Here is a 48,040-nt window from a genome sequence, read left to right on the forward strand (position 1 = left end):
AGAATTCCTCGACTTTATGTTTGAGGATTTAGAACTGCCCAATCTGGTCAAACGTCACCTGACGGGAACCGATACCTTTAAAACGGTACGCGCGGGTATCAGCAGTGAAGGCAACCCGTCGCGGATTAATATCGTGCGTACCCTGCGTTCGGCCCATGCGCGGCGGATTGCTTTGTCCGGCAGCAGTCGCGCTGAGTTGAAGGCCTTAAAAGCAGAGTTAGCCCGTCTGAAGCAAGAGGAGCCCGATAACCTCAACGTAATTCAGGCCACCGAGCAAGAAGTTGAGCGTCTGCAAGCCCGTATCAATCGGGTGCCCTATCTGGATACCTTTGACCTTAAATACAACCTGCTCACCAAGCAGCCGAACCCTAGTTCTAAAGCAGTCATGTTCTGCCTGATGGACGTTTCCGGCTCCATGACCCAGGCCACTAAAGACGTGGCTAAGCGTTTCTTCATCTTGCTGTACCTGTTCTTAAAGCGCAGTTACGACAAAATCGAAGTGGTGTTTATTCGTCATCACACCAGCGCTAAAGAGGTAGACGAACAAGAGTTTTTCTACTCGCGGGAAACTGGCGGCACCATCGTCTCCAGTGCTCTGAAAATGATGCAAGAGATCATGGCGGCGCGTTATCCGGTCAATGAGTGGAATATTTACGCGGCTCAGGCCTCCGATGGCGACAACTGGAATGATGACTCACCCGTGTGCCGCGATTTACTGATCAACCAAATCATGCCCTTTGTGCAGTATTTTTCCTACGTGGAGATCACCCCCCGCGAACACCAAGCCCTATGGTATGAATATGAGAATGTTCACGAAGCCTTTCCCGAAAGTTTTGCCCAGCAGCAGTTAGTATCGGCGGCGGATATTTATCCAGTATTCCGCGAGCTGTTTCAGCGGCGTATGGTCAGTTGAGAGGATCACTATGAAGCGTCAGCCCATTTCCACCGGCTCGGAATGGACCTTCGAGCTGATCCAAGAGTACGATCAAGAAATCGGTCGTATTGCCCGAGAGCGCTATGGTTTGGAAACTTATCCTAACCAAATTGAGATCATTACTGCCGAACAAATGATGGATGCCTACGCTTCAGTGGGTATGCCGATTGGTTATAGTCATTGGTCTTACGGTAAGCATTTTCTGTCCACTGAGAAAAGTTACAAACGTGGACAGATGGGCTTGGCCTACGAAATCGTGATTAACTCAGATCCCTGTATTGCGTATTTGATGGAAGAAAACACCATCACCATGCAAGCGCTGGTAATTGCCCACGCCTGCTACGGCCATAACAGCTTTTTTAAGGGCAACTATCTGTTCCGTACTTGGACAGATGCCAGCTCTATCATTGACTATCTGATGTTTGCCAAGCAGTACATCGCCCGTTGTGAGGAGCGTCATGGCATTGCGGCGGTGGAGAACCTTTTAGACTCATGCCATGCCCTGATGAATTATGGCGTGGATCGTTATAAGCGGCCTTATCCGATTTCTGCTGAGGAGGAGCAGCGCCGTCAGAAAGACCGTGAGGAATATTTGCAACGTCAGGTCAACGATTTGTGGCGTACTATTCCCCGTGCTTTAGATAAAGGTGGGGCCCAAGCTCAGCGCAAGCGCTTCCCTGTCGAGCCGCAGGAAAATATCCTCTACTTTATTGAGAAGCACGCGCCTTTGCTGGAGCCGTGGCAGCGAGAAGTGGTGCGCATCGTGCGTAAAATTGCCCAGTACTTCTACCCACAACGACAAACCCAAGTGATGAACGAAGGTTGGGCTACCTTCTGGCACTACACCCTAATCAATGATCTGTACGATGAAGGTTTAGTGACTGAGGGTTTTATGCTGGAGTTTTTACAGTCCCATTCTGGGGTGATCTATCAGCCTAGTTTTGACAGCCGTTGGTACAGTGGCATCAATCCCTACACCTTGGGGTTCTCCATCTTTCGTGATATTCGGCGCATTTGTGAAGAGCCGACGGATGAGGATAAACGCTGGTTCCCTGATATTGCCGGTAGTGACTGGCTGACTACACTTAAATTTGCCATGCGCGACTTCAAGGACGAGAGTTTTATTTTGCAGTTCCTCTCGCCCAAGGTAATCCGCGATTTGAAGCTGTTTAGCGTGTTAGATGATGACCAGCAAGACGTACTGACTGTACCTGCCATTCACGATGAAGCGGGTTATCGCACGATTCGAGAACTGTTAGCGGCTCAATACAATCTAGGCAACCGCGAGCCGAATATTCAGGTGTGGAACGTGGATTTACGCGGTGATCGTTCCCTAACCTTGCGTCACCAACAACACAACCGTAAACCCTTGGGAGAGTCCACCGAGTCTGTACTCAAACATCTGCATCGGCTATGGGGTTTTAACGTGCATCTGGAGTCCTGGCAGGATGATCGGCGCGTGAATGCTTACCATATGCCACCTTTGCCTGATCCCAGCCCTACGGCTGGGCTTCCGGTGCTCATGACTTAATTGAGGAGCACCCGGAGGGATACGGCTTTTCCCCTGCGCTGGTATCCCTCCGTTTTTCTATTCTGGCCTCTCTTGCCTTATCCTCCGCATAGACCGGAGGTATTTATGCAGATTTATAAAGTAGGTGGAGCCGTGCGCGATCGGCTGTTGGCCCGCCCCGTCACTGAGGTGGATTGGGTAGTTGTCGGCGCACAGGTTGAGGATTTATTAGCTCAGGGGTTTCGCCCTGTGGGTGCGGATTTTCCGGTATTTTTGCATCCTAAAACCGGCGAAGAATATGCACTGGCCCGTACCGAGCGCAAAACCGGGCAGGGTTACGGCGGCTTTACCTTCCATACCAGTCCAGAGGTGACGCTGGAACAAGACTTACTCCGCCGTGATCTGACCATTAACGCGATGGCTGAGGATGCCCAAGGACAGATCATAGATCCCTACGGTGGCCAGCAAGATTTGCAGCACCGGGTTTTACGCCATGTCTCACCTGCTTTTGCTGAGGATCCGTTGCGTGTGTTGCGTGTGGCTCGTTTTGCTGCACGTTATGCTGATTTGGGTTTTCAGGTCGCTCCAGAAACCTTAATCCTGATGCGGCAGTTATCGGAGTCTGGTGAGCTATTGGCCTTAACACCCGAGCGCGTTTGGAAGGAAATCAGTCGGGCATTGATGGAAGCTCATCCTGATGTCTTTATTCAAGTATTGCGAGAGTGCGGAGCTTTAGCCGTATTGCTACCGGAGGTGGATAGGCTGTTTGGAGTCCCTCAACCTGAGTTGCACCATCCAGAGATTGATACCGGTGCTCATGTATTATTAGTGTTGCAACAAAGTGCTCAGCATCGGTACCCGCTTGAAGTGCGTTGGGCTGGCTTGGTGCATGATGTGGGGAAGGGCACTACGGACTCTCGTGAATGGCCTCGGCACATTGCCCATGAAACCCGAGGTTTACCCTTAATTCGCGCCCTAAACCAACGTTGGCGTGTCCCTAAAGCCTGCCAAGAGTTGGCTCTATTGGTGAGTGAGTTCCATACCCATGCGCACCGTGCGTTGGAGTTACGGCCCGCCACCCTGCTCAAGCTCCTGCAACAGTTGGATGCTCTTCGCCGTCCGGAACGCTTTGAACTGTACATAGCGGCCTGCGAAATGGATTCCCGTGGTCGTTTAGGCTTTGAGCAACGCCTGTACCCTCAGGCTGCTTATTTACGCGGAGCTTTGCGTGTGGCCCGGCAGGTAGAGCCTCAGCCTCTGATTGAGCAAGGCTATAAGGGTGCCGATTTAGGTGAGGCTCTGGAGGCTGCCCGTTTGCGTGCTTTAGCGCTTTATCAGGCAAGCAGGAGCGGGAAAGCTCTCTAACAGCCTTTGAGGCGTAAGGGATTGCCCGTGCCACTGAAAAGCGACCGGCCACAGTTGCTGTTGAATATCGGACTCCTGCCACAGTTGAGCAAAGGACTGGCCCACCACAGGATGCGCTTGCTCGGGAACTAACAAGGCAAGGGGCCACAACACAAAGGCATTGCACAGAATCTCAGGGCGCGGCAGAACCAATTCGCCCCCAAAGGTGCCGACCTGATCTCCGTACAGTAATACGTCGATGTCCAAGGGCAAACCTTTGCGATTAGGAGCGTAGCGGCCATTGTCTGCCTCAATGGCTTTTAATTGGCGATCCAACTTCAACAAAGGGCTATCGGTGTAACCTTTGACCACGAGGTTATGAAAGTTGGGGCCTTGATAGCCCACGGCCAAGCTTTCAAATACGGGGGAGCAGCGCAGGTCTTTAAGTAGTAGGTTTAAAGCCTCTAATCCAGCACAGAGGTGTTTTTGAGGGTCAAGGTTACTGCCTAAACCCAAAACTACTTGAGTCATCGCTGGCCACGCTCGATTTCGATGCCCAGTTGCCGTGCATGGATGTTTACCCCCGGTTTAGTCACGCGAAGGCGCATCCAGCGAATGCCAAAATCTTGCATTAGATGAACGGCTAAGTGATCGGCAAAACTTTCTACTAACTGATACTGTGCTTGGTGGGCAAAGGCTTGAATATGGGCCACCACCTGAGCGTAATCCAGAGCATGTTCCAAATCATCGCTTTGCGCGGCTTTATGGATATCCCACGCCATATCTAAATCCAAGTGTAGGCATTGGCGTAGGGAGCGCTCCCAAGTGTAGGCACCGATCAAGGTTTCGATTTCGAGTCCTTTGATAAAGACTGTATCCATTTTCTCTCTCATACGACACGACAAGGAAACAGAGCCTGACTAGACTGGTATCGGAAGATCATTCGGATAAAGCTCATGTTCTACTTGCTGATCCTGTTTGCTTATCTGTTGGGTTCGATCTCTTTTGCCATTGTACTCTGTCGCTGCGCAAAGGGGCCGGATCCACGTATGAATGGTTCGGGAAATCCCGGAGCTACTAATGTGCTGCGTATCGCGGGTAAAAAATGGGCTGTATGGACTTTAGTCGGCGATCTGAGCAAAGGCGTGTTGCCCGTTTGGTTAGCGGCTGAGTTGGGGTTAAACGTACAGCAACAAGCTTGGATTGGTCTTAGTGCAGTGTGCGGTCATCTGTATCCTGTGTTTTTTGGCTTCCAAGGCGGTAAAGGGATTGCTACGGCGGCAGGGATGTTACTAGCTTTGTGTGTTCCAGCCGCTATCTTGGCTATTTCCGGTTGGCTCTTAACCTTCTATTGGACACGCATTAGCTCTTTGGCCGCTATGATTGCACTGCCCCTGAGTTTACCTCTGCTGCTGTGGTATTACCCCAGTGCTTTATTGCCCATGAGTTTATTGGCTAGCCTGCTGATTTGGCGACACCGAACTAATCTCTATGCCCTAATGGGGGGGCAGGAACGGCATTTCTAAATCGGGGATAGCTGTTCCATCGGCCAGCGGGCTCGTACTTCAATACTGGGGCCGTCGTGTTGCCCCGCGATGAGACGTTGGCAACCGGCGTAGGCAATCATGGCACCATTATCGGTACAGAATTGGGAGCGGGCGTAAAATACCTCACCGCCTTGCTGTACCAACATGTGCTCTAGGGCTTGGCGTAGTACTTGATTCGCACTCACCCCTCCTGCAATCACCAAGCGTTTTAGGCGGGTCTGTTGAAGAGCGCGTTGGCACTTTATCGTTAGCGTTTCCACCACTGCTTGTTGGAAGGAGTGGGCGATTTCAGCGCGGAGTACATCCCGATCGGGTTCGCTTAGCTGGTGCTGCTGCCATGCATTCAGAGCCGCCGTTTTGAGTCCACTGAAACTAAAGTCGAGACCGGGACGGTCGGTCATAGGACGTGGGAATTGAAAGCGGCTATTTTGAACGCTTGTGGCCCAGTGCGCGATTTCAGGCCCGCCAGGGTAATTTAGTCCCAGTAACTTGGCCGTTTTATCAAAGGCTTCGCCCGCTGCATCATCCAAGGATTCGCCCAAGAGTTTGTATTGGCCAATACCCTGAACTTCAATCAGTTGGGTGTGGCCTCCTGATACAAGGAGCGCCACAAAGGGAAACTGCGGAGGATTGGCTTCCAGCATGGGAGCCAGCAAGTGCCCTTCCATGTGGTGTACCCCTAAAGCAGGGATTCCCCAACCTAGGGCTAAGGCTTGAGCGCAAGAAGCACCCACTAACAAAGCACCCACTAGGCCGGGCCCGGCGGTGTAGGCGATACCATCAATTTGGTCGGTGGTACAATGGGCATCCGTCAAAACCTGACGGATCAGGGGCAGTAAACGCCGCACATGGTCGCGGGAGGCCAGCTCTGGAACCACTCCGCCATAGACGCGGTGTAAGTCAATTTGGCTGAATAATTGATCGGCCAGCAACCCTTGTTGGCTGTCGTACAGGGCGACACCGGTTTCGTCACACGAGGTTTCCAGTCCCAACACCCGCATTTACTACCTCATCGCTCACTGAGCCAGACAAAGTTCTGCATGTTATCCTGTAGTGTCTGCCTCGGCCAGTGTTTTCCCGGAGCACTTTGCATTTCACGGGCTAAGGGAGTAACATCCGCAACCCTGAAAAACCATCGTGCTTACGAGCCATTTGCCGAAGCGCGTTGTCAACGTACTCAAGTGAAGGTAAGCCCTGGATGCCCGCTGTTAAAGTTAAAGAAAATGAGCCCTTTGATGTAGCCCTGCGTCGCTTCAAGCGTTCCTGCGAAAAAGCCGGTATCTTGGCTGAAGTCCGCAGCCGTGAGTTCTACGAAAAGCCCACTTCTGAGCGCAAGCGCAAAGCGGCCGCAGCAGTTAAGCGTCACGCTAAGAAAGTTCAGCGTGAGCAGCGCCGCAGCGTACGTCTGTACTAAGAAACGGGTGGGAGCTTCCCACCTGCGTTCTATAAAAAACCCCACAAAGCGAATTCGCTGTGGGGTTTTTTGTCTTTGGTGCTTTGAGTTCCCCGTGCCATGTCCGGTTCGATCCCTCAGTCTTTTATTCATGACCTGCTAAATCGAGTAGATTTGGTTGGGTTGATTGGTGAGCGCATCACGCTGAAGAAAAGTGGGAAAAATCACTTAGCGTGCTGTCCCTTCCATGATGACCGTTCCCCTTCGTTTAGCGTTAGTTCTGAGCGTCAGCGTTATCACTGTTTTGGTTGTGGAGCGAAGGGAGACGCTATTGATTTTTTGGTGAACCATGACCGATTGGACTTTCGTCAGGCTGTTGAGGAGTTAGCCCATCGTGTGGGTGTAGACATACCCTCTGAGGCCAGAGGCTCTGAGGGAATAATAGAGCCTAAGACACCGCTCTATAACCTGTTAGCAGATGCAGCGCTCTGGTATCAACAGGCCTTAAAAGAGCATCCCAAGCGCCAATTAGCGATTGATTATCTGAAGGGGCGGGGGCTATCTGGTGCCATTGCCCGCGATTTTGCCTTAGGGTTTGCACCGCCCGGTTGGGATCACCTGATTCAGGCATTGGGAACGGATAACGATCAGCAGCGCTTGATGTTGGATGCGGGCTTGATCCTTGAGAATGCTGAAACCGGACGGCGCTATGATCGGTTTCGGGATCGGATTGTATTTCCGATTCGAGATCAGCGAGGACGGGTGATCGCTTTTGGCGGTCGTGTTTTAGGTGATGACAAACCCAAATACCTGAACTCTCCTGAGAGCCCTGTCTTTCACAAAGGCCACGAGCTGTATGGTCTGTATGAGGCGCGGCGCTTCAACCGTGATCTAACAGAAATCATGGTGGTGGAAGGCTACATGGATGTCATCGCCTTGGCCCAACAAGGGTTACGCAATGCGGTAGCGGTGCTGGGAACAGCCACCACGGGCAAGCATATTCAGTGTTTATTTCGCACAGTGCCCAACATTCTATTCTGTTTTGATGGCGATGCAGCAGGACGTGAGGCGGCGTGGCGTGCTTTGGAAGCGGCACTGCCTCATCTTGAGGATGGTCGTCGCGTGCGTTTTTTGTTTTTGCCTGAGGGAGAAGACCCTGATTCCTTGGTGCGGCAAGAGGGTGTAGAAGTCTTTCTTGCGCGCATTCAGCAGCAGGCGCAAACCTTGGTTGAGTATTGCTTCAAAAAGCTGGCCGAGGATGTGGACTTATCTCTGCCAGAAGACAGGGCTCGCTATCAAAAACTGCTGACTCCGTTAATCGAGCAGGTGCCGGGGCCGTACCTACAAGAACTGATGCGGCAGCGACTGACTGAGCTGACGGGCTTATCGGCTCCGTCTAAATCTGACATCAGCGGGTCAACCTCTGCGCCTGCGCCATCAAATCCTGTTTCTGTTGCAGAGCTAACAAACGCCGCTGATCGACAAAGTTCAACTTCTGTTGTGACCTCTAAGGCAGGATATGCGTCTAAAAAGACAGATTCGCCCATCCGAATTGCTTTGTGTACGCTGTTGTATCGGCCAGAATTGGCTCAACGAGTGGGCGCCATTGACTGCTTAGAGGATTTAGACACGGATCCTGATACTCAGTTACTGAGTCAGCTGCTCCGCTGGTTGGGGAGTACACCCCACCTAAAGCCTGTACAGTTATTAGCTCGATGCCACGGAACGGAACAAGGACATCACCTCATCAGTCTGCTAGAGCAAGAGTGGCTGATTGCTGAGGATAACCTTGAACAACAATTTTTTGACACTATAAATAATCTGATCGTCCGACAACACGAGCGCAGCCTTGATGCCTTGTTGCGCAAAGCTCGTGAGACTGAATTGGGCATTGAAGAAAAAGACCGTCTGCGTCATCTGTGTCATCTGGTACAACGCAGTGCGTCTGAGGGTTCTGCAACAGCATCTGGTGCGAATAGAGAATTATAAGCTATAATTTCAAGCTTATGTTCGGCCCGCCAGACTATACAGTGGATAGGGTTTTATGTCCGGAAAAGCGCAACAGCAATCCCGTCTTAAAGAGTTGATTCAGCGTGGCCGTGAGCAAGGCTACCTGACTTACGCTGAAGTCAACGACCACTTGCCTGAGGATATCTCCGATCCGGAGCAGGTGGAAGACATTATTCGCATGATTAATGACATGGGTATCAATGTATTCGAGGTTGCCCCGGATGCTGATGCTCTGCTTTTGTCTGAGGCGGAAACCGATGAAGCCGCAGCTGAAGAGGCTGCCGCTGCTTTAGCTGCGGTTGAAACCGATATTGGCCGCACTACAGACCCAGTGCGGATGTACATGCGGGAAATGGGGACTGTTGAGCTGCTGACCCGTGAAGGCGAAATTGAAATCGCCAAACGCATCGAAGAAGGCATTCGTGAGGTGATGGGCGCAGTAGCCCATTTTCCAGGTAGCGTAGCCACTATTTTGTCTGAGTATGAGCGTGTCGTGAGTGAAAGCGGCCGTTTATCCGACGTACTCAGTGGCTATATTGATCCCGATGACGATGGCGCCGCAGTGGAGGCTGAGATTGAGCCTGTGCTGCAAGCGTCCACCGCTAAAGCCGTTGTCGATGATGATAAAGACGAGGATGAGGACGAAGAGGGTAGTGACTCTGAGGATGACGAAGAGGGCGATGGTGGCCCCGATCCTGAAATAGCGCGTCAACGCTTCACTGCTGTTGCCGATCAATTGGCTCTGACAACCGCTGTGCTGGAACAGCACGGTCGTGATAGCGCTAAAGGGATTGCAGCCTTAGAAGCCTTAGCCGAGCTGTTTATGCCCATCAAGCTGGTGCCGCGCCAGTATGATTTGTTGGTAGACCGGGTTCGTAGTGCGTTAAACCAAGTGCGTCAGCAAGAGCGGGCCATCATGCAATTATGTGTGCGTGATGCGCGGATGCCGCGTGCCGACTTCTTAAGTAAGTTCCCTGGCGAAGAAACCAATCTGGCTTGGCCTGAAAGCTTGGCCTCGGGTAAAACCAAGTACGCTGAAGCTATAGCTCGTTACAAAGACGCTATCATCGCTTGCCAACAAAAGCTGGTGGATTTACAGCAGGAAATTGGTTTATCCATTGCTGAAATCAAAGAAATCAACCGCCGTATGTCCATTGGTGAAGCCAAAGCACGGCGCGCCAAGAAAGAGATGGTGGAGGCTAACCTACGCTTGGTGATTTCTATTGCTAAGAAGTACACCAACCGTGGTCTGCAATTCTTGGATTTGATCCAAGAAGGCAATATTGGTTTGATGAAAGCGGTAGATAAGTTTGAATACCGTCGTGGTTATAAGTTCTCTACCTACGCCACTTGGTGGATTCGTCAAGCTATTACGCGCTCGATTGCGGATCAGGCCCGCACCATTCGTATTCCTGTACATATGATTGAGACCATTAACAAACTCAATCGTATTTCTCGGCAAATGCTTCAGGAGATGGGCCGCGAGCCTACGCCCGAAGAGCTGGGTGAGCGTATGGAGATGCCGGAGGATAAAATCCGTAAGGTGCTCAAAATCGCTAAAGAGCCCATCTCTATGGAAACCCCCATTGGTGACGATGAAGACTCCCACTTGGGTGACTTTATTGAAGACTCCACCATGCAGTCTCCTATTGATGTGGCGACCGTAGAGAGTCTTAAAGAGGCCACTCGCGAGGTTTTATCGGGTCTTACCGCACGGGAAGCTAAAGTGCTGCGTATGCGTTTCGGTATCGACATGAATACCGACCACACCTTGGAAGAGGTAGGTAAGCAGTTCGACGTAACCCGTGAGCGTATCCGTCAGATTGAGGCCAAGGCTTTGCGCAAACTACGACATCCTACCCGTAGTGAGCATCTGCGCTCTTTCCTCGACGAGTAATCTTCCTCTCTCCGTCAGTACCCGGTATGCACCGGGACTGACCGGCACTGAATCAGGTACTTGCGGTATGATGCCACTCTTTTCCTTTGAGTGGATTCAGGGCTATGACTATCCAGTATCCCACCATTGCTGAGTGTGTCGGTCGCACTCCTTTGGTTCGTTTGCAGCGTTTGCCGGGTAACACCACCAATACTGTGCTGGTTAAGCTGGAGGGGAATAATCCTGCTGGCTCCGTTAAAGACCGTCCTGCTTTATCCATGATTACCCGTGCTGAGCTGCGAGGAGATATCCAAGCCGGCGATACCTTGATTGAGGCTACTTCGGGGAATACGGGGATTGCCTTGGCAATGGCCGCTGCTATTCGAGGCTATCGGATGATTTTGATTATGCCCGACAACTCCACCGCCGAACGCAAGGCGGCTATGACAGCCTATGGAGCAGAGCTGATTTTGGTCAGCAAAGAAGAGGGCATGGAGGGGGCGCGGGATTTAGCCCTCAGTATGCAGGCCGCCGGTAAAGGGAAGGTACTGGATCAGTTTGCCAATGGCGATAACCCAGAAGCTCATTATCAGGGCACAGGCCCGGAAATTTGGGAGCAAACCGGTGGAACCATCACCCATTTTGTCAGTTCTATGGGCACAACGGGCACCATTATGGGTGTCTCGCGTTATTTGAAAGAACAAAATCCGAGTGTACAGATTGTGGGGTTGCAGCCTATGGAGGGCGCTTCTATTCCTGGAATCCGACGTTGGCCGGAAGAGTATTTACCTAAAATCTATCAGGCTCAGCGTGTCGATCAGATCGTAGATATGTCCCAAGGAGAAGCTGAAGAGACCATGCGCCGCTTGGCTCGGGAAGAGGGGATTTTTTGCGGAGTATCCTCAGGTGGTGCTGTAGCGGCTGCCTTGAATCTTTCTCGGGAGCTAGAGCACGCGGTGATTGTGGCCATTATTTGTGATCGAGGCGACCGCTACCTCTCTACAGGTGTATTTGGCTAATGGCCAAGCGAAGTTCAGGACTGCGTTTCCAATCAACGGCAGGTATTCCCTCTAAGACTGTACCCGTTGGCAAGCGCCAACGAGTGCAGATTGAGCGGCTATCCCATGACGGGCGAGGTATTGCCTTTTTGGGGGAGGCAACTTGGTTTGTGATTAATGCCTTGCCGGGAGAGGAAGTTGAAGCTCGGGTGTTATCTGCCCGGGCTAAGGTGGTTGATGCCCGTGCAGAGCGCTGGTTTTCCACGCATCCAGATCGGCAGACTCCCGCCTGTTCCCATGCAGATCGCTGCGGTGGTTGTACCGTACAGCATGTGTCAGCGGCCCAGCAGCTTCAGCTAAAACAGCAGGTATTGGCGGAGCAGCTTCAGCGAGCGGGTTTAGAGCCTGAGTTTTGGGCAGCCCCTTTATCAAGTCCTACTTGGGCTTATCGGCGGCGGGCTCGTTTGGCTGTGCGTTGGGATCATCAAGCTCAGCAGATGCGTTTAGGTTTTCGGGCGGCGGCCAGTCAGGAGATTGTTTCTATCCAAGAATGCCCGGTGCTGGTGCAGGAGTTACAAGCACTGATTAAGCCTTTGCAGGAGTTGGTCAGTAGCTTAGAGCGTCCTAAGGCTTTAGGGCACCTAGAGCTGTTTAGTGGTAATGAGCCCGCACTGTTACTGCGCTTGACCGCGCCGCTTGGTGACGAAGATCAGAAACGTTGGCAAAACTTTGCCCAAGCCCACCGGGCTCAACTTTGGATACAAACTCAAGCCGAACCCAGCTTAGTCTATGCGACTCAGCCGTTAAGCTATGCTTTACCTCAATGGAATTTGCAGTTGAATTGTCGGCCCTGTGATTTTGTGCAGGTTAACGCTTGGGTTAACGAAGCTATGATTAACCAAGCCTTAGACTGGTTAGCTTTGGACACTGGGGCCGTTGTTTTGGATTTATTTTGCGGCTTAGGAAATTTCTCACTGCCTTTTGCACGTCAAGGAGCGACCGTGTTAGGTATTGAAGGGGTAGCACCTATGGTAGAGCAGGCCAGTAAAAATGCGGCACATAATAAGCTGGCTTCAGTGTGTTTCCAGCAGGCGGATTTGAATAACCCAGATGAGTTAACCCGCTTGTTAGCCATACAGCAACCCCGTGCCGTGTTATTAGATCCCCCGCGTGAAGGTGCTTATGCGGTAGTTTCCCAATTTAAAAGGCTCCATGTGCCGCAGATTTTGTATGTGTCCTGTAATCCCTCCACTTTGGCGCGTGATGCGGTTCAATTGCAGCAGGCGGGTTACTGTTTAAAGCGTGCAGGCGTATTGGATATGTTTCCCCAGACGGCCCATGTAGAAGCAATGGCATTATTTGAGCGTGCAGATTGAGTCTAAACCCAAATGGACTAAGACCTAACTAGGGCACGCATGTAAAAAGGAAGACGAGGATGGTACAGGTTAGATCGCCTCAACCGGTCAAGACCGATGGCAGCATCGACCTAGATCGCTGGTTGGATCATGTGCTTGCCATTGATTCAGCCCTGAATCGACAAGCATTGAAGGAAGCCTGTGAGCGCGCACGTCAAGCCGATATCTTGATACCCCATCAAGATGAGGAAGCCCCTCAGGTACCTAGCCATGTAATCGGGCTGGAAATTGCTGAAATATTGGCTGATCTCAAGCTAGATCAAGACAGCCTAGTAGCAGCGGTACTCTATCGCGGGGTTCGAGAGGGCAAGATTAAGCTCACTGAGGTGCGTCATCAGTTTGGAGCGGTAGTTGCCAAATTGATTGAAGGCGTACTGCGCATGGCCGCCATCAGCGACAGCCTTAATCCCCGTGAGTCTATGGTGCTCAGCGCCCAAACTCAGGTGGAAAACCTGCGCAAAATGCTGGTCGCTATGGTAGATGACGTGCGCGTAGCACTGATTAAACTGGCGGAGCGTACCTGTGCCATCCGTGCGGTAAAAAATGCAAACGAAGGGAGACGGCAACGGGTCGCCCGTGAAGTCTTTGACATCTATGCGCCCTTGGCTCATCGCTTGGGGATTGGCCATATCAAGTGGGAGCTGGAGGATTTGTCCTTCCGCTACCTAGAGCCTGAGCAATACAAGCAAATCGCCCAACTACTGCATGAGCGGCGGGTCGATCGTGAGCAGTACATCACCACCGTGGTGCAGCAGCTTAGGGAAGCTTTGAGTGATACCCAGATCAAAGCCGAAGTTAAAGGACGTGCCAAACACATTTATTCCATCTGGCGCAAAATGCAGAAAAAAGGTCTGCAATTTAGCCAAATTTACGATGTGCGCGCGGTTCGGGTTTTGGTTCCAGAGGTGCGCGACTGCTACACCGCGTTAGGTATTGTGCATACCCTGTGGCGGCATATTCCCAAGGAATTCGATGACTACATCGCCAACCCTAAGGAAAATGGTTACCGCTCCTTGCATACTGCCGTAATTGGCCCTGAAGGCAAGGTATTGGAGGTGCAGATTCGTACCAGTGCCATGCACGAAGAGGCTGAGCTGGGTGTTTGTGCTCATTGGAAATACAAAGGCACGGACGTAAACAGCACCTCAAGCCACTATGAGGAAAAAATCTCTTGGCTGCGGCAAGTCTTGGAGTGGCACGAAGAGCTTGGAGACATCGGTGGGCTGGCGGAGCAACTGCGGGTCGATATTGAGCCGGATCGCGTTTACGTCTTTACTCCAGATGGCCATGTGATTGACCTACCAAAAAACGCTACCCCCTTAGATTTTGCCTACCGTGTGCATACGGAAATAGGTCATGCTTGCCGTGGTGCTAAGATCAACGGCCGCATTGTGCCTTTAAACTACAGCCTACAAACAGGTGAGCAGGTTGAGGTCATCACCAGCAAACAGGGCACGCCGAGCCGTGATTGGTTGAATCCCAATTTAGGCTACGTCACCACCTCGCGGGCGCGGGCTAAGATTGTTCACTGGTTTAAACTGCAAGCGCGTGATCAAAATGTAATTGCGGGCAAAGCCATGTTAGAGCGGGAATTGGCCCGTCTGGATTTACCGCCCGTCAATTACGAACTCTTGGCTGAAAGGGTAAACCTTAAAACTGCCGAAGATATGTTCGCCGCCCTCGGGGCGACCGATCTGCGTCTGAATCAGGTGGTGCATCAAGCGCAACAATTGGTAGAGCCTGAGCGCGACTCCGATAACTTTGAACTGATTCCGCGCAAAACCCCAACGCCTCGGGTAGGGAAGCGGGATGATGTACAGATCCAAGGGGTTGGCAACCTGATGACGCAGATTGCAGGCTGCTGCCATCCCTTGCCCGGTGATCCCATCATTGGCTACATCACTCAGGGGCGCGGGGTCAGTATTCACCGGCAAGATTGCGCCAATGCACTACAGTTGGCCAGCCGCGAGCCTGAGCGCATCATTCAAGTAAGCTGGGGGCCAGAACCGGAGAAAACTTATCCGGTGGAAATCTTCATTCATGCATACGACCGAGCAGGCTTGCTGCGGGATATCTCCCAAGTATTGCTGAATGAAAAAATCAACGTGATTTCGGTGAATACTCAGTCCAATAAAGAAGACAGCACGGCCCATATGTCTTTGACCATTGAGATTCCTAGTTTGGACGCTCTGGGCCGCTTATTAGGGCGTATTTCTCAGCTTCCGAATATTATCGAGGCTCGGCGGCGGCACCGCATTACCTCCTGATTGATAGGGGCTGCTCTGTAAATTTTGTACAGAACAGCCCCTATAGAGAGCCTTCGGGAAGTCAGAGTGTTTTCTTGTTTGGAATTAAAATAGAATCTTTTTCATTTGTGGTGTGTTATGCAGCCTTACCATGAACAGCAGATTCTAGCTATTGAGGATGATGCCTTACTGGGTCAGCACCTGAGTCAGCATTTAACGCAGCGTGGATTTAACGTAACCCTGTGCCGCGACGGTCAAAAAGGTTTGCAGTGGGCTTGCCAACAAAATTTTGACTTGATTTTGTTGGATATTTTACTGCCTAACTTAGATGGCTTGGAGTTGTTGGGCCATTTGCGGCGCTCTTCGCATCAGGTTCCCGTCATTTTGATTTCGGCTTTGGGGGACGAGCAAGCGCGTATTACCGGCTTTAGCTGCGGCGCTGATGACTACCTACCCAAGCCTTTTAGTATGAATGAGTTACAGGTTCGGGTTGAGGCCATTTTACGGCGGGTGGCCTATGAGCGTGGCATGCCTCCGGTGAGCTCTAACCAAAATCAATTGGCATTACACTTTGACGAAGAGCAGGGTGATGTTCGCTTGCAGGATCAATGGGTAGGTTTAACTCCTACCGAGTACCGTTTGCTGGAAACCTTGACGCAACATCAAGGAGAAGTCCTTACCAAAGCCTTTTTATACCAGCACGTTTTGCGGCGGGGCTATGCTCAACATGATCGTAGTTTGGATATGCATATCAGTAATATCCGGCGCAAATTGATGCCGGTCGGTGGGCAAAAAATCAGGTTAGAAGCCGTATGGGGTCGAGGGTACGTATTAAACGTACAGGACAGCTTTGAATGTCGCTAAGTCGTTATTCGTTGCTATGGAAGTTAGCTGCGCTTTTGGTGATGTTTTGCTTATTGATTATTTCATTATCGGGGGCTTGGGTTGACCAAATTAGGTTAAAAACGGCATTTCTTTCCGTTGAAGCAAAACAGGTATTAAGTATTTATGCGTTAGAAGCAGAACGTGCCGCATGGGCGGGTACTGTGGATTCCTTTTTAAAGCGCATGCGAATGCGCGAGCAAGGCTTAATTATGGTGGTAGACAATCAGTTACAGCCTTTAAGTACCCCCCCTTTTCCAGAAGACCTGTACGACCGCCTCACCTCCATGCGTCAGCTTCATATGCCTATGAGTAGGCGATCTCCCATACCGCCTTTAATTGATGTGCCTTTCCCTAATGAGCAAGGGCATTTGGCCATTCAGCTTCCCGAGCGCTTTTTACCTTGGGAGTACCAAGATCTGATTGTGGTTGCGGTGCGCTATCTGCCTCCTGTGATATTGGCCTTATTGTTTGGTATTGGTCTGTATCAAGTGCTTATCGCTCCTTTGGCCAATCTGTCTCAGCAAGCCAATGCCTTGAAAGCCGGTCAATTGGGGCTTTCTTTAGATCCCAACATGGCAAGACGGCAGGATGAATTGGGCGAGCTAGGGCGTGCCTTGCAACATATGGCGGATCGTTTGCAATCCTCCATTCTTCAGCAACGCCGATTGCTGCGGGATTTATCCCATGAATTACGCACCCCTTTAGGTCGTCTACAGGTTGCCTGTGAGATGCCGCTTAGTTTGGAGGAGTGGCGTACTCGAGTAGAACGCGAAATAGGGCTGATGAGTTCGTTGGTCAATAGCACCTTAGAGCTGGCTTGGTTGGATACAGAACAGCCCAACTTTAGCTTAGAGCCCGTTAATGTTCCCGCCCTTTGGGATGTATTGTGTGAGGATGCCCGTTTTGAGTCCGGTTGGAGTTTGGAGCGCTTTCCCTGTGAGCTTCCAGCACATTGCAGCGTGCGCGCTAATTTGAACGGTCTTGCCAGAGCTTTGGAGAATATTTTGCGTAATGCTATTCGGCATTCGCCCGCTCAAGGCAAAGTGATGTTGGGTGGGCAGCGTATGGTAGACGGCCATTGGTTGCTGTGGATTGAGGATCAGGGGTCGGGTGTTCCAGAAGAGGATTTAGGAAAAATCTTTCAACCCTTTACCCGGCTGTGTGCCGATCGACCCGGCGGAGATGGTTTTGGACTGGGGTTAGCCATCGCTAAACGCATGATTACACAGCAAGGAGGACGACTATGGGCAGAAAATACCTCATCGGGGTTGCGCCTTAATTTGGTTTTGCAAAGTGTATAGCTTGTAAATGTATGATTTGTAAGGAATGTATAACTTGTAAATAGGCTTTACTGTCAAGTGGTAATCAATAGCATTTGCTGAAATTCACTGGCGACTCGTTCCTAACTTTAGGGTTTCTTGACCTCTGTCACCAAGAAATCTTTAGAGGGTATAGGGAGTCTGGATGGAGGCAAACCCATGCAACCCTGTTTCAAACTGCGTTATTTATCCTTGGCTCTTATGAGCTTGTCTTCCCCAGCTTTAGGGCAAATGACCATTGGGGAAGATATTGGCGAGGATCAGGCCACGGATAACGCGGGAAACGCATCTTCAGACGCAGTACAACTAGAGCATGTGTTAGTAACGGCGGCAGAAGAACTGAAACAGGCTCCGGGGGTATCCATCATCACTGCGGAGGATATTCGTAAACGTCCGCCCGCCAATGACCTGTCCGACATCATTCGTAAAATGCCTGGTGTCAACCTAACGGGTAACAGCTCCAGCGGCCAGTATGGTAACAACCGCCAGATCGACATTCGCGGTATGGGCCCAGAAAACACCCTAATCTTGATTGATGGTAAGCCAGTGCGTTCGCGTAACTCGGTGCGTATGGGGCGCAGCGGTGAGCGGAACACACGGGGCGATACCAACTGGGTACCGGCAGAATTGGTAGAGCGCATTGAAGTACTACGTGGCCCAGCAGCAGCGCGTTACGGCTCCGGTGCTATGGGGGGTGTGGTCAACATCATTACCAAAAAGCCCACCGGCGACACCCACGGCACCCTGTCGTACTACACCAACCAGCCCGAAAGCGAATACGAAGGTTACAGCCGTCGCTATAACTTCAGTTTGTCTGGCCCCATTGCCGAAAATCTGGGTTATCGGCTGCACGGTAACATCAACAAAACCGATGCCGACGATTTGGCATTAAACGGCGCTTATGCGACAGGAACAACCGCTCCAGCGGGTCGGGAAGGGGTGCGCAACCGTGACCTTGGTGGTTTGCTGCGTTGGGATATGACCCCGAACCAAACTTTAGAGGTGGAGGGTTCTTACAGTCGCCAAGGCAATATCTACGCCGGTGACCGGGCTGTGTCGGGCACAGGTTCTGACTTGTTGACCACCTTAGCTGACGGTGGGGCAGAAACCAACGTCATGTACCGCCAAGCCTTTTCCGTAACCCATAAAGGGCACTGGAATTGGGGTACATCCTCTCTGATTTACTCATACGAAAACACACGTAACCGCCGTTTAAACGAAGGATTAGCGGGTGGTAGTGAGGGTAGTATTAACACGGACGCGACTAGGTCCACTTCCGAGTTTGATAACTACAGCTTCCAAGGTGAAGTGAATATCCCCTTCAACTTCTTTGTTAACCAAGTGGCTACCTTGGGGTTTGAATACACCAAAGAAGTCCTAGATGATCCCTTTTCTAACAGTCAGTCTACAGCCAATGGGGGAACCTCTGACCTCATTCAGGGTGGGACTCGTAAATCGGAAAGTACCAACGAAAACTTTGCCCTGATTGCAGAAAGTGTGATGAGTGTGACGGATCGTTGGACGTTAACCCCCGGTTTGCGTATGGATCACCATACCCTGTTTGCTACCAGCTGGAGCCCTAGCGTTAACACTACCTACAACATCACCGATGCTTTCAGTATTAAGGGGGGTATTGCCCGCTCCATCAAAGCCCCTAACCTCTATCAATCCAATACCAATTATTTGTACTTCACTATGGGGAATGGCTGCCCAGTAACGGCTCAAAACCAAGGGGGAGGCTGCTATGTGATGGGTAATGATGGTCTGAGCGAAGAAAAAAGCTGGAATATGGAGTTAGGAATTGCCTACGTGAAAGACGGCTGGAACCTAGGTTTAACCTATTTCCGTAACGAATACGAAGACAAAATCCAAGCGGGTTATACCGCTATTGGTAGAACTACGGGAGGGACACAGACTGCGGGTACCGATGGTTATGGCCAAGTTCTGCAGTGGGAGAATGCCTCTAAGGCCATCGTAGCGGGTTTTGAAGGCACTATTAATATCCCTCTGATGGGGGTGGATGGGGATATCCTGAGCTGGAATACCAACTTCACCTATATGCGGGAAAATCACAACAAACGAACACATGAAGTACTGTCAGTGATTCCAGAATTTACGATTAACTCCATTTTGGATTGGCAGGCGACTAAAGATTTGAATTTGAACCTGAGTATGACGACTTACGGTTATCAAGAGCCGCGTACCTTTAGTGGCAGCACCGGTACCAATGTCACTGATGAGGCAGCGTTGAAACAACGAGGCGGCTATACCCTGTGGGCTATTAACGGTAATTATGACTTGGGTAAAAACTGGAGCTTCGGTGCGGGTATCAACAACCTGTTTGACAAAGAGCTCAAACGTGAAGGCACTAACGCCGGTAGCGCGGGCGCGGGCTCTTACAATGAGCCGGGCCGTTCTTACTACGCCTCCGCAAAATTCTCTTTTTAATCTTTAGAAAATCCAATGGCTCGCCTAGGCTAGAACTAGCCTTAGGTGAGACTAAGGTCAATTTATGTAACCGAATATAATATATATATTACAATATTTGTAACATATTGTTATTCAATGTTTTACTGCTTACCGTTCGATGCCCTTCTTGTGTTCATGTTGCCTGTGTAGTTGGGTGGCTTGTATCACACTGATTTTACGCTATTTTCCCCTTCTCATAAGTTGGTTTTGCTTTAGGCAGCTCTGAGCTGATTTAGCCTTAGGCTCGGCTATAGCGTGCCTATGTACAAATAAAACTGCCTGTTTTTTAGTAAAGATTGTCAATTGTGAGTCTTTACTTATTTTACCTTGGTAAAAATGTATAGACCTAAAATGTATTTTATTATTAAATGATATTGACTATCACTTAATAAACCCAATTAGACTCATATAGAACCTTAGAGTTCCATAGGCTTTGTTTTCAGTTTCGTAGCAAGCGTGTACTCAAGGGATATAGGGGTCTAGATGGAGGTAATCAATGTACCCCTGTTTCAAACTGCGTTACTTGCCCTTAGCTCTTATGAGTCTGTCTTCTCCAGTATTAGGGCAAATGGTGATTGGAGATGAGGTTGGAGAGGAGGACTCCGCCACGGATAATGCTCAGGCTGCTACAGAAAAATCCTTACAGTTGGAGCATGTATTAGTCACCGCTGCGGAAGAACTGAAACAGGCTCCGGGGGTATCCATCATCACCGCGGAGGATATTCGTAAACGTCCGCCCGCTAATGACCTGTCCGACATCATTCGTAAAATGCCCGGTGTCAACCTAACGGGTAACAGCTCCAGCGGCCAGTATGGTAACAACCGCCAGATCGACATTCGCGGTATGGGCCCAGAAAACACCCTAATCTTGATTGATGGTAAGCCAGTGCGTTCGCGTAACTCGGTGCGTATGGGGCGCAGCGGTGAGCGGAACACACGGGGCGATACCAACTGGGTACCGGCAGAATTGGTAGAGCGCATTGAAGTACTGCGTGGCCCAGCAGCAGCGCGTTACGGCTCCGGCGCTATGGGGGGTGTGGTCAACATCATCACCAAAAAGCCCACCGGCGACACCCACGGCACCCTGTCGTACTACACCAACCAGCCTGAAAGCGAATACGAAGGTTACAGCCGTCGCTATAACTTCAGTTTGTCTGGCCCCATTGCCGAAAATCTGGGTTATCGGCTGCATGGCAACATCAACAAAACCGATGCCGACGATTTGGCATTAAACGGCGCTTACATCGCTGATAGTGCTACAGCTACAACACCTCCAGCCGGTCGGGAAGGGGTACGTAACCGGGATCTTGGCGGTTTGCTGCGTTGGGATTTGACTCCGAATCAAACCTTGGAAGTAGAAGGATCTTACAGTCGCCAAGGTAACATCTACGCCGGTGACCGTGCAGTTTCAGGAGACGGTACTGCGTTATTGACCACGTTGGCTGATGGTGGAGCAGAAACCAATATCATGTACCGCCAAGCCTTTTCCGTGACCCATAAAGGGCATTGGAATTGGGGTACCTCCTCTCTGATTTATTCGTATGAGAACACGCGTAACCGTCGCTTAAACGAAGGTTTGGCGGGGGGAGGTGAGGGTAGTATCAGCACGGATACGACTATGTCCACTTCCGAGTTTGATAACTATAGCCTGCAAGGTGAGGTCAATATTCCCTTCAAGTTCTGGGTAAATCAGGTCGCTACTTTAGGATTTGAATACACCAAAGAAGTGTTGGACGATCCCTATTCAGTAACTCAAACTATTTCTGGGACACAGCAAATTCCGGGTGTTGATACTAATAGTCGTGAGCGGGAAAATACCAACGAAAACTTTGCCCTGATTGCCGAAAGTGTGATGAATGTGACGGATCGTTGGACCTTAACTCCGGGCTTGCGTATGGATCACCACACCATGTTCGCTACCAGTTGGAGCCCTAGTGTTAACACCACCTATAATTTCACCGATGCTTTTAGTATCAAGGGTGGTATTGCGCGCTCCATTAAAGCCCCCAATCTGTATCAATCCAACAGCAGCTATCTGTACTACACCATGGGTAATGGTTGTCCAGATCAATACCGAAGCATCATTAACCCTGTTACTGGTGCGGGTGGTGGTTGCTATGTACAGGGTAATGACGCCTTGGATGAAGAGAAAAGCTGGAACATGGAGTTGGGGGTCGCCTATGTGAAAGACGGTTGGAACCTAGGTTTAACCTACTTCCGCAATGAATACGAAGATAAAATTCAATCCGGTTTTGTTCCTGTAGGAGAGACAACAGGTGGAACTACTACAGGGCGCATTCTGAAGTGGGAAAACGCCTCTAAAGCCATCGTAGCCGGCTGGGAAGGTACTATGAATATCCCGCTGATGGGGGTAAATGGGGATATCCTGAGTTGGAATACCAACTTCACCTATATGCTGGAAAACCATAACAAGCGAACCCACGAAGTGCTGTCGGTGATTCCAGAATTCACCATCAACTCTATTCTCGATTGGCAAGCCACTAAAGACCTAAACCTGAATCTCAGTATGACCACTTACGGTTATCAAGAGCCCCGTAGCTTCAGCAGTGCTTCAGGTTCTGCTGTGACCGACGAAGCTGCTTTAAAACAGCGTGGCGGTTACACGCTATGGTCTGTGAACGGTAACTACGATTTGGGTAAAAACTGGAGCTTCGGTGCGGGTATCAGCAACCTGTTTGACAAAGAGCTCAAACGTGAAGGCACTAACGCCGGTAGCGCGGGTGCGGGCTCTTACAACGAACCGGGCCGTTCTTACTACGCTTCTGCGAAGTTCTCATTCTAAGGTTTAGGCATGCAGCAAACACCTCAATATGTGAGGGATATTCCTTATCCGCACCACTTTCAGCGTGAGGTCACTCCGGTTTGGATGACCAGTGTGGCTACGGCTCTTGGGTTTAATGGGCCAGATATCACACAAGCTTACTCTTGGTGTGAGTTGGGGTGTGGGCAGGGGTTGACCGCTTTAGTTACTGCTGCTGCTAATCCTCAAGGGCGTTTTACTGCAATCGATTTTAATCCGCAGCACATTGCCCACGGACGGGCTTTGGCTTCTGCCGCCGATTTGTCGAATCTGCACTTTGTCGAAGCTGATTTTTTGACCCTCGCTACCCAAGCCCAAGAACTTCAGCCTGAGTATGACTTTATTGTCCTCAACGGGGTTTATTCTTGGATTTCTGGGGCTGAGCGTGTTGTTATCCACCGTTTTATTCAGCAGCGTCTAAAGCCGGGTGGGTTGCTGTATCTAGGCTATATGTGCCAGCCTGGCATGGCTTTTTTGGCGGGCTTAAGGTCTTTGTTGCGGGTGCATACAGAGCATATATCTGGCCCCATAACCCAACGAGTACACAAGGCCTTAAGTTTGCTGGAGCGTATGGCAGAGGCCAAAGCAGGCTTTTTTGTCGAGCACCCTCAGGCGGTGGAATATCTGCGCCGTGCTCGCCAGCATGATCCTGCATATCTGGTGCATGAACTGCTTAATCCCCACTGGGATTCGTTGCCAGTGGCTCAGGTAATGGCCGAGTTGGAAGCAGATGCTGGCTGCTACTATGTGGGTAGTGCTACTCCTTTAGAAAACATTGATGCGCTCTCGATTCCCGGTAATTTATTGCCGCTTATGGAGTCTCTAAATACGACCGCCGAGCGGGAAAGTTTTAAAGATTTGGCCCGCAATCAGTCTGAGCGGCGCGATCTGTATCAAAAAGGTCGCCATCCTCTGGATATAGAGCGGCATCGTTCTCGGTTATGTGACCAAGTAATCACCGCACTGCCGGGCGCTCCATCACAAGGATCTCTGCGTTTTGAAACACGTATTGGCCCGCTAGAGGGTACTGCTGATTTATTTGGGCCTATTTTAAAAGCCTTGGCTGAAGGCCCGCAGTCCTTTGCGGATTTGCTTAGGATCCCAGCCCTACAGCACCAAGGTGACTTAATTAACGCTGCTGTGCAGATGTTATTTTGGGCTGGAATAGCTCATCCCTTATTGCCGGGCAGCGTAAGTATTGAAAATTGCCAGCGTTTGAATCGAGTTCTGTGTGAGCGCAGTTTGAGTACTGAACATTATGGATACTTGGCCGCTGCTGCTTTAGGCTCAGGGGTCGAGGCGGATGATCTGTACATGACTGCCGTGCGCGTATTACAGGACTACCGGAATATGACAGGTAGTCTGTTACGGGAAACTGTACAGGCCGTGCGCCGTAGCCATCAAAAAACGCTGACGGATCAAGATAGCCAGCGTTTGGGCATGTTTGAAGATGAAGTCCGTGCGGCTTGGCAGCGTATGGGCGTTTTATAATTCTTCCATCATCAGTCAGAGCATACTAATGAGTTGAGTGGATCAGCAGGGCTCAGAGTTTGAATGCTGTCCAATATGGGTTTTCGGTGTTCGTTAATTTTAAGCATTTCCCTATTTAGGCAGTTTAATAAATAGCCTTGGGGTTTTACGCGTTCGCTATAGTCTTTTTCAAAACGATATAAAACAAACTCAACAATATCTTGGTCATCTGCGCTTATATACCGTAGGTTCTCCTTATCTAAAACAGTAAATACAGTGGTCATGGGAAATACAAAAGTCCAAGGTTTCCACGCTATGCTGTGTGTTTCGGAAGAAACAACGACCGAAGAGCGGGGCAGTTGTGTTTGTTTAAAGTCAAACCAAGTGTACTCCGCGTAAATTTGATAACCCAACATGCCTACCCCCGCACCTATAGGAATAATCCATTTGGGGAGGCGTTTTCGGCTGATAGAGTAAGCCAGTAGACCCACTCCGGCTGTACCTAAACCTGCAAAAACAGTTGCAATAAGATTCCAAAGCATAATTTTTGGTTTTCTGTTCAGTTAAAAAGATCGGACATCTCGCTAAAGAAGTCCGATCTAAAAGTTACCATTAGCTTAGTTGTAACCAGAGCTCTGAAAATTAGATTCTGTTTTAGTGATCAAGAGCGGCACCGGCTCCTTTCGGATAACGGACGCTTTCAACCAAGTCTTGAATGGCCTGTGGTGGTGCTTCTGTTGCATTGGAAACTGCAAACGCAACTCCGAAGTTAATTAAGGCTCCTACAGCGCCAAAGGACAGTGGAGAAATTCCCAAGATCCAATTGTCTGGAGTATTAGCCAGCATGTTGGTGCCTGGGATGAAGAACCAGCCTAGGTAGGTGAAGATGTACAGCAAGGTGATGCTCAGACCGGCCACCATACCTAAAGTAGCCCCTTTATCATTCACTCGTTTAGAGAAAATGCCCATCATCAAGGTCGGGAAGATGGAAGCGGCGGCAATACCGAAGGCCAGAGCGACCACTTGTGCCGCAAAGCCCGGCGGATTTAAGCCTAAGTAAGTGGCGACCCCAATGGCTAACGCCATCGAAATTCGTGCGGCCATCAACTCATTGCGTTCCGAAATATCCGGCTTGATCAGGGTTTTCAGCAGATCGTGGCTGACAGCCGAGGAAATGGCTAAGAGTAAGCCCGCTGCTGTCGATAGCGCAGCAGCAATGGCTCCGGCTGCAATTAAACCAATCACCCAGCCGGGTAAATTAGCAATTTCAGGGTTAGCCAGCACTAGGATGTCATTATTAACGGTCAGTTCGTTACCCTTCCAGCCACGCTCTGACATATCAGCCTGATCGTTATAGAACTGGATGCGGCCATCGCTGTTTTTGTCCTCAAACTTGATTAAGCCAGTTTGCTCCCAGGTTTTAATCCAGCTAGGACGCTCAGCATATTCCAGTGCAGGAGCGGTTGGGCCTTCTGGGTAAATGGTTGTAAGTAGGTTAAGGCGTGCCATACCGGCCACAGCGGGAGCAGTCAGGTACAAGATGGCAATGAAGATCAAAGCCCAGCCTGCAGACCAACGAGCATCAGCTACCTTAGGTACGGTGAAGAAACGGATGATGACGTGCGGTAAACCGGCAGTACCAATCATCAGCGACATGGTAAACAGCACCATGTTCAGCTTGTTGGAAACGTCAGCGGTATAGTCTTGGAAGCCCAGCGCCCGCACCACTTCGTCCAGCTTTTGCAGCAGTGGCATGCCCGAATCAACATGGGTACCGATTAATCCCAAAGAGGGGATCAAATTGCCTGTTAATTGTAGGGAAATGAAAATGGCCGGAATGGTATAGGCTACAATCAGCACCACATATTGGGCGACCTGAGTGTAGGTAATACCTTTCATCCCGCCAAATACGGCATACAAAAACACGATAATGGCGGCGATCCAGATACCTGCTTCATTACTGACTTCAAGGAAGCGTGAGAAGGCAATACCTGCACCGGCCATCTGACCGATTACATAGGTGGTAGAGGCGATGATCAGGCAGATAACGGCCATGAATCGAGCGTGGCGGCTGTAGAAGCGGTCGCCAATAAAGTCGGGTACTGTGAATTTGCCAAACTTACGCAGATAAGGCGCAAGTAACATAGCCAAGAGTACATAACCGCCCGTCCAACCCATCAGGAAGGAGGAATTGACATAGCCTGTAGAAATCAGGCCCGCCATAGAAATAAACGAGGCCGCGGACATCCAGTCCGCCGCAGTTGCCATACCGTTAGCAACAGGATGTACACCACCACCTGCGACATAAAACTCCTGAGTCGATCCGGCACGTGCCCAGACCGCAATCCCGATATACAGCAGGAAGGAAGCTCCGACAAAGAGCAGGTTAATTACAAATTGACTCATGTCGGTTACTCCTCAAAGCCCATATCTTTATCGAGCTTATTCATACGCCAAGCGTAAAAGAAGATCAGCACAATAAAGGTGAGGATTGATCCTTGTTGGGCAAACCAAAATCCCAAATCAGCACCGCCTATATACACGCTCATAAAGAGTGGACGTAGTAAGATGCCAAAGCCAAAGGATACGAGGGTCCAAACAATCAAACTTCCGATGATTAGCCGAAGATTGGCTGACCAGTATGCAGCAGCATTACCCGAATGGCTGTCTGTCATAACATTGTCTCCATATTTTTGTTGTTAGACTTTTAGAAACATTAAGATATGTTTTTTCGAGCTTAAATTAGTGTAGGTGCTTCTTAAATTATTTTGGGTAATTAGTGCTCCTAATACAAAGCTTAAGTAGAAGATGAGGTGATTTAGTCTGGCAAAATTAATAGATACATCAGCAGCCCCACTTTAGTCTGAAGAGGCTGAGTTATAGGCTGATAACTCCAACTGACAATTAGTTCTGGAGGCTCTAGCATAGGGTAAGTTAAGTTTTATACCCTTGGTTCTCACTCAGACATGCAGAAATTATATGTATCAAATTGACGATTTACTGTACCTCATGGCTCGTTTACGCGATCCACAGCAGGGTTGTCCGTGGGACTTAAAACAAACCTATGCCAGCCTTGTACCCTACACCCTAGAAGAAGCCTATGAAGTTGCTGATGCCATTGAGCAGGCTGATTTCGAGCATTTACCCGGAGAGCTGGGAGATCTGCTCTTTCAGGTAGTGTATTACAGCCAATTGGCTCAAGAAGAAAGACGCTTTGCCTTTACGGATGTGGTGCATGGCATTACCCAAAAACTCATTCGTCGGCACCCGCATATATTCCCACAAGGAGCACTCTATGCTGCTATTGAGCGCCAACATGTAGACGAATCCCAAATTCATCCGCGCTGGGAAGAAATCAAAGCCCAAGAGCGTGCTGAAAAGGCTAAAGAGCCAGAGCAATTATCGCTGCTGGCAGATATTCCCCGAGCATTACCAGCCCTTAGTCGAGCGACTAAATTGCAAAGGCGCGCCGCGCAGGCGGGTTTTGATTGGGCGACACCGGAGCCTGTTTTTGAAAAGGTGCGTGAAGAATTGGCCGAAGTGCATGAAGCACAATCAGATCCTGTGGCTGTTGCAGAAGAGTTAGGGGATCTACTGTTTAGCGTGGTTAATCTCTGCCGTCATTTACAGATAGACCCAGAGGCTGCGTTGCGGGCTGCAAATACTAAATTTGAGCGCCGTTTTCGTTATCTGGAGTCCCAAGTAGGGCAATCGAGTCGAGCTTTTAACCAACATACACTGGCCGAGTTAGACCAGTTTTGGAATCAAGCTAAAGAATACGAAAAGTCCTAAATGGGCGGTAAAAAGCTTGACTTGTTGCGTTTGAGTTGCAGACTGACACACTATTGTTTACTGAATACAAAGGGTTAATCATGGGTCTTTCCCTGCGTGACCAGCTGCTCAATGCTGGACTGGTCAATGAAAAACAAGCTAAACAGGCCGGCAAGCAAAAGCAGAAGCAAGAGCGTCTGGAACGTAAAGGGCAAGTAGAAAAAGACGACAGCGTGCGCCAAGCAGCTTTACAAGCCCAAACGGAAAAAGTGGAGCGTGATCGCGAGCTGAATCGACAGCAGCAAGAGAAGCTGGATCAAAAGGCTCGAACAGCACAGATTAAACAACTGATCGAAAGCAGTCGTTTACCTAAATTAGACACGGATGATTACTACAATTTTGTGGACGGGAAAAAGGTCAAGCGGATTGCTGTTAATGCCATGCTGCGAGACAAGCTTTCGCGGGGATCCCTAGCTATTGTGCGACACGGTGGTGCTTACGAAATCATTCCACGAGATGCCGCCTTGAAAATTCAGGAGCGAGATGCTCAGCGTATCATCTTGCTCAGCACACAAACTGAAGAGCCAGAAGCAGATGATCCTTACGCCGCATACAAGGTTCCTGATGACCTGATGTGGTAAGCCTTACCGTTGATCAGAAATGATTTGAGTAAATGCCAATCAATCTTGGCAATTTATAGAAAGCCGTCTAGCCTGACTAAAGCGCCCTCAAAATTTTTGAGGGGTACGGCTTATAACAAGACCGAGAGAGGTAAGAGCATATGGCCACTTGGATCATTGCGTATAACCAAAACGGCAACACCTCCATGATCAAAATCAAATCCGAGCATCGTCCTGATTTGGATGAAGCCATTGATCTGGTGACGCAAAAAGCAGAACGGGAATATGAAGAGCTGGATTTTGATCCCGATCCTAATGAAGAGCAAACCCCAGCGCTGTTGTTGGTTGAGCGCTTCGGTATCACAGTAACAGGCATTGCCCGCTGTTGATTAAGTTCTATCTTTAACACCTTCCTTTTATAACTTTCTATCCCTATTACCTACTAGCCCCTGCCATTTGCGGCAGGGCGCTTCTCGCCATCTTTCTTTAGGGCTGTGCTTCGATTAGTCGCAGTCTTAGTCTTTCTGATCTCATATGAGATTTATTGCTATTTGTGTATGATTTTTAGATGTGGATTTCTTGCTTTAAGTCACTTTTTTGTAAGGGCTTGCAAGGTATTCTTCAAAGGTAATGGCAAAAGCATATTTTTTGCCCTTGTCATCTACTGATCATTCTGTTGCGTTAAAAGGGGCTCTGCGTTTTCGCTGTGCTGAGTCGCTTGGTCTACCTAATTACTGCAAATTCAATAAGTTACTGACTTTATGTGTTTTTGTGGTTGGTTTGGATAGAGCAGTCCAACAGAAATTTCTGCCCACTAAAAGATTGAACTGCTGCTGGAGCATTAAAATGTTTGCTTTTACACGGAAACAGCGAACCCTGACCAAGTTGTTACTCCTTACAGGGCTACTGAGTTGCCTACCAGGCTGCTCCAGCTGGTTTGTAGACGAACATTTCCAAAATCCTCAAGTGCAGTTGACTCAAGTTGAAGTAGTGCGGGCACGAGCCTTAGAACAAGAGTTTCTATTTCGCTATCGTATTGACAACCCCAACGATGCAAACCTAACCGTTCGGGGGTTGACCTACCGTGTCCATTTGGAAGATATCGAAATAACTAATGGCGAGTCTGGCATTTGGGTTGAGGTGCCTGCTAATGGCCATGCTTATTATGAAGTTCCAGTGCATACCAACCTTTGGCGCAACATGAAGCAAGTTGTACGTCTGCTGCGCAAGGATAAACCTATCCGTTATCGTTTAGACGGTGAGTTGAAGTCCGGTCTCGTGTTTGGACGGCGGCTTCCTGTTGCTAATGACGGCGAGTTGAGGAATAACACTTCTTCTGCTCTGTCTATGTTGGACTGATTGAAAACACATTAATGAGTATCTCCTGTTTTTTGCAGATTTTGGCTTAGCATAGAAGACTAAGGCCCAAGGTTTGCAGTAGGAGTTACCATGTTTGCCTCGCTTTCTAGTCTTTTGTTGAAGCGCTTTGCTGTACTGCTTGCCATTTTGACGGCTTTAGGGCTGCTAGGGTGCCAAGCCTATCTGGATGAGCGTTATCAAACCTCTTTGCCTCCAACCCAAGGCCAACAACCCTTGGTGGGACTCTTTGACGCAGTCAGTGTACGTCGTAACACCTTGGGCGTGCCATTCATCGAAGGTCGCAATTTCCACGATACGGTATTTGCTTTGGGTTACGTCCATGCCAGCGACCGTTTGAGTCAAATGCTGGGTATGCGGCGCGTTGCTCAAGGGCGTTTGGCTGAGCAGCTTGGAGCGGAGGTTTTGGCTTTAGATCGCTTTATGCGCGCCGTGAATCTGCGTCAAAGTGCTCAGCAGCTATACCGCAGTGCATCGCCGCAGATGAGAAATATGCTGGAGGTTTATGCGCGTGGAGTGAATGCATACATCTACCGCTATCGTGATCAGTACCCCCTAGATTTGGCTGGACAAAAGCCCGAATACTGGCAACCCGAAGACTCCGCTCTAGTGTTCTGTTTGATTCAGTTTGGTTTATCGGTCAATGTACAAGAAGAGATCGCATCCTTAGTGATGGCTCAAAAAGTAGGGGCCGATAAGCTGCACTGGTTACTGCCTATTTATCCTGATGAAGATTTACCCCTTGAGGAAGCTAATAAGCTTAAGGGTTTGAATCTAAAGGGTAAAATCCCAGAAATTGCAGGGCTTAATCAACTCAGTCAAGACTTGGAGCGCTGGCTCCCAATGGGAGTGGCCGCCTCTAATAATTGGGCTGTTGCTGGGGCTCGTACCCTGAGTGGTAAACCCCTATTGGCTAACGATCCCCATCTTCCCCTATCTATGCCTTCGTATTGGACTTTAGTACAGGTTAAGGGGCCAGAGTTTGAAGCGGCTGGGCTGAGTATTGCCGGGATTCCAGCGGTGGTTGCGGGGTTTAATGGTCGTTTGGCTTGGGGCATGACTATGGTCATGGGGGATACCCAAGATATTTTTTTGGAGCAAATACGCAACGAGAAAGGCCGCGTACAGTATCTCGCTGAGGGGCAATGGGTGCCTGCCCGTGAACGTTCTGAAACCTACATCATTAAAGGACAGGCACCTATTCATGAAAAGGTGTATGAAACCCGTAACGGCCCCTTGCTAAATCTGGGGTTGGTTGAGCGTAAGCATTCCATGCAACCTGTAGCTATTCACAGCGGTTATGGGTTGGCTTTAAAAACACCTTCACTGGAGGGCGATCAGTCTTTAGAGGCTTTTTTCAAACTTTCTCAAGCTTCCTCGGTGCCTCAGGCTTTTGAGCAGGCTCGCGCTATACAGGCAGTTCCTTTAAATTTGGTATTTGCAGATCGCCAGAGTATTGCGTGGCAGGTAACGGGGCGCTATCCCAATCGCCGCTCAGGTTTAGGTTTGATTCCCTCACCGGGGTGGACTGCGGATTATCAGTGGGAAGGCTTTGCTGAACCTATGTTGCATCCCTATGACCAAGATCCCGCCCAAGGTTGGTTGGGAACCGCCAATCATCGCACCGTATCGCGGGGCTATGGGTTACAGCTATCCAGCTCATGGCACTATCCCGAACGCTTTGAGCGTTTGAGCAATTTGGTGATGCAAGGCAAGCAGGATGTGCGCACTACGACAGCGATGCAGTACGACCAAACTACAGGTTTTGCATCTAAGCTAAAAACCATGCTGCAAGGGCCGGGAATGGCGCAGCCTTTAGCGCAGGCGATACAAGCCTTGCCTATAGAACAAAGGAGAAAGGCTCAAGAAGCCTTAAAACACCTTTTAGCCTTTGATGGAGGTTTGGAAGCTAATTCCGCAGAGGCCGCGGTGTACGGTGCTTTCTTGTTCGAATCTGCGCGGCAGATTTTTTTGGATGAGTTAGGCCCAGAAGACAGCAGCACCGCTTGGCAAGCCTTGGTGCAGACAGCCAATAACTCCTATTCGGCACAGGCTGACCATTTACTGGGTAGGGATGAAAGTCCTTTTTGGGATGACATTCGCACCCCTCAATTGGAAACCAAGCCAGAAATCCTAGCCCGCAGTCTGGCGGCCAGTATTCAGTTATTGGAGTCTAAATTAGGTACAGATCGCACAGCATGGCAATGGGGGAAATTACACACCTATCATTGGCTTAGTAGTGCCAGCCAGATGGCTCCTAATATGGGGATGACTCAGCGTTTGGCCGTTGGAGCCGTATCTGATTATCTGAATCGCGGGCCCTATCCGGCGGGTGGGGATTTTGCCACTTTAAACGTAGCCGCTAACCGTTGGGGCAGTAACTTTGATGTGTGGTTGATTCCCTCAGCGCGCTTTATCGTGGACTTTGGGCGCGATGAGCCCATGTTAGTAGTGAACAGCTCGGGGCAGTCAGGCAATCCTTCTAGCCCGCACTATGCCGATGGCATTGAAGCTTGGCTGAAAGGGCAGTACATGAGCTTGCCCTTTAAGGTGGAAAACCAAACCAAGGTGTATGGCAGCACACCCTTGAGGCTCGTACCTGAAAAAGCAGCCGCTAAATCGCGGGAGTGACGGCTAGAACTCGAATGCGTTCTGGTGTTGGGTAATGCCACTTGACCTCCACATCCCAAAACTGAGTGCCGTATTGGCGCTCAGGGCTGGGCAGGCTGTAGGCTGGGCGCGGATCTTGGGCGAGGCATTGTTCGATCAGCTCCACCAAGGGTTGGCTTAGGCGTTGGCCCTGTTGCTGGGCACAGACGAGAGCTTCGGGTTGCCAGTCCACCGAGATCAGTAAGGGTGGTGCATCGGCCATTTGGTTTTGAGCGTCCGGCAGGCTGTCGGCGTAGGGCACATAGGGCTTGATATCAAGGATTGGCGTGCCGTCCAAGAGATCAATCCCGGATACCCAGAGCTTGCCTGCTTCCACCCGATCCAGCTTGACTACCGATTGGCCGATGCCATTAGGACGGTGAGTGGAGCGGGTAGCAAATACGCCGGTAAACTGATTGCCGCCTAAACGCGGTGGACGTACCCGCAAGCGGGGTTGGGCTTCCAGTGTTTGGTGAAACAGAAACAGCAACCACACATGACTGACCTGCTCTAAGCCTTCGACCGCTTGGGGCTGATCGAAGGGCGGAACCAGCTCAACCAACCCTCGCGCTGCGGGTGCTAATCGCGATTGGCGAGGGATAGCGAACTTCTCCCGAAAACAGGAGCGCAGATAGCCGACCGGCGTAACGCTGTGCTGCATTAAATACGTTCAGCCCATAGATCGTATTCGGTGGCATCGGTGATCTGAGCTTTGATCAGGTCGCCGGGTTTGAGGTCGAAGTCCTCCAGATAGACGTTGCCGTCGATTTCAGGCGCATCGCCGGGCGAGCGGCCAATAGCCCCTTCTTCGTCGATTTCGTCAATTAACACCTCAATGGTCTGGCCGATGCGCTGTTGTAGGCGGGTTTGGCTGATGGCCTGTTGGTGGGCCATAAAGCGCTCCCAGCGTTCTTGTTTTACTTCTTCTGGTACCGCACCTTCTAACTCGTTGGCAGAGGCACCTGCCACAGCGGAATATTGGAAACAACCCACCCGATCCAACTGAGCTTCGGTGAGCCAATCCAGCAGATACTGGAAATCCTCCTCCGTTTCGCCGGGGAAGCCGACGATAAAGGTAGAGCGAATGGTCAGCTCAGGGCAGATTTCCCGCCACTGGCGGATGCGCTCCAGGGTTTTGTCCTTAAACGCCGGACGCTTCATGGCTTTGAGGATGTTTGGGCTGGCGTGCTGGAAGGGAATATCCAGATAGGGCAGTAGCTTGCCTTCAGCCATCAGCGGAATTACCTCGTCCACGTTAGGGTAGGGGTAGACGTAGTGCAAACGCACCCAAACCCCGAGGCTGGACAGAGCTTCGCACAGCTCCTTCATCCGGGTTTTGACCGGGCGACCGTTCCAAAATTCGGTTTTGTAGCCCAAGTCCACGCCATAGGCGCTGGTGTCTTGGGAGATGATTAGCAGCTCTTTTACTCCAGCGCGTACCAGCTTTTCCGCTTCCTCCAGCACTTCATTCACCGGACGGCTGACCAGTTTGCCGCGAATGCCGGGAATGATGCAGAAGCTGCAATGATGGTTACAGCCTTCAGAAATTTTTAGATAGGCGTAGTGGCGTGGCGTGAGTTTCACACCTTGAGGCGGCACTAAATCCACAAAGGGATCGTGGTCTGCGGGAGGCGGAACTGCATCATGTACCGCCTGTACGACCTGTTCGTACTGCTGAGGGCCGCTGACCGCCAATACGCTAGGGTGTACATCGCGGATAGCGTCTTCCGATACGCCCATGCAGCCGGTGACGATTACGCGCCCGTTTTCGCGCAGGGCTTCGCCGATGGCCTCTAAGGATTCGGCTTTGGCCGAGTCGATAAAGCCGCAGGTATTGACCACCACCACGTCTGCATCCTGATAGCTGGGCACGATCTGATAGCCCTCGGTGCGCAGTTGGGTGAGGATACGCTCGGAATCAACGGTGGCTTTGGGACAGCCCAAAGAGACAACGCCCACGCTGGGAGCTTTTCGTGATGGCTTGGACATGCTGGAAACCCGAGACAGAACGCAAAAGAAAGGGGCGGGAGTATACAGTGATCTGCGCTGGAACTCTCCTAGGGGCGATCTTGGCCGATGGGCGCAGTGCATGATGAATTTTTTGAGGGTTGATCTCAAAATACTTGAGTTTGTTTCATGCCAATAAAAGGTCAGAAAATCTGCTCCTCTGAATTTAACTGATGTCATGGGGAGCAGCGATATGGCCGTAGGGCATAGTTTGGGATTTCCGCGCATTGGACGGGATCGGGAACTGAAACGCGCGCTGGAAGCCTACTGGAAAGGCGATTTAGACGAAGCCGGTTTACGCGCCGTAGGCCAAAAGCTGCGCGCCGCCCATTGGCAGACGCAACAAGAAGTCGGATTGGATTGGCTGCCGGTGGGAGATTTTGCTTGGTACGATCAGGTATTGACCCATTCTCTGATGTTTGGGGTAATTCCTGAGCGTTTTAAATCCACAGAAACGCCTAGCCTAGATACCCTGTTTGCCGTAGCGCGTGGTTTATCCCGTCAGGGTGCGGGGCAACAGGCGCAACCGGCTTCGGCGCTGACTAAGTGGTTTGATACCAACTACCACTATCTAGTACCGGAATTGGCCCCGAATCAATCCTTCCAGCTCAGTTGGAATCAGTTGTTTGAGGAAGTTGAGGAGGCCAAGGCTTTAGGACATCGCGTCAAGCCAGTATTGATTGGCCCGCTGACCTACCTCTGGTTGGGCAAGGCTCAAGGGGATTTTGATAAGCTGGAGTTACTTGACTCCCTATTGCCGATCTACGCGCAGATTGTGCAGCGTTTGGCCGACCAAGGAATGGAGTGGGTGCAGTTGGATGAACCCATTCTGGTTTTGGATTTACCGCAGGACTGGAAAAACGCCTTTGAGCGCGCCTACAACCAACTGCAACGCGCTCCTTTAAAGAAGCTAGTGGCCACCTATTTTGGCGGATTAGAAGACAATCTGCTGCTGGCCAGTCAGTTGCCGGTAGAGGGGTTGCATCTGGATTTAGTCCGCGCTCCTGAACAACTTCCAGCCGTGTTGGATCGTTTGCCAAGCTATAAAGTGCTGTCGTTGGGCGTGGTGAATGGGCGCAATGTATGGCGCTCCGATCTGAATAAAACCTTGGATCTGCTACGCCCCACCGCCGAGCGCTTGGGTGAGCGTTTATGGATCGCGCCTTCCTGTTCGTTGCTGCATTGTCCGGTGGATTTGACCAGTGAGACGGCTCTGGAGGCCGAGTTTAAAGACTGGCTGGCCTTTGCCGTGCAAAAAAGCCGAGAAGTAGCGCTGCTGGTGCAGGCGATTAACCAGCCAGAAGCCCCCGAAGTACAGCAAGCCTTGGCCGAGAGTGCGCGTATTCAAGCCGAGCGGGCTCAGTCTAAACGCATTCATAAAGAGTCGGTGCAAGCGCGCTTATCCGCGATACGGGCACGACATACGGAGCGTCAGTCGGCTTTTAGCGCGCGTATTGGTAAACAGCGGGCTCGGTTAAATCTGCCGCTATTTCCTACCACAACCATTGGCTCCTTTCCCCAGACTCCGGCCATCCGTCTGGCACGCCAATCCTACCGCCAAGGCAAACTCTCTGAAGCTGAGTATGTTGAAGCCATGCAAGCGGAAATCCGCCATGCCGTCTTGGTGCAAGAGAGCTTAGGCCTTGATGTGCTGGTGCACGGTGAGGCCGAGCGCAACGACATGGTGGAGTATTTTGCCGAGCAGTTGGACGGCTACCTGCTGACCCGCAATGGGTGGGTGCAAAGTTACGGCTCCCGCTGTGTGAAGCCCGCCATTATCTACGGTGATTTAAGCCGACCTAAGCCGATGACGGTGGATTGGATCAGTTATGCTCAACAGCAGACCCGCAAACCGATGAAAGGCATGCTCACGGGGCCGGTTACCATGTTGCTGTGGTCATTCCCGCGCGAAGATTTGAGTGCAGAACAGCAAGCGCGGCAACTGGCCTTGGCCATTCGGGACGAGGTACAGGATTTAGAAGCCGCAGGCATTGCGGTAATCCAGATTGATGAGGCTGCCTTCCGAGAGGGCTTACCTTTGCGGCGAGATCGCTGGGCTGCTTATTTGGATTGGGCGGTGCAATCCTTCCGCCTGTGCAGTGCCGGAGTGCAGGATGAAACTCAAATCCACACCCATATGTGCTACAGCGATTTTAATGCCATTATCGAAGCCATTGCCGCTATGGATGCGGATGTGATCACCATTGAAACCTCAAGGGGGCAGATGGCGTTACTCAAGGCGTTCCAAGTCTTCCAGTACCCCAACGAAATTGGCCCCGGTGTGTACGATATTCACTCGCCGCGCGTTCCAGAGGCTTCGGAAATGCGTGAGCTGCTGGTAAAAGCACTGGAGCATATTCTGGTTGAGCGCCTCTGGGTAAACCCAGACTGTGGTTTAAAAACCCGTGGCTGGCCGGAAACTCAGGCGGCTTTGGCTAATATGGTGGCTGCCGCTCGACAATTGCGGACGCGCTACGCTCAAGCGGAATCTGGAGTAGAGTAGGGTTTTTAGTTGTGTGAACCACCATGACTCCAGCCATCGACCTGTTGAAAAAAGTTAAAGCCAGCTTTCAAATCCATAGCTACGAACATGATCCTAAATCCGCCTCCTATGGATTGGAGGCGGCAGAGAAGCTTCAGCTCAATCCAGCTCAGGTTTTTAAAACCCTACTGGTGAGTACGGAAGCTAAAGAGTTGTTGGTAGCCGTTGTGCCAGTGGGTGGGAGTTTGGATTTAAAAGCTTTAGCGCAGGCGGCAGGGGTTAAAAAGCTGGAAATGGCCAACCCGCAGATGGCCCAGCGCACTACGGGTTATTTGGTGGGAGGCATCAGCCCTTTGGGGCAGAAAAAGCGCCTGCGTACCTTTATTGACCTATCTGCCCAGAATTGGCCCAGCATTTTTGTCAGTGCTGGGCGGCGGGGGTTGGAGGTGGAGCTCAGTGCAGCGGTATTGGCCGAGCATACCCACGCTGCTTTTGCCGCTATTGCTAAAGATTAAAGCTACAGCGGCGGCAGATTTTTACTCAGATCGGCGGGATTAATACCGGGAATGTGCAGGTTTTTCTGAGCTGGGGCACGGCTTTCCAGTTGTGGTTGGCTCGTCCACGTCAAAATATCCAGATAGCGGCGCACATTGGCGACAAACTCCACCGGCTCGCCGCCGCGTGCGTAGCCGTAGCGGGTTTTGGTGTACCACTCCTGCTGGGCTAGGCGCGGCAAAATGCGTTTAACATCTAGCCAGCGGTTGGGGTTGAGGCCCGCTTTGCGGGTTAATTGGCGCGCATCTTCTAAATGACCAGCCCCCACATTGTAGGCAGCGAGGGCAAACCAAGTGCGGTCAGGTTCCCGAATGCTGTTGGGCAGTTCATTGTGTATTTGCACAAAGTACTCTGTGCCGCCCTTAATGCTTTGCACTGGGTTAAGACGATCCGTGACCCCCACTGATTCTGCGGTGTTCTGAGTGAGCATCATCAAACCACGAACCCCCGTTTTTGAGATGGCGGTAGGGTCCCACTGTGATTCCTGATAGCCGATGGCAGCCACCAGCCTCCAGTCAATATCGTGCTGTTTAGCGGCGGCTCGAAAGTGTTTTTCGTAGCGTGGTAGACGTTGGCGCAGGTGTTGGGCAAAGGTGTAGACCCCCACATAACCCAGAATATCGCCGTGGCTGTAATAGCGCTCTTTCAGGTTTTGCAAGGTGCCATTTTTTTGTACGTTACGAAGGTACTGATTAGCAGCCTCAACCAAGCTCCGATCCTCTGCCGTACAGCGCATGGCCCAAGCTTGCTGATTTTGGCTGTTTAGCTCAAACGCAGAGCGCACATTGGAAAAATAAAATTGGTTGATGGCAAGTTCGTTGGATTCGGCCAAGGTAAAGGCCAACTGTTTGGTATCCACCATGCGCAATAGATCTACGACCTCTACATGATCGGATTCTTCGTACTTTAGCTTAGGATTTTCTTGGTGCAGTTGCTCCAGCAATTGGGCGTGGGTACTGCCTTTCACTACTAGAATTTTTTTGCCAAACAGGTCTGTTAGGGCATTAGGGCGTACTTGGTTGCGGTGGTAAATCACCTGAGTCGCCGAATCCATATAGGCTTGGCTGAAACAAAACTGCGGTGGCTTGTCTGGGCCTTGGATTAGGCTGGCGGCGGCCAGCACGGGGCCATTGGGTTCGGCAAGGCGCTCAAACAGTTCTTCAGGGGTGTTAGCAATCTCTAAATGCAAACTCACGCCAAGGTATTTAGCAAAGCCTTTGACCAACTCGTATTCAAATCCCGCTTCACCCGTACGGTCTTGGTAATAAGTCGTGGGAGCGTTCCGGGTGATGACGCGCAACACGCCCTGCATCTGAACATGCTCTAGTTGGCTGTGCTGCTTAGCAGAAACCTCGGGCGTTGAAGTATCACCACAGCCATTGAGCATCAGCACAAGGCCTAGGGCTAACAGTCGAGTAAGCCTGTAGGGTGAGTGATGAGATAGGGTATAGGCAGACATGGCGCGCAGTATACGCAAAGGAAGGGCTATGGCCAGTATTTCAGTGCGCTGTGGTTGTTTTTTGAGCAGGGTGGAGCTTGATTGGATAATGATATCTTGTATAAATAACCAGTTTGTTAGCCAAGGATTAGGTCGTTGCTATGTTAGATGGCTTTTTAAACCAATTTTCTGAATTACCAGCACCTGTTCGAGCGCTTTGGGCTAAGAGCGATGAGACTTTTGGTCATCCGCTACTGGGCCATATGCTGGATGTGGCGGCCACTACTAAAGTTATTTTAGGTTTTGAGCCTCCCTCCACAATAGCTTGGTTGGCTCAGGCTTTGGGGTTACCTCAAGCTGCCGTAGTGCCTTGGTTAGCCGTTTTGGTGGGGTTGCATGATTTTGGTAAGGCTATTCCTGGTTTTCAGAGTAAATGGCCACAGGGACAGCAAGCCGACCAAGCACAGGGGCTCGATTTTAATCCCCGCTCCTGCAAGGTTACGCGCCATGATCTAGCAACCGCCGCGTTGTTACACCAGCCGCTACAAGAGTTAATGCCCTTCATTCCAGAAGTATTGCGGGATTTACTGCAAGCCTTGGGCGCACACCACGGCTACCATCCCAACTCCATTGAGATCAGCCAATCCAAACCCTATAGAGAGTCCTCTGCGTGGTTAGAGGCGCGCAGAACTTTGCTGGAAGTCTATTGGCAAGTGCTTAGTCCCGAAGCGCAGCCACAAGTGGAAACATTGAGTCTGCCTGTTGTTAATTGGTTTGCGGGGTTAACCGCAGTAGCTGACTGGATTGCCTCTAATCGCCAGTGGTTTCCTTTGGGTGAGCGTCAAGATGATCTAAAAGACTACCATCAGCACGCTTGTCTATTAGCTCAGAAGGCTTTGCAAGATATTGGATGGTCAGTTGCGCCGTTGGTGGGTGGGTTTACACCAGAGGTTAGCCTAGAGCATTTATTGGGACGGGTAATGGGACGATCCACCGCTGTGGAGGCGCGCCCTTTGCAGCAGGTGGGCGATAAGCTGCTGTCCTCAGTCCAAGGGCCGTCTTTATTGTTGGTTGAAGCCCCGATGGGTGAGGGTAAAACGGAGTTAGCTTTTTTGGCGCACTTGCGTTTACAGGCCGCCAATCAACATCGTGGTCTTTACGTAGCGCTACCGACACAAGCCACCAGCAATGCTTTATTTAGTCGGGCTCTTACTTTTTTGCACGCCTTTACCTCCGACCCTTTGGATATACAGTTAGTGCATGGTGGCGCTGCGATGAATGAGCAGATACGCCATCTAAAAAGTGTTGATCAATCCTCCACAGAAAGCCTAAGTGCTTCGGCATGGTTTTCCCAAAAGCGTCGTCCATTACTGTCGCCTTATGGTGTAGGGACGGTGGATCAAGCATTATTGTCCGTCTTAAACGTCAAACACCACTTTGTACGGCTTTGGGGATTGGGTAATAGGGTTGTGGTATTGGATGAGGTACATGCCTACGATGCCTATACCAGCGGCTTAATTGAAACCCTACTGCAATGGCTGAAAGCGCTGGGTAGCTCGGTGGTATTGATGAGTGCCACCTTACCAGAGGCGAAGCGCCAATCCTTGATGGCGGCTTGGGGCATTAAGGCTGCTGATATTCCTTCCCTCGCTTATCCACGGCTATTGCTGGCTGATCAACAAGGCGTGCGGGGCGCGCATTTTGAGGCTCGTCCTTTGCCGGTGATCCAGCTAAGGCATACCCTAGAAACGCTGGAAGCTCTTGCTGCTGAGGTACTGGCGCAAATAGCCCAAGGAGGTTGCGGGGCAGTCATTGTAAATACGGTGGACAGAGCTCAGCAGCTCTATCTGCTCTTGCGCCCACAGTTAGAAGAAGACATCCCTGTCCTGTTATTCCATGCCCGTTTTCCAGCTAATCAGCGAGCGGATTCAGAAAAGCGTGTACTGGGAAGCTTTGGCACAACAGGTCAGCGTCCTGATCGTGGATTGTTGATTGCAACACAGGTAGCTGAACAATCCTTGGACTTAGACTTTGATTTTATGCTCACCGATTTAGCCCCTGTGGATTTGCTGCTACAACGCGCGGGGCGTTTACATCGCCATCAACGGCAACGGCCTTTAGCACATACACAACCCCGATTATGGGTTGCAGGGCTTAATCCACATTCTTTACCTGAACTCACGGAAACAGCTTGGGAGTTTGTGTATGACGCTTATTTATTAGGTCGTACTTGGGCTTTGTTGTCGCGTGAGTCTGAATTGCATTTACCTCAAGACATTGACCGCCTAGTGCAAGCAGTTTACAGCGACGAACCTTTGCCGGATGACTTAGATGAGGCCACCCGCGACCATATAGAGCTGCAAGCCTATGGTGAATACCGTGCTGAAATTAAGAACCAGCAAACACGCGCCTTTGGAGTCAGTATTGATCCTTTAGCACAAACCTGTGATGCCTACTTGGATAAGCCACGTGGTAAGGAAGAAGGCGAAGGATTGGGTTTGGTTAACAGCACACGTTTAGGCGAGGACAGTCTAAGTTTGATCCCGCTGTGTCAACGCCCAGAAGGTTTGGGGTTCAGCCAAACCTCTGAAATTTTGAGCCTTGATCAAAAGCTAAACGATGATTTAGCTAACCAGCTTTATGCGCGTCAGTTGCGTGTCAGTCGTAAAGCATTGGTTCAACACTTTTTGGCTCAGGCTTTACCCCATGCTTTGGCGGAGCATCCTCTGTTGCGTGATTGCCGAATCTTGCCTTTGCACGACAATCGCTACTCTGTCAGTGAGCATCTAAGGCTGCATTTAGATGAGGTCTTGGGGCTGGTGATTGAAAAGCTGGAGGGGTGATCCCCTCCAAATTTTCGGCATCCCCACAACCGTGGGGAAAAGGTGCTTGCTTCCCTGATTTTGAAGAAGCTACTTGGTTCATCCTGGCTAAAAACGGGCTAGGAAATAACGCAAAGCCATTCTAATGCAACGAGGAAAAGATTTTTTCTTTTTAAGAACCTACTCTTTGACATTAGTCGCGAAGGAGCATACCTTTAGCTCATTCCGCTTTGAGAGGGAAAGTCTGATGCTGTCTCTAACCTAAGGAATGGACGATATGACGAGCGCCTTTAACCTGTTGGATGAACCTTGGTTGCCTGTGCGTACTCAAGGAGGGGCGATTATTGAGCTTGGGCTGCTGGAGGTTTTTGCACAGGCGGATCGTATTGTAGCTTTAGCTGAAACGGCACCGCCTAGCCTAGTGGCCCAATATCGGCTGTTGCTGGTCATTCTGCACCGAGCTCTAAGTAGTCAGGATAGCCAAGAGTTTCGTTTGAAAGGGGCACGCCAATACTACGCAAAGGGCTTACCCCTTGCTGACATTCAAGCCTATTTAGAGCGTTGGCGTGATCGCTTTTGGTTGTTTGATACCCAGCATCCCTTTATGCAGGCGGCTATTTTGGGAGTGGCGGAAGAAACCTGTACCAAGCAAAAGCCGTGGACGCAAATTTCTCTAGCCAGCGCCAATGGCAATACTCCCGTGGTATTTGACCATTCTTACGATAGTGAGCCGCGCGCCATCAGCTTTGCTGAGTGCCTGCGTACCTTGCTGGGATACTTACAGTTTGTGCCGGGGGGATTGGTTAAAACCCTGCGTGATTCTGACAAAGCGGGGCCGCTGGCCAATACCGCCGCTATCCTGCCCCAAGGCCAAACGTTGGCTAAAACCCTATGTCTGGCACTGCACTCAGCCACTCGGCAGGGTGTGGAAGACTTACCCTGCTGGGAGCAGTCGCCCGTAACGCTAGCCGATTTGCGCGCAGCTCCTAAGCTAGCCACTGGCCCCAATGATCGCTATACCCGCTTAAGCCGCGCGGTGCTGTTGCTCCCTGAGCCAGAGGGGGGCATCCGCTGGTTGCGTTTTGCTGCTGGGGTGGCTTTAGAGGAAGATCCTCATCTTCCCGATTCTATGGCCTGTTTTCGAAAAGGCAGTACCGGGCCAGTACGTCTGACCTTTACCGAAGGGCGTGCCCTGTGGCGTGATTTACCTGCCTTAGTCCCAAACCCCGAAAATGCCTCGCATCCAGCGGCAGTTTTGAATTATGCAACTCGCATTACCTATGACAGTAATTTGCCGGTATTAGTGGCTGGTTTAGCCAGTGATCAAGCTAAGTTACTGCGCTGGCGGGCTGAACAGTTAGTGATGCCTGTATCCTTATTCGTAGATGTGCAGCAAGCTCAATTAGTCCGCGATATCGTAAAAGAAGCAGAAGACCTCTTTACCCAAATTCGCAGCTTGGCTACCAAGATGATTGCTGAGGCTTTGCCGGACTCTCACAACAAAGAAACCTTTAGCAAAGCCCGTAGCCTCTTTGATAGTGGCCCCTCAGCCGCGTTGTATTTTTCCACAGCAGAGCGTCAATTGTCCCAAGTATTGGACTTAGTCTCCCAAAATCAGGACGAGCAAGCTGAGCAGCTATGGCAGCAGGCTCTGGCCCAAGCAGCTCGTTCCGTATGGGGCCGATTGTTGGCAGGTATGGGGGGCTCAGTTCAGGCTTTACGGGCGGATGCCCTGTACTGGCCGCGTTTTTGTGGGTTGCTCAATGAACATCTGCCGGAACACAAAGTAGCCAAGGAGGCTGTCGCTCCATGAAGTCCGAATACGCCATGTCCTTTATCCAATATTTGGAGCGGCTAACACCTCAAGGACAAAATAAGGGGAATCCCGGGGCTTTAGCCCGTTTGCGCCACAGTTTGGCTTTTGCTCCGGGGGCTTATCCGGCCGCTTATCCCTATGTGGAGCCTTTTTTGAAGTTAGAGTGGGAGGCTCAAGATAAACGCCGATTGGCTTGTTACTTGGTAGCAGGGCTCTACGCCAAACATCCCCAGCAAGCGGAACAGTCCTTGGCTGGTGCTCTAGGTGTGCTGTGGAGCCATAAAGAGAAAAGCCCCAGCATTGAGCAGCGTTTTGTGGCGCTGTTGGGCACAGATGCCGGCAGTTTAGCGGATCACCTACGCCAAAGTATCAGCTTATTGGCCAGTGCCGATATTGGCTTGAACTATGGCGAGTTATTGGACGATTTATTCATTTGGATGAATCCAGCATTCGATCTTGATCGTATTCGTCAGCGATGGGCACGGGAGTTTTATCGGGCTGCTTATCGTGAAACTGAAGCAAACAACACCTCAAATTCCCACGTATAAGGAAAGGGATAACCTCATGGGCTTTTTTATCGAACTGCATCTGATCCAAAACTTTGCGCCTTCCAACCTCAACCGCGATGACACGGGAGCGCCTAAGGATGCACTCTTTGGTGGTCAGCGCCGGGCACGGGTGAGCAGTCAGTGTTTTAAGCGAGCCACTCGTTTAGCCGTAGCTGAACATGAATTATTACCTGTGGCTCATCGTGGCATCCGTACCCAACGGCTTCAGGAGTTACTCTTGGCTCGTCTTAATGGGCGGGAAGAGGCAGAGGCTAAAGGTCGTATTGAAGCAGCTTTGGCAGCGGCAGGTTTAAAGCTTAAAGACGACGGCAAAACCCAGTATCTGCTGTTTCTAGGCCAAACAGAAATTGCTCGTTTTGCGGAATTGATTGAGCAGCATTGGGATGTGCTGGTGCCAGTAGCCGCAGGCAAGAGCAAAAAAGACGCTAAAGCCAGCTTACCGCCTGAGGTTGTCAAGCAAGCCAAAAGTATCCTAGACGGTGGTAAGGCAGTGGACGTGGCCTTATTTGGCCGCATGTTGGCGGATTTGCCAGAAGTCAATCAAGATGCTGCTTGCCAAGTGGCTCATGCCATCAGTACCCATAGGGTAGAGCGCGAGTTTGACTATTTTACCGCTGTAGATGACGAAAATACCCGCGCGGATACCGGCGCAGGCATGATCGGTCAGGTAGAGTTTAACTCGGCTACGTTGTATCGCTATGCCCTGCTGGATGTGCCTAAGTTACTGAGCAACTTACAAGGCGATCAGGAGTTAACCCTGTCAGCGGTCGAAGCCTTCGTAAAAGCCTTTAGTTTGGCTATCCCCACGGGTAAGCAAAACAGCTTTGCAGCTCACAACGCTCCTGAGTTTATTGGCATCAGCATTCGCCACAGCTTACCGCTTAACTTGGCCAATGCTTTTGAAAAACCCGTATTGCCCCGCCATGATCAGCCACTTACTGGGCTGTCGGTTAAAGAGTTGGCTGCTTATGAGCAACGCCTAGCAACGGCCTATGCTTCAGAGCAGGATGCTTGGGGTTATTTAGACCTCACTGGACAATGGCCAAGCGGTAAAGGGCAAGCCTCTGAATCCTTGCAAGCCTTAGTGCGCTGGGTGCGAGAGCAAGTGGTTAATGGACTGGGAGTTTAACAATGGCCACCTTGCTGCTGCGTCTGCAAGGGCCGCTGCAATCTTGGGGAACTACCAGCCGCTTTGATGAGCGTGATACTCAGTTGGAGCCCTCTAAGTCCGGCGTTCTTGGTCTGGTCTGTGCGGCCTTGGGACGTGACCGCTCTGAGCCGGTCGAGGACTTAGCCGCTCTAAAAATGGGTGTTCGGATTGATCGGGAAGGTACGCCCATGCGTGACTACCAGACAGCCACCGGCGTGCGCATTGCGTCGGGTAAAGCCGATCTGGAGCGCACTGTGGTGAGTCCGCGCTTTTATCTGGCCGATGCCCTATTTTTGGTGGGTTTAGAGGGAGAGCGTTCTGTGTTGCAACGGATTGAAACGGCCTTACGTAATCCTGTTTGGCCCCTAGCTTTAGGGCGCAAAAGTTTTGTGCCCAGTGCGCCTGTATTTTTGCCAGATGCGCTGTTAGATACTTCGTTACTAGAAGCTTTGCAGCACTGGCCTTTATTGAGTAAAGGGGATACGGCTAAGACTAAGCGTTTTGTGTTAGAGCATGCTAGCGAGGGAGCTGTGCGTTTAGATCAGCCCGTAGCTCCCTTTATTGAGCGTCGCTTTGGGCCGCGTTTTGTATTATCGCAGTCTTTGTCGGTGGGAGGTACGCATGTATCTGACGCGCCTGCGGCTTAATCCTAATACTGGATTGGCTCGCCGAGACCTAGGTAGCCCTTACGAAATGCACCGCACCTTGGTACGCGCCTTTGTTGCAGATGAGAGCAGCTCCGCTCCGCGCTTTTTATGGCGGCAAGAGGTTAATACCGCTTGGGCTGATCCGATATTGCTGGTGCAAAGTAGCGAAGCACCTGACTGGTCTTACCTAGAAGCTGTGCCGCAGTATCTAAAGCAAGCACCGGAAGTTAAACAACTGGATGCACAGCAACTGGTTAATGATGGAGGCCGCTATCGTTTTCGCTTGCAGGCTAATCCCACTGTAACCCGTGACGGCAAACGGCTGGGGTTGCTTGGGGAAGAAGCTCAGTTAGCTTGGTTGATACGTCAAGCCAATCGTCATGGGTTTCGAGTAGAGGCGGCCTTGGTAACGGGTAGTGATCGCCTATCCACGCCTAAAGCGAGTCAGCGTATTACTTTGCAGCGGGCCTGCTTTGAAGGGCGTTTAGTGGTAGAGGATACCAATCGATTCGCTCAAGCCCTATTAGAGGGTATTGGCCCAGCTAAAGCTTTTGGTTGTGGTTTATTGAGCGTAGGAAAACTCTAAATGCTCCCCCCACTCAAACCCCTACCGATGAAAGACCGCGTGTCGATGGTCTTCGTTGAATACGGCCAGATTGATGTTCTGGACGGAGCCTTTGTAGTCATCGACAAAAATGGCGTGCGTAAACACATTCCCATAGGCTCCGTGGCTTGCCTGATGTTGGAGCCGGGAACCCGCGTCTCCCATGCCGCTGTTAATTTGGCAGCCACTGTGGGAACACTGTTGGTGTGGGTCGGAGAGGCTGGTGTGCGGCTATACGCCAGCGGCCAACCCGGAGGGGCGCGTTCGGATCGGTTGTTGTATCAGGCCAAGCTGGCTTTGGACGATGAACTGCGTCTGAAAGTGGTGCGCAAAATGTACGAGCTGCGTTTTGGCGAACCTGCACCGGCGCGTCGTAGTGTCGAACAGTTGCGCGGTATTGAAGGCGCACGGGTACGGGAAACCTACAAGCTGTTGGCCAAACAATATAAGGTGAACTGGCAAGCCCGCAATTACGATCGGCACGAATGGGATGCTGCCGATGTACCCAATCGCTGCTTATCGGCAGCTACTTCGTGTCTGTATGGTATTACCGAGGCGGCAGTGTTGGCAGCGGGTTATGCTCCAGCGGTGGGTTTTATTCATACCGGCAAGCCGCTGTCTTTTGTGTACGACATTGCCGATCTGTTCAAGTTTGAAACCGTCGTACCTTTGGCCTTTCGGTTAGCGGCTAAAACGCCTGCCAATCCTGAGCGAGAGGTGCGGATTGGCTGTCGGGATTTGTTTCGCTCCAGCAAATTGCTCGGGCGCATCATTCCCACTATTGAGGAGGTATTGGCCGCCGGTGAAATTAAGCCGCCCGAAGCGCCGCCAGAGTCCGTGCCGCCTGCAATTCCTAATCCAGAATCACATGGCGACATTGGGCATCGGAGCCGCTGATGAGTTTTTTAGTGGTAGTCACTGAAAACGTGCCGCCGCGCTTGCGAGGGCGACTGGCGATCTGGCTGTTGGAAGTCAGAGCTGGGGTGTATATCGGTGATGTTTCGCGTCGTACACGGGAAATGATCTGGGAACACCTTAGTGCTGGTTACGAAGAGGGCAATGTGGTGATGGCTTGGGCCAGCAACACGGAATCCGGTTATGAATTTCAAACCTTAGGGGCTAATCGGCGCATTCCCATTGACTACGATGGGTTACGTTTAGTGGCTTTTTTACCCCCTGAAAACCCCGATCTTTAACAAGTAAAAAGTTGGTAGATTTTTAGTGTACCAATTTTCCTTTGTGGAACAGTTGGTTATGCTAAGTGTGTTCCCCGCAGCCGCGGGGATGAACCGCCAC

The 48,040-nt window shown here is 50.8% G+C and carries 39 protein-coding genes (1 of these 39 running past the window's edge); 30 read left to right on the plus strand and 9 right to left on the minus strand.

Annotated features, from left to right (window positions below):
* The 3 genes from LX59_RS11860 to LX59_RS11870 all read left to right on the plus strand — a co-directional run.
* Positions 1–913: the 3' portion of a YeaH/YhbH family protein gene (locus tag LX59_RS11860; RefSeq protein WP_144572087.1), read on the plus strand. Its footprint begins 359 nt before the window's first position; 913 of the gene's 1,272 nt are visible here — the last part of the coding sequence; the start codon falls outside the window, past its left edge; the stop codon is at positions 911–913.
* Between the two features lie 10 nt (positions 914–923).
* Positions 924–2,465, plus strand: coding sequence for a SpoVR family protein (locus tag LX59_RS11865; RefSeq protein WP_144572088.1), 1,542 nt, complete (start codon positions 924–926; stop codon positions 2,463–2,465).
* A gap of 105 nt (positions 2,466–2,570) precedes the next feature.
* The gene (locus tag LX59_RS11870; protein WP_144572089.1) at positions 2,571–3,809 is read left to right on the plus strand and encodes a multifunctional CCA addition/repair protein; all 1,239 of its coding nucleotides are present in this window, start codon (positions 2,571–2,573) and stop codon (positions 3,807–3,809) included.
* Here the strand turns inward: LX59_RS11870 and folK are convergent.
* Both folK and folB read right to left on the minus strand, forming a co-directional pair.
* Positions 3,768–4,319 carry a 2-amino-4-hydroxy-6-hydroxymethyldihydropteridine diphosphokinase gene (gene folK / locus LX59_RS11875; RefSeq protein WP_144572090.1) on the minus strand — a complete coding sequence of 184 codons (552 nt, stop codon included), beginning with the start codon at positions 4,317–4,319 and terminating at the stop codon, positions 3,768–3,770. The two genes, LX59_RS11870 and folK, sit on opposite strands and share 42 nt — an antisense overlap.
* Complete coding sequence (folB, locus tag LX59_RS11880; protein WP_144572091.1) at positions 4,316–4,669, minus strand: dihydroneopterin aldolase; 354 nt, start codon at positions 4,667–4,669, stop codon at positions 4,316–4,318. The genes folK and folB overlap by 4 nt, the downstream gene beginning before the upstream one ends.
* Before the next feature lie 75 nt (positions 4,670–4,744).
* Between folB and plsY the strand changes: the two genes are divergently transcribed.
* On the plus strand, positions 4,745–5,314 hold the full coding sequence (gene plsY / locus LX59_RS11885) for a glycerol-3-phosphate 1-O-acyltransferase PlsY (RefSeq protein WP_144572092.1): 570 nt from the start codon (positions 4,745–4,747) through the stop codon (positions 5,312–5,314).
* On the opposite strand, the gene tsaD is transcribed toward plsY, so the two are convergent.
* Positions 5,311–6,336, minus strand: a complete 1,026-nt coding sequence (gene tsaD / locus LX59_RS11890; RefSeq protein WP_144572093.1) for a tRNA (adenosine(37)-N6)-threonylcarbamoyltransferase complex transferase subunit TsaD — start codon at positions 6,334–6,336, stop codon at positions 5,311–5,313. The two genes, plsY and tsaD, sit on opposite strands and share 4 nt — an antisense overlap.
* Positions 6,337–6,533: 197 nt before the next feature.
* On the opposite strand from tsaD, the gene rpsU reads away from it, so the two are divergent.
* The 11 genes from rpsU to LX59_RS11945 all read left to right on the plus strand — a co-directional run bounded on the left by rpsU (position 6,534) and on the right by LX59_RS11945 (position 24,258).
* The gene (gene rpsU, locus LX59_RS11895) at positions 6,534–6,749 is read left to right on the plus strand and encodes a 30S ribosomal protein S21 (protein WP_144572094.1); all 216 of its coding nucleotides are present in this window, start codon (positions 6,534–6,536) and stop codon (positions 6,747–6,749) included.
* A gap of 99 nt (positions 6,750–6,848) precedes the next feature.
* Positions 6,849–8,717: a DNA primase gene (dnaG, locus tag LX59_RS11900; RefSeq protein WP_144572095.1), complete on the plus strand. Its 1,869-nt coding sequence runs from the start codon at positions 6,849–6,851 to the stop codon at positions 8,715–8,717.
* A gap of 55 nt (positions 8,718–8,772) precedes the next feature.
* Positions 8,773–10,635, plus strand: coding sequence for an RNA polymerase sigma factor RpoD (rpoD, locus tag LX59_RS11905; RefSeq protein ID WP_144572096.1), 1,863 nt, complete (start codon positions 8,773–8,775; stop codon positions 10,633–10,635).
* A gap of 104 nt (positions 10,636–10,739) precedes the next feature.
* Positions 10,740–11,633, plus strand: a complete 894-nt coding sequence (gene cysM / locus LX59_RS11910) for a cysteine synthase CysM (RefSeq protein WP_144572097.1) — start codon at positions 10,740–10,742, stop codon at positions 11,631–11,633.
* Positions 11,633–12,988, plus strand: a complete 1,356-nt coding sequence (gene rlmD, locus LX59_RS11915; RefSeq protein WP_144572098.1) for a 23S rRNA (uracil(1939)-C(5))-methyltransferase RlmD — start codon at positions 11,633–11,635, stop codon at positions 12,986–12,988. The genes cysM and rlmD overlap by 1 nt, the downstream gene beginning before the upstream one ends.
* A gap of 59 nt (positions 12,989–13,047) precedes the next feature.
* Complete coding sequence (gene relA / locus LX59_RS11920) at positions 13,048–15,294, plus strand: GTP diphosphokinase (protein ID WP_144572099.1); 2,247 nt, start codon at positions 13,048–13,050, stop codon at positions 15,292–15,294.
* A gap of 117 nt (positions 15,295–15,411) precedes the next feature.
* On the plus strand, positions 15,412–16,137 hold the full coding sequence (locus LX59_RS11925) for a response regulator transcription factor (RefSeq protein WP_144572100.1): 726 nt from the start codon (positions 15,412–15,414) through the stop codon (positions 16,135–16,137).
* Complete coding sequence (locus tag LX59_RS11930) at positions 16,128–17,459, plus strand: HAMP domain-containing sensor histidine kinase (RefSeq protein ID WP_144572101.1); 1,332 nt, start codon at positions 16,128–16,130, stop codon at positions 17,457–17,459. Before LX59_RS11925 ends, LX59_RS11930 begins: the two co-directional genes overlap by 10 nt.
* 177 nt (positions 17,460–17,636) lie before the next feature.
* Positions 17,637–19,925, plus strand: a complete 2,289-nt coding sequence (locus tag LX59_RS11935) for a TonB-dependent siderophore receptor (RefSeq protein WP_144572102.1) — start codon at positions 17,637–17,639, stop codon at positions 19,923–19,925.
* A gap of 517 nt (positions 19,926–20,442) precedes the next feature.
* Entirely contained in the window at positions 20,443–22,749 is a 2,307-nt protein-coding gene (locus LX59_RS11940; RefSeq protein ID WP_144572103.1) for a TonB-dependent siderophore receptor, read from the plus strand.
* A gap of 9 nt (positions 22,750–22,758) precedes the next feature.
* A complete protein-coding gene (locus LX59_RS11945) occupies positions 22,759–24,258 on the plus strand; it encodes a class I SAM-dependent methyltransferase (RefSeq protein WP_246118749.1) in 1,500 nt (499 codons plus the stop codon).
* An 11-nt stretch (positions 24,259–24,269) separates the two neighbouring features.
* On the opposite strand, the gene LX59_RS11950 is transcribed toward LX59_RS11945, so the two are convergent.
* From LX59_RS11950 to LX59_RS11960, 3 genes are all read right to left on the minus strand, one after another.
* Complete coding sequence (locus LX59_RS11950) at positions 24,270–24,779, minus strand: hypothetical protein (protein WP_144572105.1); 510 nt, start codon at positions 24,777–24,779, stop codon at positions 24,270–24,272.
* A 112-nt stretch (positions 24,780–24,891) separates the two neighbouring features.
* Entirely contained in the window at positions 24,892–26,643 is a 1,752-nt protein-coding gene (locus LX59_RS11955; protein WP_144572107.1) for a sodium:solute symporter family protein, read from the minus strand.
* 5 nt (positions 26,644–26,648) lie between these two features.
* A complete protein-coding gene (locus LX59_RS11960; protein WP_144572109.1) occupies positions 26,649–26,912 on the minus strand; it encodes a DUF4212 domain-containing protein in 264 nt (87 codons plus the stop codon).
* A gap of 304 nt (positions 26,913–27,216) precedes the next feature.
* On the opposite strand from LX59_RS11960, the gene mazG reads away from it, so the two are divergent.
* From mazG to LX59_RS11985, 5 genes are all read left to right on the plus strand, one after another.
* Positions 27,217–28,029: a nucleoside triphosphate pyrophosphohydrolase gene (gene mazG / locus LX59_RS11965; protein ID WP_144572111.1), complete on the plus strand. Its 813-nt coding sequence runs from the start codon at positions 27,217–27,219 to the stop codon at positions 28,027–28,029.
* Between the two features lie 80 nt (positions 28,030–28,109).
* On the plus strand, positions 28,110–28,649 hold the full coding sequence (locus tag LX59_RS11970) for a DUF2058 domain-containing protein (protein ID WP_144572113.1): 540 nt from the start codon (positions 28,110–28,112) through the stop codon (positions 28,647–28,649).
* A gap of 140 nt (positions 28,650–28,789) precedes the next feature.
* A complete protein-coding gene (locus tag LX59_RS11975; RefSeq protein WP_144572115.1) occupies positions 28,790–29,017 on the plus strand; it encodes a hypothetical protein in 228 nt (75 codons plus the stop codon).
* A 457-nt stretch (positions 29,018–29,474) separates the two neighbouring features.
* The gene (locus LX59_RS11980; RefSeq protein WP_144572117.1) at positions 29,475–29,987 is read left to right on the plus strand and encodes an LEA/WHy family protein; all 513 of its coding nucleotides are present in this window, start codon (positions 29,475–29,477) and stop codon (positions 29,985–29,987) included.
* A gap of 90 nt (positions 29,988–30,077) precedes the next feature.
* Complete coding sequence (locus tag LX59_RS11985; RefSeq protein ID WP_144572119.1) at positions 30,078–32,636, plus strand: penicillin acylase family protein; 2,559 nt, start codon at positions 30,078–30,080, stop codon at positions 32,634–32,636.
* Here LX59_RS11985 and tsaA read toward each other — a convergent pair.
* On the minus strand, positions 32,620–33,315 hold the full coding sequence (gene tsaA, locus LX59_RS11990) for a tRNA (N6-threonylcarbamoyladenosine(37)-N6)-methyltransferase TrmO (RefSeq protein WP_144572121.1): 696 nt from the start codon (positions 33,313–33,315) through the stop codon (positions 32,620–32,622). The two genes, LX59_RS11985 and tsaA, sit on opposite strands and share 17 nt — an antisense overlap.
* Entirely contained in the window at positions 33,315–34,643 is a 1,329-nt protein-coding gene (gene rimO, locus LX59_RS11995; RefSeq protein WP_144572123.1) for a 30S ribosomal protein S12 methylthiotransferase RimO, read from the minus strand. Before rimO ends, tsaA begins: the two co-directional genes overlap by 1 nt.
* Before the next feature lie 211 nt (positions 34,644–34,854).
* On the opposite strand from rimO, the gene metE reads away from it, so the two are divergent.
* Both metE and ybaK read left to right on the plus strand, forming a co-directional pair.
* Positions 34,855–37,164 (plus strand): 5-methyltetrahydropteroyltriglutamate--homocysteine S-methyltransferase, encoded by a 2,310-nt coding sequence (metE, locus tag LX59_RS12000; protein WP_144572125.1) that lies wholly within the window; start codon positions 34,855–34,857, stop codon positions 37,162–37,164.
* Positions 37,165–37,187: 23 nt separating this feature from the next.
* The gene (gene ybaK / locus LX59_RS12005; RefSeq protein ID WP_144572127.1) at positions 37,188–37,658 is read left to right on the plus strand and encodes a Cys-tRNA(Pro) deacylase; all 471 of its coding nucleotides are present in this window, start codon (positions 37,188–37,190) and stop codon (positions 37,656–37,658) included.
* 2 nt (positions 37,659–37,660) lie between these two features.
* On the opposite strand, the gene mltF is transcribed toward ybaK, so the two are convergent.
* Positions 37,661–39,157: a membrane-bound lytic murein transglycosylase MltF gene (gene mltF, locus LX59_RS12010; protein WP_144572129.1), complete on the minus strand. Its 1,497-nt coding sequence runs from the start codon at positions 39,155–39,157 to the stop codon at positions 37,661–37,663.
* A gap of 140 nt (positions 39,158–39,297) precedes the next feature.
* Between mltF and cas3 the strand changes: the two genes are divergently transcribed.
* From cas3 to cas2e, 8 genes are all read left to right on the plus strand, one after another.
* Positions 39,298–41,979 (plus strand): CRISPR-associated helicase Cas3', encoded by a 2,682-nt coding sequence (gene cas3 / locus LX59_RS12015; RefSeq protein ID WP_144572131.1) that lies wholly within the window; start codon positions 39,298–39,300, stop codon positions 41,977–41,979.
* A 256-nt stretch (positions 41,980–42,235) separates the two neighbouring features.
* Positions 42,236–43,771 (plus strand): type I-E CRISPR-associated protein Cse1/CasA, encoded by a 1,536-nt coding sequence (casA, locus tag LX59_RS12020; RefSeq protein ID WP_144572132.1) that lies wholly within the window; start codon positions 42,236–42,238, stop codon positions 43,769–43,771.
* Positions 43,768–44,322, plus strand: coding sequence for a type I-E CRISPR-associated protein Cse2/CasB (gene casB, locus LX59_RS12025; protein ID WP_246118750.1), 555 nt, complete (start codon positions 43,768–43,770; stop codon positions 44,320–44,322). The genes casA and casB overlap by 4 nt, the downstream gene beginning before the upstream one ends.
* Before the next feature lie 16 nt (positions 44,323–44,338).
* Positions 44,339–45,472, plus strand: coding sequence for a type I-E CRISPR-associated protein Cas7/Cse4/CasC (cas7e, locus tag LX59_RS12030; protein ID WP_144572134.1), 1,134 nt, complete (start codon positions 44,339–44,341; stop codon positions 45,470–45,472).
* A 2-nt stretch (positions 45,473–45,474) separates the two neighbouring features.
* On the plus strand, positions 45,475–46,140 hold the full coding sequence (gene cas5e / locus LX59_RS12035; protein WP_144572136.1) for a type I-E CRISPR-associated protein Cas5/CasD: 666 nt from the start codon (positions 45,475–45,477) through the stop codon (positions 46,138–46,140).
* On the plus strand, positions 46,115–46,726 hold the full coding sequence (gene cas6e, locus LX59_RS12040) for a type I-E CRISPR-associated protein Cas6/Cse3/CasE (protein WP_144572138.1): 612 nt from the start codon (positions 46,115–46,117) through the stop codon (positions 46,724–46,726). Before cas5e ends, cas6e begins: the two co-directional genes overlap by 26 nt.
* Positions 46,727–47,641 (plus strand): type I-E CRISPR-associated endonuclease Cas1e, encoded by a 915-nt coding sequence (gene cas1e / locus LX59_RS12045; RefSeq protein WP_211354851.1) that lies wholly within the window; start codon positions 46,727–46,729, stop codon positions 47,639–47,641.
* A complete protein-coding gene (gene cas2e, locus LX59_RS12050) occupies positions 47,641–47,940 on the plus strand; it encodes a type I-E CRISPR-associated endoribonuclease Cas2e (RefSeq protein ID WP_144572139.1) in 300 nt (99 codons plus the stop codon). Before cas1e ends, cas2e begins: the two co-directional genes overlap by 1 nt.
* Positions 47,941–48,040: the final 100 nt, after the last annotated feature.

The sequence above is a fragment of the Azomonas agilis genome (assembly GCF_007830255.1).
Taxonomy (GTDB): domain Bacteria; phylum Pseudomonadota; class Gammaproteobacteria; order Pseudomonadales; family Pseudomonadaceae; genus Azomonas; species Azomonas agilis.

What these genes read in the sequence shown, in the direction of transcription:
- LX59_RS11985 (WP_144572119.1), top strand. Translation starts at nt 30,078, where the DNA reads ATGTTTGCCTCGCTTTCTAGTCTTTTGTTGAAGCGCTTTGCTGTACTG.
- cas7e (WP_144572134.1), top strand. Translation starts at nt 44,339, where the DNA reads ATGGGCTTTTTTATCGAACTGCATCTGATCCAAAACTTTGCGCCTTCC.
- casA (WP_144572132.1), top strand. Translation starts at nt 42,236, where the DNA reads ATGACGAGCGCCTTTAACCTGTTGGATGAACCTTGGTTGCCTGTGCGT.
- LX59_RS11980 (WP_144572117.1), top strand. Translation starts at nt 29,475, where the DNA reads ATGTTTGCTTTTACACGGAAACAGCGAACCCTGACCAAGTTGTTACTC.
- cas2e (WP_144572139.1), top strand. Translation starts at nt 47,641, where the DNA reads ATGAGTTTTTTAGTGGTAGTCACTGAAAACGTGCCGCCGCGCTTGCGA.
- rlmD (WP_144572098.1), top strand. Translation starts at nt 11,633, where the DNA reads ATGGCCAAGCGAAGTTCAGGACTGCGTTTCCAATCAACGGCAGGTATT.
- LX59_RS11870 (WP_144572089.1), top strand. Translation starts at nt 2,571, where the DNA reads ATGCAGATTTATAAAGTAGGTGGAGCCGTGCGCGATCGGCTGTTGGCC.
- folB (WP_144572091.1), bottom strand. Translation starts at nt 4,669, where the DNA reads ATGGATACAGTCTTTATCAAAGGACTCGAAATCGAAACCTTGATCGGT.
- cas1e (WP_211354851.1), top strand. Translation starts at nt 46,727, where the DNA reads ATGCTCCCCCCACTCAAACCCCTACCGATGAAAGACCGCGTGTCGATG.
- rpoD (WP_144572096.1), top strand. Translation starts at nt 8,773, where the DNA reads ATGTCCGGAAAAGCGCAACAGCAATCCCGTCTTAAAGAGTTGATTCAG.
- LX59_RS11935 (WP_144572102.1), top strand. Translation starts at nt 17,637, where the DNA reads ATGCAACCCTGTTTCAAACTGCGTTATTTATCCTTGGCTCTTATGAGC.
- mazG (WP_144572111.1), top strand. Translation starts at nt 27,217, where the DNA reads ATGTATCAAATTGACGATTTACTGTACCTCATGGCTCGTTTACGCGAT.
- rpsU (WP_144572094.1), top strand. Translation starts at nt 6,534, where the DNA reads ATGCCCGCTGTTAAAGTTAAAGAAAATGAGCCCTTTGATGTAGCCCTG.
- LX59_RS11975 (WP_144572115.1), top strand. Translation starts at nt 28,790, where the DNA reads ATGGCCACTTGGATCATTGCGTATAACCAAAACGGCAACACCTCCATG.
- LX59_RS11925 (WP_144572100.1), top strand. Translation starts at nt 15,412, where the DNA reads ATGCAGCCTTACCATGAACAGCAGATTCTAGCTATTGAGGATGATGCC.
- LX59_RS11930 (WP_144572101.1), top strand. Translation starts at nt 16,128, where the DNA reads ATGTCGCTAAGTCGTTATTCGTTGCTATGGAAGTTAGCTGCGCTTTTG.
- plsY (WP_144572092.1), top strand. Translation starts at nt 4,745, where the DNA reads ATGTTCTACTTGCTGATCCTGTTTGCTTATCTGTTGGGTTCGATCTCT.
- LX59_RS11960 (WP_144572109.1), bottom strand. Translation starts at nt 26,912, where the DNA reads ATGACAGACAGCCATTCGGGTAATGCTGCTGCATACTGGTCAGCCAAT.
- tsaD (WP_144572093.1), bottom strand. Translation starts at nt 6,336, where the DNA reads ATGCGGGTGTTGGGACTGGAAACCTCGTGTGACGAAACCGGTGTCGCC.
- cysM (WP_144572097.1), top strand. Translation starts at nt 10,740, where the DNA reads ATGACTATCCAGTATCCCACCATTGCTGAGTGTGTCGGTCGCACTCCT.
- ybaK (WP_144572127.1), top strand. Translation starts at nt 37,188, where the DNA reads ATGACTCCAGCCATCGACCTGTTGAAAAAAGTTAAAGCCAGCTTTCAA.
- folK (WP_144572090.1), bottom strand. Translation starts at nt 4,319, where the DNA reads ATGACTCAAGTAGTTTTGGGTTTAGGCAGTAACCTTGACCCTCAAAAA.
- mltF (WP_144572129.1), bottom strand. Translation starts at nt 39,157, where the DNA reads ATGTCTGCCTATACCCTATCTCATCACTCACCCTACAGGCTTACTCGA.
- cas5e (WP_144572136.1), top strand. Translation starts at nt 45,475, where the DNA reads ATGGCCACCTTGCTGCTGCGTCTGCAAGGGCCGCTGCAATCTTGGGGA.
- LX59_RS11865 (WP_144572088.1), top strand. Translation starts at nt 924, where the DNA reads ATGAAGCGTCAGCCCATTTCCACCGGCTCGGAATGGACCTTCGAGCTG.
- cas3 (WP_144572131.1), top strand. Translation starts at nt 39,298, where the DNA reads ATGTTAGATGGCTTTTTAAACCAATTTTCTGAATTACCAGCACCTGTT.
- LX59_RS11970 (WP_144572113.1), top strand. Translation starts at nt 28,110, where the DNA reads ATGGGTCTTTCCCTGCGTGACCAGCTGCTCAATGCTGGACTGGTCAAT.
- dnaG (WP_144572095.1), top strand. Translation starts at nt 6,849, where the DNA reads ATGTCCGGTTCGATCCCTCAGTCTTTTATTCATGACCTGCTAAATCGA.
- LX59_RS11950 (WP_144572105.1), bottom strand. Translation starts at nt 24,779, where the DNA reads ATGCTTTGGAATCTTATTGCAACTGTTTTTGCAGGTTTAGGTACAGCC.
- casB (WP_246118750.1), top strand. Translation starts at nt 43,768, where the DNA reads ATGAAGTCCGAATACGCCATGTCCTTTATCCAATATTTGGAGCGGCTA.
- LX59_RS11945 (WP_246118749.1), top strand. Translation starts at nt 22,759, where the DNA reads ATGCAGCAAACACCTCAATATGTGAGGGATATTCCTTATCCGCACCAC.
- rimO (WP_144572123.1), bottom strand. Translation starts at nt 34,643, where the DNA reads ATGTCCAAGCCATCACGAAAAGCTCCCAGCGTGGGCGTTGTCTCTTTG.
- cas6e (WP_144572138.1), top strand. Translation starts at nt 46,115, where the DNA reads ATGTATCTGACGCGCCTGCGGCTTAATCCTAATACTGGATTGGCTCGC.
- relA (WP_144572099.1), top strand. Translation starts at nt 13,048, where the DNA reads ATGGTACAGGTTAGATCGCCTCAACCGGTCAAGACCGATGGCAGCATC.
- LX59_RS11955 (WP_144572107.1), bottom strand. Translation starts at nt 26,643, where the DNA reads ATGAGTCAATTTGTAATTAACCTGCTCTTTGTCGGAGCTTCCTTCCTG.
- LX59_RS11940 (WP_144572103.1), top strand. Translation starts at nt 20,443, where the DNA reads ATGTACCCCTGTTTCAAACTGCGTTACTTGCCCTTAGCTCTTATGAGT.
- tsaA (WP_144572121.1), bottom strand. Translation starts at nt 33,315, where the DNA reads ATGCAGCACAGCGTTACGCCGGTCGGCTATCTGCGCTCCTGTTTTCGG.
- metE (WP_144572125.1), top strand. Translation starts at nt 34,855, where the DNA reads ATGGCCGTAGGGCATAGTTTGGGATTTCCGCGCATTGGACGGGATCGG.